48 protein-coding genes, 1 other RNA gene, 1 pseudogene and 1 riboswitch (1 of these 51 running past the window's edge) are annotated in these 57,671 nt (G+C 63.0%); of the genes and pseudogenes, 35 read left to right on the top strand and 15 right to left on the bottom strand.

Annotated elements, in window-relative coordinates; translation table 11 throughout:
• Positions 1-28, bottom strand: the start of a protein-coding gene (locus CHC01_RS26560; protein WP_089267369.1) for an FAD-dependent oxidoreductase. It extends 1,010 nt beyond the left edge of the window; the window shows 28 of its 1,038 coding nt (coding positions 1-28); it begins with the start codon at positions 26-28; its stop codon lies beyond the left edge, outside the window.
• Positions 16-160: riboswitch (TPP riboswitch) on the bottom strand. Its footprint overlaps the gene before it by 13 nt.
• Before the next feature lie 88 nt (positions 161-248).
• Positions 249-755, bottom strand: coding sequence for a lytic transglycosylase domain-containing protein (locus CHC01_RS26555; RefSeq protein WP_089267368.1), 507 nt, complete (start codon positions 753-755; stop codon positions 249-251).
• Between the two features lie 218 nt (positions 756-973).
• On the opposite strand from CHC01_RS26555, the gene CHC01_RS26550 reads away from it, so the two are divergent.
• A complete protein-coding gene (locus CHC01_RS26550; protein WP_089267576.1) occupies positions 974-2,461 on the top strand; it encodes a hypothetical protein in 1,488 nt (495 codons plus the stop codon).
• Between the two features lie 3 nt (positions 2,462-2,464).
• On the opposite strand, the gene CHC01_RS26545 is transcribed toward CHC01_RS26550, so the two are convergent.
• Both CHC01_RS26545 and CHC01_RS26540 read right to left on the bottom strand, forming a co-directional pair.
• Positions 2,465-3,787 carry an ATP-binding protein gene (locus CHC01_RS26545; RefSeq protein ID WP_089267367.1) on the bottom strand — a complete coding sequence of 441 codons (1,323 nt, stop codon included), beginning with the start codon at positions 3,785-3,787 and terminating at the stop codon, positions 2,465-2,467.
• A 10-nt stretch (positions 3,788-3,797) separates the two neighbouring features.
• Entirely contained in the window at positions 3,798-4,535 is a 738-nt protein-coding gene (locus tag CHC01_RS26540; protein WP_089267366.1) for a response regulator, read from the bottom strand.
• Positions 4,536-4,705: 170 nt separating this feature from the next.
• Between CHC01_RS26540 and CHC01_RS26535 the strand changes: the two genes are divergently transcribed.
• The 3 genes from CHC01_RS26535 (at position 4,706) to CHC01_RS26525 (ending at position 6,457) form a co-directional block, all read left to right on the top strand.
• Positions 4,706-5,299, top strand: a complete 594-nt coding sequence (locus CHC01_RS26535) for a hypothetical protein (RefSeq protein ID WP_089267575.1) — start codon at positions 4,706-4,708, stop codon at positions 5,297-5,299.
• 158 nt (positions 5,300-5,457) lie between these two features.
• The gene (locus tag CHC01_RS26530) at positions 5,458-5,835 is read left to right on the top strand and encodes a PRC-barrel domain-containing protein (protein ID WP_089267574.1); all 378 of its coding nucleotides are present in this window, start codon (positions 5,458-5,460) and stop codon (positions 5,833-5,835) included.
• Between the two features lie 79 nt (positions 5,836-5,914).
• Complete coding sequence (locus CHC01_RS26525) at positions 5,915-6,457, top strand: PRC-barrel domain-containing protein (protein WP_089267365.1); 543 nt, start codon at positions 5,915-5,917, stop codon at positions 6,455-6,457.
• A gap of 107 nt (positions 6,458-6,564) precedes the next feature.
• Here CHC01_RS26525 and CHC01_RS26520 read toward each other — a convergent pair whose 3' ends face one another.
• The 5 genes from CHC01_RS26520 to CHC01_RS26500 form a co-directional block, all read right to left on the bottom strand.
• Complete coding sequence (locus CHC01_RS26520) at positions 6,565-8,115, bottom strand: DUF4403 family protein (RefSeq protein WP_089267364.1); 1,551 nt, start codon at positions 8,113-8,115, stop codon at positions 6,565-6,567.
• Positions 8,116-8,189: 74 nt separating this feature from the next.
• On the bottom strand, positions 8,190-8,885 hold the full coding sequence (locus CHC01_RS26515) for a L,D-transpeptidase (protein ID WP_089267363.1): 696 nt from the start codon (positions 8,883-8,885) through the stop codon (positions 8,190-8,192).
• Positions 8,886-9,103: 218 nt separating this feature from the next.
• Complete coding sequence (locus tag CHC01_RS26510) at positions 9,104-9,958, bottom strand: ABC transporter permease (protein ID WP_089267362.1); 855 nt, start codon at positions 9,956-9,958, stop codon at positions 9,104-9,106.
• A 1-nt stretch (position 9,959) separates the two neighbouring features.
• Entirely contained in the window at positions 9,960-10,760 is an 801-nt protein-coding gene (locus CHC01_RS26505; RefSeq protein ID WP_089267361.1) for an ABC transporter ATP-binding protein, read from the bottom strand.
• 172 nt (positions 10,761-10,932) lie between these two features.
• A complete protein-coding gene (locus CHC01_RS26500; RefSeq protein WP_089267360.1) occupies positions 10,933-11,943 on the bottom strand; it encodes an ABC transporter substrate-binding protein in 1,011 nt (336 codons plus the stop codon).
• Between the two features lie 467 nt (positions 11,944-12,410).
• Here CHC01_RS26500 and CHC01_RS26495 point away from each other — a divergent pair, with 467 nt between their 5' ends.
• Entirely contained in the window at positions 12,411-13,649 is a 1,239-nt protein-coding gene (locus CHC01_RS26495) for an extensin-like domain-containing protein (protein WP_089267359.1), read from the top strand.
• Positions 13,650-13,658: 9 nt separating this feature from the next.
• On the opposite strand, the gene CHC01_RS26490 is transcribed toward CHC01_RS26495, so the two are convergent.
• Positions 13,659-14,291, bottom strand: coding sequence for a TetR/AcrR family transcriptional regulator (locus CHC01_RS26490; protein ID WP_089267358.1), 633 nt, complete (start codon positions 14,289-14,291; stop codon positions 13,659-13,661).
• A 185-nt stretch (positions 14,292-14,476) separates the two neighbouring features.
• Here CHC01_RS26490 and CHC01_RS26485 point away from each other — a divergent pair, with 185 nt between their 5' ends.
• The 5 genes from CHC01_RS26485 (at position 14,477) to CHC01_RS26465 (ending at position 21,504) form a co-directional block, all read left to right on the top strand.
• Positions 14,477-15,709 carry an HlyD family secretion protein gene (locus CHC01_RS26485; protein ID WP_089267573.1) on the top strand — a complete coding sequence of 411 codons (1,233 nt, stop codon included), beginning with the start codon at positions 14,477-14,479 and terminating at the stop codon, positions 15,707-15,709.
• 14 nt (positions 15,710-15,723) lie between these two features.
• Complete coding sequence (locus CHC01_RS26480) at positions 15,724-17,307, top strand: DHA2 family efflux MFS transporter permease subunit (RefSeq protein WP_089267357.1); 1,584 nt, start codon at positions 15,724-15,726, stop codon at positions 17,305-17,307.
• Between the two features lie 401 nt (positions 17,308-17,708).
• On the top strand, positions 17,709-19,511 hold the full coding sequence (locus tag CHC01_RS26475) for an ABC transporter ATP-binding protein (protein WP_089267572.1): 1,803 nt from the start codon (positions 17,709-17,711) through the stop codon (positions 19,509-19,511).
• Between the two features lie 209 nt (positions 19,512-19,720).
• Positions 19,721-20,680 carry an AraC-like ligand-binding domain-containing protein gene (locus CHC01_RS26470; RefSeq protein ID WP_089267356.1) on the top strand — a complete coding sequence of 320 codons (960 nt, stop codon included), beginning with the start codon at positions 19,721-19,723 and terminating at the stop codon, positions 20,678-20,680.
• A 95-nt stretch (positions 20,681-20,775) separates the two neighbouring features.
• A complete protein-coding gene (locus tag CHC01_RS26465; RefSeq protein ID WP_089267355.1) occupies positions 20,776-21,504 on the top strand; it encodes an alpha/beta hydrolase in 729 nt (242 codons plus the stop codon).
• Positions 21,505-21,584: 80 nt separating this feature from the next.
• Here the strand turns inward: CHC01_RS26465 and rnpB are convergent.
• Positions 21,585-22,067, bottom strand: an RNA gene (rnpB, locus tag CHC01_RS26460) — RNase P RNA component class A.
• Positions 22,068-22,266: 199 nt separating this feature from the next.
• Between rnpB and CHC01_RS26455 the strand changes: the two genes are divergently transcribed.
• Entirely contained in the window at positions 22,267-22,617 is a 351-nt protein-coding gene (locus tag CHC01_RS26455) for a YciI family protein (protein WP_068732310.1), read from the top strand.
• Positions 22,618-22,621: 4 nt separating this feature from the next.
• A complete protein-coding gene (locus CHC01_RS26450; RefSeq protein ID WP_089267354.1) occupies positions 22,622-23,881 on the top strand; it encodes an RNA polymerase sigma factor in 1,260 nt (419 codons plus the stop codon).
• Here the strand turns inward: CHC01_RS26450 and CHC01_RS26445 are convergent.
• Complete coding sequence (locus CHC01_RS26445) at positions 23,878-24,729, bottom strand: N-acetylmuramoyl-L-alanine amidase (RefSeq protein WP_089267353.1); 852 nt, start codon at positions 24,727-24,729, stop codon at positions 23,878-23,880. The two genes, CHC01_RS26450 and CHC01_RS26445, sit on opposite strands and share 4 nt — an antisense overlap.
• Positions 24,730-25,241: 512 nt before the next feature.
• On the opposite strand from CHC01_RS26445, the gene rsmH reads away from it, so the two are divergent.
• The 11 genes from rsmH to CHC01_RS26390 all read left to right on the top strand — a co-directional run bounded on the left by rsmH (position 25,242) and on the right by CHC01_RS26390 (position 38,258).
• Positions 25,242-26,237, top strand: a complete 996-nt coding sequence (gene rsmH / locus CHC01_RS26440; protein WP_089267352.1) for a 16S rRNA (cytosine(1402)-N(4))-methyltransferase RsmH — start codon at positions 25,242-25,244, stop codon at positions 26,235-26,237.
• A gap of 2 nt (positions 26,238-26,239) precedes the next feature.
• Positions 26,240-26,620 (top strand): cell division protein FtsL, encoded by a 381-nt coding sequence (gene ftsL / locus CHC01_RS26435; protein ID WP_089267351.1) that lies wholly within the window; start codon positions 26,240-26,242, stop codon positions 26,618-26,620.
• Entirely contained in the window at positions 26,617-28,380 is a 1,764-nt protein-coding gene (locus CHC01_RS26430; RefSeq protein WP_244558531.1) for a peptidoglycan D,D-transpeptidase FtsI family protein, read from the top strand. Before ftsL ends, CHC01_RS26430 begins: the two co-directional genes overlap by 4 nt.
• A gap of 93 nt (positions 28,381-28,473) precedes the next feature.
• On the top strand, positions 28,474-29,931 hold the full coding sequence (locus CHC01_RS26425; RefSeq protein ID WP_089267350.1) for a UDP-N-acetylmuramoyl-L-alanyl-D-glutamate--2,6-diaminopimelate ligase: 1,458 nt from the start codon (positions 28,474-28,476) through the stop codon (positions 29,929-29,931).
• Complete coding sequence (locus CHC01_RS26420; RefSeq protein ID WP_089267349.1) at positions 29,928-31,364, top strand: UDP-N-acetylmuramoylalanyl-D-glutamyl-2,6-diaminopimelate--D-alanyl-D-alanine ligase; 1,437 nt, start codon at positions 29,928-29,930, stop codon at positions 31,362-31,364. The genes CHC01_RS26425 and CHC01_RS26420 overlap by 4 nt, the downstream gene beginning before the upstream one ends.
• Before the next feature lie 10 nt (positions 31,365-31,374).
• A complete protein-coding gene (gene mraY, locus CHC01_RS26415; RefSeq protein WP_068732324.1) occupies positions 31,375-32,457 on the top strand; it encodes a phospho-N-acetylmuramoyl-pentapeptide-transferase in 1,083 nt (360 codons plus the stop codon).
• Between the two features lie 172 nt (positions 32,458-32,629).
• Entirely contained in the window at positions 32,630-34,027 is a 1,398-nt protein-coding gene (murD, locus tag CHC01_RS26410; RefSeq protein WP_089267348.1) for a UDP-N-acetylmuramoyl-L-alanine--D-glutamate ligase, read from the top strand.
• A 118-nt stretch (positions 34,028-34,145) separates the two neighbouring features.
• A complete protein-coding gene (locus CHC01_RS26405) occupies positions 34,146-34,838 on the top strand; it encodes a nucleoside/nucleotide kinase family protein (RefSeq protein ID WP_210421716.1) in 693 nt (230 codons plus the stop codon).
• A gap of 86 nt (positions 34,839-34,924) precedes the next feature.
• Entirely contained in the window at positions 34,925-36,073 is a 1,149-nt protein-coding gene (gene ftsW / locus CHC01_RS26400) for a putative lipid II flippase FtsW (RefSeq protein WP_089267347.1), read from the top strand.
• Positions 36,070-37,173: an undecaprenyldiphospho-muramoylpentapeptide beta-N-acetylglucosaminyltransferase gene (murG, locus tag CHC01_RS26395; RefSeq protein ID WP_089267346.1), complete on the top strand. Its 1,104-nt coding sequence runs from the start codon at positions 36,070-36,072 to the stop codon at positions 37,171-37,173. Before ftsW ends, murG begins: the two co-directional genes overlap by 4 nt.
• Positions 37,174-37,223: 50 nt before the next feature.
• Positions 37,224-38,258, top strand: a complete 1,035-nt coding sequence (locus CHC01_RS26390) for a phosphotransferase (protein WP_089267345.1) — start codon at positions 37,224-37,226, stop codon at positions 38,256-38,258.
• A gap of 18 nt (positions 38,259-38,276) precedes the next feature.
• On the opposite strand, the gene CHC01_RS26385 is transcribed toward CHC01_RS26390, so the two are convergent.
• A complete protein-coding gene (locus CHC01_RS26385) occupies positions 38,277-39,179 on the bottom strand; it encodes a LysR family transcriptional regulator (protein WP_089267344.1) in 903 nt (300 codons plus the stop codon).
• A 130-nt stretch (positions 39,180-39,309) separates the two neighbouring features.
• Between CHC01_RS26385 and CHC01_RS26380 the strand changes: the two genes are divergently transcribed.
• The 3 genes from CHC01_RS26380 to murB all read left to right on the top strand — a co-directional run bounded on the left by CHC01_RS26380 (position 39,310) and on the right by murB (position 43,189).
• Positions 39,310-40,482 carry an MFS transporter gene (locus tag CHC01_RS26380; RefSeq protein ID WP_089267343.1) on the top strand — a complete coding sequence of 391 codons (1,173 nt, stop codon included), beginning with the start codon at positions 39,310-39,312 and terminating at the stop codon, positions 40,480-40,482.
• Positions 40,483-40,676: 194 nt separating this feature from the next.
• Positions 40,677-42,080, top strand: coding sequence for a UDP-N-acetylmuramate--L-alanine ligase (gene murC, locus CHC01_RS26375; RefSeq protein ID WP_068734093.1), 1,404 nt, complete (start codon positions 40,677-40,679; stop codon positions 42,078-42,080).
• Between the two features lie 188 nt (positions 42,081-42,268).
• Positions 42,269-43,189, top strand: coding sequence for a UDP-N-acetylmuramate dehydrogenase (gene murB / locus CHC01_RS26370; protein WP_089267342.1), 921 nt, complete (start codon positions 42,269-42,271; stop codon positions 43,187-43,189).
• Positions 43,190-43,255: 66 nt separating this feature from the next.
• Here the strand turns inward: murB and CHC01_RS26365 are convergent, their stop codons facing one another.
• Positions 43,256-44,065: a bestrophin-like domain gene (locus CHC01_RS26365; protein WP_089267341.1), complete on the bottom strand. Its 810-nt coding sequence runs from the start codon at positions 44,063-44,065 to the stop codon at positions 43,256-43,258.
• Between the two features lie 133 nt (positions 44,066-44,198).
• Between CHC01_RS26365 and CHC01_RS26360 the strand changes: the two genes are divergently transcribed.
• The 5 genes from CHC01_RS26360 to lpxC all read left to right on the top strand — a co-directional run bounded on the left by CHC01_RS26360 (position 44,199) and on the right by lpxC (position 51,238).
• Entirely contained in the window at positions 44,199-45,212 is a 1,014-nt protein-coding gene (locus CHC01_RS26360) for a D-alanine--D-alanine ligase family protein (protein WP_089267569.1), read from the top strand.
• 519 nt (positions 45,213-45,731) lie between these two features.
• Positions 45,732-46,736, top strand: coding sequence for a cell division protein FtsQ/DivIB (locus tag CHC01_RS26355; protein WP_089267340.1), 1,005 nt, complete (start codon positions 45,732-45,734; stop codon positions 46,734-46,736).
• Positions 46,733-48,058, top strand: a complete 1,326-nt coding sequence (gene ftsA, locus CHC01_RS26350) for a cell division protein FtsA (RefSeq protein WP_068734085.1) — start codon at positions 46,733-46,735, stop codon at positions 48,056-48,058. Before CHC01_RS26355 ends, ftsA begins: the two co-directional genes overlap by 4 nt.
• Before the next feature lie 98 nt (positions 48,059-48,156).
• Positions 48,157-49,926, top strand: a complete 1,770-nt coding sequence (gene ftsZ / locus CHC01_RS26345) for a cell division protein FtsZ (RefSeq protein WP_089267339.1) — start codon at positions 48,157-48,159, stop codon at positions 49,924-49,926.
• Between the two features lie 346 nt (positions 49,927-50,272).
• On the top strand, positions 50,273-51,238 hold the full coding sequence (gene lpxC, locus CHC01_RS26340) for a UDP-3-O-acyl-N-acetylglucosamine deacetylase (RefSeq protein WP_089267338.1): 966 nt from the start codon (positions 50,273-50,275) through the stop codon (positions 51,236-51,238).
• Between the two features lie 80 nt (positions 51,239-51,318).
• Here the strand turns inward: lpxC and CHC01_RS32775 are convergent, their stop codons facing one another.
• A complete protein-coding gene (locus CHC01_RS32775; protein ID WP_176454716.1) occupies positions 51,319-51,492 on the bottom strand; it encodes a hypothetical protein in 174 nt (57 codons plus the stop codon).
• A gap of 541 nt (positions 51,493-52,033) precedes the next feature.
• Between CHC01_RS32775 and CHC01_RS26330 the strand changes: the two genes are divergently transcribed.
• From CHC01_RS26330 to ligA, 4 genes and pseudogenes are all read left to right on the top strand, one after another.
• Positions 52,034-52,930 (top strand): outer membrane protein assembly factor BamD, encoded by an 897-nt coding sequence (locus CHC01_RS26330; RefSeq protein ID WP_089267568.1) that lies wholly within the window; start codon positions 52,034-52,036, stop codon positions 52,928-52,930.
• A 13-nt stretch (positions 52,931-52,943) separates the two neighbouring features.
• A complete protein-coding gene (recN, locus tag CHC01_RS26325) occupies positions 52,944-54,617 on the top strand; it encodes a DNA repair protein RecN (protein ID WP_089267336.1) in 1,674 nt (557 codons plus the stop codon).
• 116 nt (positions 54,618-54,733) lie between these two features.
• Positions 54,734-55,019: pseudogene (locus tag CHC01_RS26320) on the top strand (GIY-YIG nuclease family protein).
• 109 nt (positions 55,020-55,128) lie between these two features.
• On the top strand, positions 55,129-57,282 hold the full coding sequence (ligA, locus tag CHC01_RS26315; RefSeq protein ID WP_089267335.1) for an NAD-dependent DNA ligase LigA: 2,154 nt from the start codon (positions 55,129-55,131) through the stop codon (positions 57,280-57,282).
• Positions 57,283-57,671 lie beyond the last annotated feature (389 nt).

Here is a 57,671-nt window from a genome sequence, read left to right as displayed (position 1 = left end):
CGCGCGGAGATTGCGTAGTCTGAAACATCCCTGTCCCTTCGCCGGCATGACCCGGATCAGGTTCAAAGGGTCACCGCGGTCTCGCGCGTCTCTTCCGGAACAGGAAAAGTGCAAGCTTGCGGTATCTCAGCTCCTCGTCGGAGCCCCCCTCGGAACGACTCTAATGTAAACCTATGGATGGGCGTGTCAACGCGCCCTAGGAATCCCTTGACGTGTAATCCCTTGGGATTCCACCCGATCACGCACAATTACGGCTTCGGAGCCTGGGCGTTGGCATTGGCCGTGTTCTGCAGGTGCAGGCGCTCGGCATCCTTGGCGAAGAGTGGCTGATGCGGCGGCGCGGAAACGTCACGGCGCTGGCGCTTGGCGGCGTAGTAGTAGCCGCCGGCATAGTAGGACACCGCGCGGTTGTGATTGCCGTTCGCGGCGCGATAGGCGCCAGCGAGATATTTCACCGCGTAAGTGAGATTGGTGTTGGGATCGCGGAGGCCTTCGGCGGTGCCGGTGTAGCCAACGCCGCGCGCGGTCGCGAGCTTGATCTGCATCAGGCCGATAGTGCCGCCGCGGCCGATCAGATTGGGGTGATACTTGCTTTCGCGCACGATCACACGATGCACCAGCGCCTCGGGCACGCCATTGGCCTGGGCATGGGTGGCAACCATGGCGTCGTAGTCGGCACGCTGCTGCGCGGATGCCAGTTGCGGAAGAGCGGCAACAGCCAGAATCATCGCCAGGGACAGAGAAATACGTTTCATGAATGGTCTCGAAAACTTCGTTCTCCGCCTGTAGCGGAGGCAGCCTTTCAGACGGCCTAAACCATCCGATTCAATTATCCGAGATGAGGGCTCGAATTGAGTCTTTCTGTAGGCCAGATTCGCGAGTTCCGCCCGATATTTACCCCAAATTATGCCCTCTCGTGATTTGCTGCGGTATTCCGGCGCTTTTCTTGCGACTTTCCAGGGGCATGCCGCGCATGACGATGTCCGCCACCCATCCCGTCGTAACGCGCAAAACGATGCACGGGCTGCTCCCGCTCTGGGTGGGGATTGCGGTCTATACGCTGTGGCTCGCGGCGGGCAACGCCCTCCTGAGAGATCCGGATGCGTATTGGCAGATCGCAGTCGGGCAGTGGATTCTCGATCACCATGCGGTGCCGACGACCGACATCTACTCGTTCACGATGTACGGCCAGCCATGGATCTCGACCCAGTGGCTGTCTCAGGTCCTCTACGCGGTCGCCTATGCCGGCGCGGGCTGGACCGGCGTGGTGGTGCTTGCTGTCGCTGCGCTGGCCGTGACAATGGCGCTGTTGGCGCGCTTTCTCGATAAGCGCCTGCCGGCCACGGTGACGATCATTTTCGTCGCGACGGCGCTGGCGCTGATGGCAGGGCATGTTGTTGCGCGGCCGCATCTGCTGGCGATGCCGGTGATGGTGGCCTGGGTCGCAAGTCTCGTGAATGCGATGGATCGCAGGAGCGTGCCATCCTTCTGGCTGCTGCCACTGATGGTGCTATGGGCCAATCTGCACGGCGGCTTCATTCTCGGATTGGCGCTGATCGGTCCGATCGGCATCGATGCGATCTGGCATGCACCGAAGACGATGCAGCGCGCGCTGCTGCTGCGCTGGGCGCTGTTCGGCATTGCCGCGTTGGCAGCAAGTTGCGTGACGCCTTATGGCTGGGACTCGCTGCTGGCGTCGCGTCGCATTCTCAATCTCGGTGAAGCGCTGGCGCTGATCGGCGAATGGCGGCCTGCGAATTTCAATCATGTCGGGCCTCTGGAACTGACCGTGCTGGCAGCGTTCGCGCTGGCGCTGTGGCGCGGCATCACGCTGCCGCCGATGCGCATCGTGCTCGTGATCGGCTTCGTGTTCATGGCGCTCAGTCACGTGCGCAACGCCGAAGTGCTGGCGCTGCTGGCGCCGATGGTCTTGGCGACGCCGCTTGGTCGACAAATCGGTGGACCTCAGATGCCGGCGGCCAATCATGTATCGCCGTCGCGGCATCTGCTGTTCGCGGGGATCGCGATCTGTCTGATCGCCGGGACATTCGTATTGGCGTCCGTGCAGCGCTACATGCCGCTCGAGGCGGCTGCGCCCGCAAAGGCGGTGACTGAACTCCAGAAGCTCAAGCTCAGCCGCGTCTTCAACGATTACGACTTCGGCGGCTATCTGATCGCGCGTGGCGTGCCGACCTTCATCGATGGCCGTACCGAATTGTTCGGGACGAAGCTGATGGTCGACCACAACAATGCCAGCGGTCTGATCGAGCCTGACAATCTGTTCCGGCTGCTGAAGGACTACGACATCGAGGCGACCTTGCTGCGAACCCAAAGCGCGGCGACCAAGCTGCTCGATCGCGTCGATGGTTGGGAGAAGGTCTATAGCGATGACATCGCTACGATCCATCTGCGGAAGCCGGGTGCGGTCCACAGCGTTGCACCTGCGGTGAAGGCGAACTGAGTGCTACGCTGCGGCTCTGTCCGTATCGCGTGCCGGCAGCGTGATGCGGACGATCAGGCCACGCGGCTGGCGATCCAGCAGTGTCAATTCGCCGCCATGGGCCAACGTTACGGCGCGGGCGATCGACAGGCCGAGGCCGAAGCCGGCAGCTTCATGATCCATGTTGCGGGCGTAGTCGCCGCGTACGAAGGGCTGCAGCATCGCGCTCTTTTGTGCGTCCGAAATGCCAGGACCGTCATCGGTGACGTCGATGATGGCGCCGCCCTCGGACATCGTCAGAGAGATATTCGCTTCCGAGCCGAACTTCACGGCGTTCTCGACCAGGTTGGTCACTGCGCGATGGAGATCGTCGGGCCGGGCCATCGCCATGGCGTGGGACGGGCCCTGATAGGTCACCATATGCCCGATGTCGGCAAACTGGTCGGCGATCAGCTGCAGGGTTGTGGCGATATCCGTCAGCGTCATCTCTTCCAGCCGACGGTCGTTGCGCAGGAATGACAGCACGGCTTCGAGCATCGATCGCATCTGATCGAGGTCACGCAGCATGTGGCGGCGATGGCCGTCGTCCTCGATGAATTCCGAACGGAGACGCAGCCGCGTAATCGGCGTACGCAAATCATGGCTGATGGCGGCGAGCATCTTGGTGCGGTCGTCAATTAGCGTGCCGATGCGCTCGCGCATCCGGTTCAGCGCGCGTGCCACCGAGCGAATTTCTTCGGGGCCGCGCTCGGGCAGGGGCTCAGCCGAGCCGTTCAGGCTGAACTCTTCTGCTGCCTTGGCAAAGGCCGAAAGCGGCGCGGACAGCATGCGGGCCGCCCACAGGCCCAGCAGCGTCAGGCTGATCACCACGAACAGAAACGTCAGAACCCAAGGACCGCCCAGAAAGAAGCCTGGTCGTCGCTCCGGTAGACTACTGAAGGAGAACATGTCGCCGTCCGGGAGGGTGACCCCGATCCGGTCCGGCGCGCCACCGATCGTCAGCAGTCGCGCGTCGGAACCAAGCAGCCGGCGTAAGCTGTGACGCGGATAGTCGGGGCCATCGTCGGTTGTGATCGTTGCATCCCGAGGGACTGGCCGGATGTCGAATTTGGGAAAGGCGTTTTTCAGATTGACCAGAAGTTCCCGGCGATCGGCAATCGGTGTCGCCTTCAGCAAGCGAACGATCGCGATCAACTCGCCGTGGCCACGATCCCGCTCCTGATCATTCGGGTCCGGCCGCATCAGCGTGAACAGCAGCGAGAGAACGATGTGGATAGCCACGATCGACATCACCACCAGGGCGGTGATCTGGCCGCTGATCCGACGCAGATTGAGGACGCTGAACATCTCGATGAAACTAGTTGGTCGTCGCCGTCGCGACCGCTTCCACCGTCGGCGTGAACATGTAGCCGCCCGAACGCACCGTCTTGATCATTTGCGCGTCCTGCGGGTCGATCTCGATCTTGCGGCGGATACGGCTGACCAGCACGTCGATGCTGCGTTCGAACGATCCGGCGCTGCGGCCTTGCGTGAGATCGAGCAGGCTGTCGCGCGACAGCACGCGGCCGGAGCGCTCGACAAAGGCACGCAGCAGATCGAATTCGGCCGAGGTCATGGCGACGCGCGCGCCTTCGGGATTGCGCAATTCGCGCAGGCGCAGGTCGATCTGCCAGCCGGCGAATGACAGCGCCGTGGCGTTCGGCGTGGCGCTGGCATTGAGCGCCGTGGCCTGTCGGCGCAGCACTGCATTGATGCGTGCCAGCAATTCGCGCGGATTGAAGGGCTTTGGCAGGTAGTCGTCGGCGCCCATTTCGAGGCCGAGGATGCGGTCCACGTCTTCGCCGCGCGCCGTCAGCATGATGATCGGCAGTTGCGACTCGGCACGGACCTTGCGGCACAGGCTGAGGCCGTCTTCGCCGGGTAGCATCACGTCGAGGATCAGCAGGTCGACACGGGTGTCGGCCATCACCTTTTCCATCTCGCGCCCGTCGGCAGCGGTGGTGACGTTGCAGGAATTGGTACGCAGATACTTCGCGATCAGCGTACGGGTTTCGCGGTCGTCTTCTACGACCAGGATGTTCGGTACGTTTGCCATGCGAACTCTTTTGGCCGGGATCGGCGCGGGCTGCAGAAGTTTTTTGTTTCGGACTATTGCTGGTGGCTGAGGCGCAACAAACCGCAACATGTCAGCAAGGCAATAACAAGACCTCGTTAAGAAGGTTAACCGCAAGTTGCGAGCACTAAGCAAGCACCTTGGAGCAGATCATGACCTCTATCTCGGCCGCGTCCAGCAGTTCCTACCAATCCCCCCTTCAGAAACTGCAGCAGGAGCTGCAGGCCGAGCTTTCCTCCGGAAAGATCAGCAGCGGCGATCAGGATGCGCTGTCCTCTGCTTTAACCGATATCGACTCGTCGCTGCAGGCCGACCGTTCGAGCCAGAGCAGCGGCAGCCGGCCGTCGCCGGACGAGATGAAATCGAAGATCGACGATCTCATCAGTGCCCAGGTGTCCAGCGGCAAGCTGACCTCGGACCAGGCCACCGAATTGCAGGGCGTGTTCCAGTCGGCCTTCGCCGATGGCGGTCCGGGTGGAGCAGGCGGCGCTCGCGGTGCCGGTGGTCCACCTCCTGGCGGTGGACCCGGCGGCCCACCGCCGTCGGATAGCGCCGATAGTACCGACAGTACCGATGATACGGACAGTGCGACCAGTATCTCCGATATCATGAAGCAGTTCCTGGACTCGCTGAAGCAATCGCTGGAGGCCTCGTCTTCAAGCTCCTACAGCGCGAGCGGCACCAGCGCTACAGCATCCAGCAGCAAGGCGTCATTCACCGCCCTGCTGATCGACTACCAGACCTGATACGAAGACCGCGACGCTTACGACCAGGCTGACGCCACCATCTTTCCCGCAAGGGAAAGGTGGTGGTTTCTTTTGTGCAGGTCACTTTCGCGCTATTGCCGGAACAAGGAACACGTCCGGGCATTGTTACCCCTTCAATTGATTTTATGGAGGCGACAATGACTCCCGACGTCATGACGAAGCCGCATAGCCTGATTGCGAGCGACCGGATCGAGGGAACGGCGGTACGACGTCCGAATGGCGAACGCATCGGTCATATCGAACGTCTGATGATCGACAAGATCAGCGGCAAAGTGTCCTACGCGATTCTGAGCTTCGGCGGCTTTCTCGGTCTCGGCTCGAATCTGCTGCCGCTGCCTTGGGCGCGGCTGACCTTCAATCGCACGCTCGACGCGTATCAACTTGATATCAGCGAAGAGGAATTGCGCAGCGCGCCGTCATTCACCGAGAAACGCGAGTTCGACTGGGTCGACAGGTCGCAGGAAGAAGCGCTGCATCGCCACTACGGCGTCGCACCCTATTGGGGTGAATTCTAACGACCAATTTCGGTGGAACCGGAACAGTCATTGTACCTCCGCGTTGCTTTTGGACGACCCACAACGACAGGAGGAACATATGTTCAAGAAATACATGACGGCTGGTATTGTTGGTTCGGCGTTGCTGGCAACCGCAGCTTTCGCGCAGAGCCCGAGCGCAACTACGACAACCACAGCCCCGGCAGCTGCGCCGGTCACCGCATCTGATACGACGTTCAATGGCAACTGGCGTACATCGAAGGTGGTCGGTCTGAGCGTATATAACGAAGCCAATGAGAGCCTCGGCTCGATCAACGATCTCCTGACCGACAAGCAGGGGAACATCAAGGCGGTGGTGATTGGCGTCGGTGGTTTCCTCGGTGTCGGCGAACGCCTAATCGCCGTGCCTTATGACAAGATCAAATTCGTGAACGAGCCGGTCGCAACAATGGCGTCTGCAACTGGCGGTTCATCGGGCATGAAGTCGACCTCGCCGCCAAGCGGCATGACCACGGGTGCAGCCACCTCGGGTGCAGCTCCCGCAGCCGCCAAGGCGAATCCCTGGTACCCCGACCATGCCGTGCTCAGCGGTGCCAGCAAGGATCAATTGAAGGCGATGCCTGAGTTCAAGTATGCGATGTAAGGCCTTTTTGCGTCACGTTGTGACAACGCGAGCCAAGAACCAGTAGGCTGACGATAAGAGCGTGCCCGTTTTGCGGGTGCGCTCTTCACCACGTCATCGCGTTGAATCTACAGCCCCGGCAACGCCGTCACATTCACATTGATGGCGCCATCGGCCTCCGCGATCACCCGGAGTGTTTTGGAATCGAAGGCGATCCCGCCGAGGCGGAGGCTGCTGATCTCGGCGCCGACCCGGATGCCGTTTTCGTTCTTCTGGAAATCGGCGATGACGGCGGCGATCTTCTTTTGCGCGTTCGAGGCAAAGGGCTTCAGATCGATGGTTGCACGTTCGGCCAGCGTCTTCTGTAGCAATGGCATGGCTGCACGTGCTGCCGCACCGAGCAGGCCGAAGGCCGCTTCTGATTCAACGGCAAGTTCCAGATCGGTAAAGCGTAGCGTCTGTGCCGCCTGATCGAGCGCAGGCTTGCCCCAGACATGGACGGTTGCTTCGCCGCCAAGACCGAACCAGCTCTGCTTCTCCTTGGCATTCACCAGCAACGAGATGAGCAGGCGGTCGCCGGATGCAGAGACAGTTGCCTTCTTCACCGTCACTGCGACCGCGCCGGAATTGTCTTCCGGGAATGTCTTGCCGACGAGCTGCGCCTCGATGATCTTGTTCAGTTCAGTGAAAGGCATGTCCACGGGCACACCGATGCTGAGTTTGCCGGGGCCGGGCGGCACGATGGCGAGTGTGGCAGGAAACGGACAATTTGGCTGTGTCTGTGTTGAGGTCACGCGTGTTTCGGCCTCGACGCCGAGTGTCAGCGTCAAATTGCTGGCATCGATGCGCGGCTGGGCGGCGACGGCACGCGTCGGCTTCAGTTCGATGAACAGGTTTTGCAATGCGCTCGCACCTTGCAGCGGGATTGACCGGCAGAGTTTGGCCCATTCACGCCGGGCATTCTGTTCGAAAGCGGGATCGTTGCGCAGGCGCTGCTGCAAGGCGATGATCTGCTCGTTGACCGCATTGTCGATCATCGGCTTGACCTGCGCGGGCACATTGATGCGGGCACCGGCGACCGCGACATTGGTATCGCCGAGTGTCACCTGCGCGGTCAGGTTCGGGTCGATCCGCCAGTTCGGGGTCAGCCGGGGCTGCGCCGAGACCACCACATTGCCGCGGATTTCCGCATTGGCATTGACGTTCTTGATGTTGATGTTGCCAAGTTGCTTGGCCACATTGCCGCCAAGCAGGTTGCCGAGCGCGCCGCCCAGCGCATCGCGCACATTCGTCGAGATGGCGCCGGTGACATTGAGCGCGCCGGTCAGCGGCGCGGACATGGTCAGCGTGTCCTGCGCGCCGGTCGCCGCGATAGGACCGCGTGCGGCGGTCCACTTGATATCGGCATCCTGCAGCAATTGCTGTACGGGATTGTCAGCCGTGCCGTTGAAGCTGCGCGGTGCGCCGCGGTCTGCGGCATCGCGGATCGCGGTGAGTGCAATGGCGACCGGCGCGATGATGCTTGAACTGCGTGCGGGTGAGGGTGGCAGTGGCGGCAATGCGACCAGCACCGGCGCCGAGCCAGCGCCGCGCGGAGCCACATAGTCCATCACCTTGAGTGCGACCACGAAAAAGACGGCGACCAGCACCGCGCCGATGAGAATTGGTTTCAGACGCATGATGTCCCCGCTCGAAAACGCGGGGACATTACAATGCTGTGGTGACGCGCGCCAGTTAGGAGCCGCGCCTCAGATTAGCCACGCTTGCCGCTTGCGCTGTCTGCACGGCGATCCATCGGGAGCACGACGACCTTGGTGCCGACGGTGACGCGGGAATACAGATCAGACACGTCCTGATTGGTGAGGCGGATGCAGCCGGACGACACCTGCGTGCCGATGGTCTCCGGCATATTGGTGCCGTGGATGCGATAGATGGTGCCGCCGAGATACATGGCGCGGGCGCCGAGCGGGTTGCCGGGACCGCCGGCCATGTGGCGCGGCAGATAGGGCTGGCGTGCGATCATTTCAGCGGGCGGGGTCCATGCCGGCCATTCGGCCTTGCGAGTCACGGTTTGTACACCGGACCATGTGAAACCATCGCGGCCAACGCCGATGCCGTAGCGGAGCGCCTGACCGTTGCCGAGCACGTAATACAGATAGGTGTTCGGCGTATCGACGATGATCGTGCCGGCGGCCTCGCGGGTCGGATAGTTGACGATCTGCCGCCTGAAGCGCGCGGGCTGTTCGATGGCAGAGCGCTCGTCATCCATCTGCGGCGACTGCACATAGGGCGCAGGCTCGCTCTGGACCGGCGGCGCCATGAAGAACGGAAACAGCGGCAGCGGCGTTGCGGCTGCCGGATGGGCAAAGGAGAATGCGCCGGCAAGGAGCGCGCCGATTGCGACAGCAGCACGGCGAATTTTTCGTTCGAAAGAAGCGAGGGTGATCATGGGAATCTCCGTTTGAGCGCCTGTAAATGAGCGCCCGTTCGGCGCCTCGTTGGCAGGAGATGTACCCAGCGGCCGTTTCAGGAGATTTGCGTCAATTCTGCAAAACGGTTTCGTCGCGGCGGGGAAATGTGTCGTCGCGGGGGGAGGCGGACAACATTGTTGCACCGGGAATGACCGCCGGCGCGCTGATTTGAATCAAGCGCGCCGGGCTTCAGTGGTCACTCGTTAACGGTGGTATCCGGGCGCCAGGTCAGCAGCCGGTTTTCGATCATGGTCAGGATCCATTCGGCCAGCAGCGCCACGATCGCGATAACGATCATCGCGGCGAACACGCCGTTGGAATCGAACGAGCCCTGTGCGGTCGCGATCAGCAGGCCCATGCCTTCGCGGGCGCCCAAAAACTCTCCGACGATGGCACCGACCAGCGCGAAGCCGAACGAGACATGCAGGCTGGCGAGAATCCAGGACAGCGCCGAAGGCAGCACCACCGCGCGGGTCATTTGCCAGTTGCTGGCGCCGAGGATGCGTGCATTCGCGATCAAATTCTTGTCGGCCTCGCGCACGCCCTGGAAGGCGTTGGCGAACACCACGAAGAACACCATCACGACGGCCAGTGCGATCTTCGATGCCGCACCAAGGCCGAGGGCCACGATGAAGATCGAGCCGAGCACGACGCGCGGGATCGAATTCGCGACCTTGATGTAGATCGAGAACACGTCTGACAGGAGCTGGTTACGCCCGAGCGCGATGCCGCACAGGATGCCCATGGCGGAGCCGATCAGGAAGCCGGCGCCGGCCTCGTAGATCGTCACCCAGATCTGCTTCCACAGCGGGCCGATGGAGGTGCCGTTCTCGGTCCAGTCGATCAGCTTGGTGACGATGCCGGAGGGCTGGCCGAAGAAGAACGGATCGATCACGCCGAGGCGGACGCCGAATTCCCAGCCGCCGATCAGGAATACGAGAACGGCAAGCCGCAGCGCCAGCACCAGGCGCTGATGGCGGCGCAGGCGCTGCACGGCGGTCTCGATGCGGCCGTCGGCGGCGAGGGGGGCGGTCACTGTTGTCTCGGTCATGTCAATGTCCCGCCCGTGCGCGCAATACTTCCTCGCGCAGGTCGTCAGAGATCTTGCGGGCAATGGCGATGAAGCGTTCGTCGTAGCGCAGCGTCGCGACATCGCGTGGACGCGGCAGGTCGATGGTGTGGACGGACTTCACGCGCGCCGGTCGTGTAGTCAGCACCGCGACGCGGTCGGCGAGCAGGATGGCTTCGTCGAGATCGTGAGTGACGAACAGCACCGCCGATTTCGCCTGCGCCCAGAGCTGCAGCAATTCCTCCTGCATCAGCTCGCGGGTCTGCACGTCGAGCGCGGAGAACGGCTCGTCCATCAAGAGGACCTGCGGATTGTTGATGAAGGTCTGCGCCAGCGCCACGCGCTTGCGCATACCGCCGGAGAGCTGATGCGGATGGTGATGTTCGAAGCCCTTCAGGCCGACACGAATGATCCAGTCACGCGCGGTGGCTTCCGCCTTGTCTTTCGGGATGCCGCGAAACAGCGGCCCAGCCATGACATTGCCGAGCACGTCGCGCCACGGAAACACTGCATCCTGCTGGAACACGAAGCCGACGCGGCGATCGACACCGGTCACCGGCGCATCGAACAATGTGACCTCGCCGCCTTGCGGGCGGGCGAGGCCGGCGATCAGCCCGAGCGTCGTCGACTTGCCGCAGCCGGTCGGGCCCACCACGGCCATGAATTCGCCGGGCGCAATGCTGAGGTCGAAATCCTCCAGCGCGGAGAGAACGTCACCCGAAGGCGTGACGAAGCGGCGCGCGACGTTCTTCAGCGCGACGGCGGAGGGTGCGGGGGCATTCATGATTGCATTCGCTTTATCATCAGAGTCGTTGTTGAAGTCGGCGGGTAAAGCGCGTTCGTTCTGCTCCCTCCCCCCTTGCGGGGGAGGGTCGGGGAGGGGGGTCCACAAGTGACGTCCCTTGTGGCTACCCCCACCCCCGGCCCTCCCCCGCAAGGGGGAGGGGAGAAGGGCCTCAGTTCGTCGCGTTGGCTTTGACCACGAAATCCGTGGTGTAGGTCTTGGCCAGGTCGATGGTCTTGCCCTTGAGGTTGGGCGAGAAGCTGTTCAGCACGCTCAGCACCGATTCCGGCGCACCAGCAGGCATCATGCCGTCGACCGAATACTGCGGCTTGCCTTCGCGCAGACCCTGCACATAGAGGTCGAGCTCGCCGGCATAATAGTCCTTCGGCATTTGAGCTGCGATCTCTTCGGGCGAGTGGGTATTCATCCACTTCAGCGTCTTCACGAAGGCATTGACGACCTTCTGTGCCGTCTCCTTGTTCGCTTCCATCCAGGCGCGGTCCATATAGAGACACGCGGCCGGATAATCGCCGCCGAGCGCAGCGCGGGTGCTTTCCGGCGTCCGCAGATCGATGCCGACTTTGGCCGTGCCGTTCTTCACCGCACGCGCCACCGTCGGCTCCGTCGTCATGCCGGAGACGATCTTGCCCTGCTGCATGGAAGCCAGGAACGTATCGCCAGCGCCGACTGGCACCAGCGTGTAGTCCTGCATCTTCAGCCCCGCTTTGGCGGCGAGCGCGCGGGTCAGGAAGTCGGTGGCAGAGCCGAGGCCGGTGACGCCGAGCGCCTGACCCTTCCAGTTGGCGGGATCCTTCAGCTTGTCCGCATCGGCGGCCTTCACCAGCACGACTTCGCCCGGCGCGATCGCGAATTGCACCACTGAGGTGATGAATTTGCCCTTGGATTGCAGGTCGATGGTGTGATCGTAGAAGCCGACCACGCCTTGCACTTCGCGGGCGAGCAGGGCGGTCGCTGCCTGCGAGCCGGAGGTGGAGTTGAAGAGCTCGACGTCGAGCCCCTGTTCCTTGAAGAATCCGAGCTGCGCCGCGAGTTTCGCCGGCAGATAGATCTGCTTGTCGATACCGCCAACCATGATCTTGATCGGGGTTTGCGCTGCAGCGGGGGCTGCAAGTGCAGCGGCGAGTGATACAGCCGCAATGGTTGCGGCAAAGAATTTGCGCATAAGCGTTTCCTGACTTCTGAATTCGGCGCTGGTCTACTGCGCGGGCGGTCATCCCGGTCCACGCGCAAGCGCTCGCAACGGGGGCATCAGGCCCCGGCCTGCGTCAAACTGTCAATCGGCTATTGGCAGGTCACAACAGCAAAAAGCGCCCGCTCGGGAGAGCGGACGCCATAGGTGAGAAAGCTTTATGGGATTAGGGCTCTACAGCACGCCAAATACGATAGCGCCGACGAAGGCGATTGCCGCATAGGCGGCCACAACGCTCAGTTGGCCGAACATAGTCATGGGAACCCTCCCTTTGACGTTGTCGCGCGGAGTAACGCGAAAGCTGGCGGTCCGTTCCCGCAGAAAAGAGAAGGAAGTCGACCAACTGCGGCCGTAGCGGTACGAGCGTCGGCAACATGGTAAATCAAACGTGAATTCAATGCGTTGAAGAGTCTTTAAAACATTTCGACCACCTTGCGCGAATGACGCGCAGAGTTCGTTTGTATCTCGTCGGCTCCGTCGTCCTTGTATCGCTTGCGGGTTGCGGACGCGGTCTGTTTCAGACCCAGGAACGCGAACCATGGCGTGCCGAGGCAGAAGTCGCATGTCTCAAATCCGGCACGGTGAAAGAGGGGGCTGATCTCGTTCGGATCAACCCGATTTCCGGGCCCGGCGTCTGCGGCGCAGAATTTCCCTTGAAGGTCGCAGCTCTTGGCGAGGCCAGCAGCAGCTATGGTTTTGCCGATGAAACCTTGCGGCCGCCTGGCGGCATCAGCGGTGCAAGCCAGCCACGTTGGCCGGTGCAGCAGCAGCCACAGACCATGGCGCGTCCCGCCAGCAGCTATCCGAATTCCTATCCGCAAGCTGCCGCGCCGCAGCAGCCGTCCTATGGCGGCGCTGCCAGCAACAGCGGCCCGATCTCGCTGAACGCGCCGGGCGTGCCGCCGGACAATGAAGACGAAATCGAACTGCCGCCGGAAGGTTCGCCGCAGACAATGCGCGCGCCGCAGCAAGAGCAGCCGCGCGCGCCTTACGGCCGTTACAGTTCTGGTGTGCAGCAGAGCCAGCCGCCGCAGGATTATGCTCCGCAGCGTCTTGGACCGGGACAGGGCAATGTCACGGGCTCGGTTGGCCCCGTCGTCGTGAAACCGACGGCGACGCTGGCCTGTCCGATCGTCTCGGCACTCGACAAGTGGCTCGCGGAGTCCGTGCAGCCGGCGGCGATGCGCTGGTTCGGCGTCCGCGTCGCCGAGATCAAGCAGATCTCTGCCTATTCGTGCCGTGGCATGAACGGCAATTCGCGCGCGCATATTTCCGAACATGCGTTCGGCAACGCGCTCGATATCTCCGCTTTTGTGCTCGCCGATGGTCGCAGTGTCTCGGTGAAGGCAGGCTGGAAGGGCATGCCGGAAGAGCAGGGGTTCCTGCGCGATATCCAGGGCGGCGCGTGCCAGGTCTTCAACACCGTGCTGGCGCCGGGCTCCAACGTCTATCACTACGATCACATTCACGTGGATCTGATGCGTCGGCCCAAGCGCCCGGTGATCTGCCAGCCGGCGGCCGTGTCGGGCGAGGAGGTTGCCGCTCGCGCGCAAAGTCGCAATCCCTATGCCGGGCGCAACAACAATGACTACGGCGGCGTGACCGGCTCGATCGGGCGCACGGCCAAGAAGTCGACGCGCAAATCGCCTGATGACGAGGACTTCTACGAGAACGAATAGGCCGGCTTGTCAGATGCGGTAGGCCGCAAGGAACATCCGCACAGCGCTGTCGACGACCTTGTCGATCTCCGCGGCCGTGGGTGTCGGCTTGGCCTGGAAGATGAAGGGCTGAAACAGCGTCGCCTGGCAGGACATCATGAATTGCGCGGCGGATAGCTCGGTATCAGTGATCGCCAATTCCTTCGCAGCGACGCGGGCATCGAGATAGGTCGCGACCTGCCGGATCGCGTGTGCCAACACCGCTTCATAAAAGCGTTTGCCGACATCGGGCATGCGCTCCGCGATCGCCATCACGGTACGGATCGCCGAGCCGCCGCCGGGCCGACACAGCAACTGGATATAGGCGCGGCCGAACTCGCCGAGCGTGGTCACCGCATCGCGTTCCGGATCGAGATTGAAGACAGCTTTGCCCTGCTCGAGCTTCTCCTGCTCGACGATCGACTCAAACAGCGCGCTCTTGTCGGTGAAATAGACGTAGAGCGTGCCCTTGGAGACGCCGGCGGCACGCGCGATCTCGCCCATGCTGGCGCCGTCGAAGCCCAGATCCAGGAAGACTTTTCGCGCACCGTCGAGAATTTGGCGGCGCTTGGCGCTGTCTTCCTCGCCTACGGGCGAGAGGGGGGCAGGGTGGGAGGCAACCATTCGTTCAGCCTGTTCGATAAATCAGCGGGATATCGCCCGCGATGAAACCGGAATAACGCGAAATCGTGATGAACTGACCAAACTCTATCTTGACCGAACCGTTCGGTCAATTTACATATTGCCGCAGCAAGCGGGGACCCGGCATGTCCGATGGTGTCCGCATTCTCACGTTTGAGGAGGCCGGAATGGCCGGACCACGCGACCAGGCTGCCCGTATCATTCGCCCCGAAGGCGAGGCTGACAGCGCGCCGGTGCGCGTTGTGTCGCCCGCAGCGGATGAACCCGCAGCCCGCGGTCCTGCGGATGCACCCGCACCTGAACAACCCGCCACAGCAGCACCGGCCGCGACCGCGCAGACCGCTGCTCCAAAATCCGGCAAGAAGAAAAAAGTGCTGCTCGGTGTCGGTGCGCTGCTCGCCGTCGCAGGCGTCTATTATGGCGTGAACTATTATCTGGTCGGCCGCTTCATCGTTTCGACCGACGACGCCTATGTCCGCGCCAGCAACACCACGCTGGGTGCGCGCGTATCGGGCCACATCGCGCAGATCCTGCCGGGCGACAACGTGGCGGTGAAGGCCGGCGAGGTGATCTTCAGGATCGACGACGGCGACTATCGCATCGCTGTCGATGCCGCCAAGCGCAAGATCGACACCCAGAAGGCCACTATCGAACGGATCGGCCGTCAGGTCGGCGCGCAGGAAAGCGCTGTCGAGCAGGCGCAGGCCCAGCTTGCGTCGGCCGATGCGGCTGCCAATCGCGCCTCGCTTGAATTCGACCGTCAGGAAACGCTGAGCAAGCAGGGTTTTGCCTCGCGCTCGGTCTACGAGACCTCGCAGTCGAACCGTGATCAGACCTCGGCTGCCGTCAAGGCTGCGAAGGCCTCCGTCGATGCAGCCAAGAGCAGCGTCGAAGTGACGAAGGCGCAGCAGAACGAAGCCCGCGCGCAGCTCGCCGAATTGCAGAGCGCGCTGGACAAGGCCGAACGCGACCTCGACTTCACCACCGTGAAGTCGCCGGTGGATGGCATCTTCTCCAACCGTCTCGTTTCGACCGGCGATTTCATCAGCGCCGGCCAGCGTCTCGGCAATGTCGTGCCGCTCAACGACGTCTATATCGATGCCAATTTCAAGGAGACGCAGCTGCGCCGCCTGAAGCCGGGCCAGCCGGTCTCGATCGAGCTCGACGCCGATAGCAGCCGCGCCATCGAAGGCACGGTGGAGAGCCTCGCGCCAGCCGCAGGCTCGGTGTTCACGCTGCTGCCGCCGGATAACGCCACCGGCAACTTCACCAAGATCGTGCAGCGCGTGCCTGTGCGCCTCAGGGTGCCGGCTGACGTCGCCAAGGAAAACCTGCTGCGCGCCGGCATGTCGGTCTATGTCCGCGTCAACACCAAGCCGGGTGCAGAACCCGCGCGCTAAGTCAGGACAAGCAGATGTCCACGACAACCACCGTGTCAGGCGCACCGCCGGCCGCTCCGGCTGCGGACTATGTCGCGCCGAAACGCCTGATCGCGTTTCTGATCATGGTGTTCGGCATGTTCATGTCGATCCTGGACATCCAGATCGTCTCGGCATCGCTGTCTGAAATCCAGGCCGGATTGTCCGCGTCGTCCAGCGAAGTCTCCTGGGTGCAGACGGCCTATCTGATCGCGGAAGTGATCGCGATCCCGCTGTCCGGTTTCCTCTCGCGCGCGCTCGGCACACGCTTGTTGTTCGCCATCTCCGCCGCCGGATTCACCTTCGCCAGCCTGATGTGCGGCTTCACCTCGTCGATCGAGCAGATGATCCTGTGGCGCGCGATCCAGGGCTTCCTTGGCGCCGGCATGATCCCGACGGTGTTCGCCTCGGCCTATACGGTGTTTCCGCGCTCCAAATTCCACATCGTCGGCCCGATCATCGGCCTCGTCGCGACGCTGGCGCCGACCATCGGCCCGACGGTGGGCGGCTACATCACCGATGCGCTGTCCTGGCACTGGCTGTTCTTCATCAATGTGGTGCCGGGCATCGGCATCACCATCGGCGTGCTCGCGCTGGTGGATTTCGACGAGCCGCATTTCGAACTGCTCGATCATTTCGACTGGTGGGGCCTCGGCTTCATGGCGGGTTTCCTCGGTTCGCTGGAATATGTGCTGGAAGAGGGGCCGCGTAACGACTGGTTCCAGGACACGTCGATTGCGATCTTCGCGGTCATCTGCCTGCTGTCGGCCATCGCATTTTTCTGGCGCGTGTTGACGGCGAAAGAACCGATCGTCGACATCCGTGCCTTCACGGATCGCAATTTCGCGCTGGGCTGTCTGTTCTCGTTCTGCGTCGGCATTGGGCTCTACGGCCTGACCTATCTCTATCCGCGGTATCTCGCCGAGATCCGCGGCTACAGCGCGCTGATGATCGGCGAGACCATGTTCGTCTCGGGCGTTGCGATGTTCCTGACGGCGCCGCTGGTGGCGCGTCTGATGCAGAAAATCGACATGCGCTATCTCATCATGGCGGGATTGGTGCTGTTCGCTGCCGGCACCTGGCAGATGACCTGGGTGACGCGCGATTTCGATTTCTACGAATTGCTGCTGCCGCAAATCCTGCGCGGCATCGGCATGATGATGGCCATGGTGCCGATCAACAACATTGCGCTCGGCACGCTGGCGCCGCAGATGCTGAAGAACGCTTCCGGCCTGTTCAACCTGACGCGCAATCTTGGCGGCGCACTCGGCCTCGCGCTGATCAATACCGTGCTCGATCACCGCACCGACTTCCACATCACCCGGCTGCACGACAAGGTGACTTGGGGCAATGCGCAGGCGGTCGAGATGCTCAACATGTTCACCCAGAAGTTCCAGGGTATGGGTGACGCCTCGCGGATGGCCATGAAACAGCTGTCGCAGATCGTGCATCGTCAGGCCGTCGTGATGAGCTTTGGCGATGCGTTCTTCGCGCTGTCGGTGTTCTATGTCGGTCTCAGCCTCATGGTGATGCTGCTGAACAAGCCCAGCAATCCCGCGGCTGCAGGCGGCGGACACTAGAGCGTTTTCGAGCGAAGTGGATGCCGGTTCGCGTCAAGAAAACGCGTCAAAACAAAAAGCTAGAGCGGCTCGAGCAGTTCTATCGCCAATCAGCGATTGAAGCCGGCCATCATGTTGCCAAAAGTCGGCGGCACATCTATAAAATCATTATCCATTGCTCGAACCCGAGGGAGAGTCTGCATGAAGTCGATTGATCTGCTCTCCGGAATTCTCGGTTCGGTGCACGCATGCGGGTTTATGCGGGCTCGTTGAGCCCCGGTTCCGCCTCTGCCGGTCGGGCCTGATGTCCCGACCATCCTGATCTTTCCCGTTTCTGTACTTTTAGGACGCTCGCGTTCGGCCCCGCCGTTGCGCGTCAAACCATGGAGCCGGTCTGCGCAGGGGCGCTGCCGGATGAAGTCATGACTCTGAAATCGAAGGACCGCGCCGCCGCCATCCGCGTGGTGATCCCTTTCGTGATCCGGCATTGGTTCCGGCAGCCCGGACGGGCGGCGACGGTTGCTGTCGGTCTGCTGGGCGCAACGGTGGCCGATCTGTTTATGCCGCTGTTCTCCGGGCAACTGGTCGATGCCGTCACCAAAGGCGGCGCCGATCCGGCGGCCCGGCAGGCGGCATTCACAGCCTTTGGCGCCATCGTGGCGGTTGGCGCGACGTCGATGCTGCTGCGGCTACTCGGCATCCACGCCATCGTTCCGTTCACGCTGCGCATCATGTCGGATCTGTCGCGCGAGGCATTCGCGCGCGTGCAGCGTTTCTCGACCGACTGGCACGCCAACAGCTTTGCGGGCTCCACGGTGCGCAAGGTCACGCGCGGAATGTGGGCGGTCGATCTGCTCAACGACACGCTGTTGATGGCGCTGCTGCCGTCGCTGGTGGTGTTGCTTGGCTCGATGCTGCTGCTCGGCTGGCACTGGCCGGCGCTGGGCGGTGTGATCGCTGTCGGTACGGTGGCCTATATCGCGATGACCGTGTGGTTCTCCACGCGTTACATCGCGCCGGCCGCGCGCGTGTCGAATGCATGGGACACCAAGGTTGGCGGTACGCTGGCGGATGCCCTGACCTGTAACGCCGTTGTGAAATCGTTCGGCGCGGAAAGCCGTGAGGACGGTCGGCTGGGGCAGGTGATCGGCCGCTGGCGCGTGCGCGTGGCGCGCACATGGTATCGCTACAACACCACGAGCACGGTGCAGCTCGCAGTGCTGCTCTGCGTGCGCACGGCGGTGATCGGCGGTGCGTTGTGGCTGTGGCTGCAAGGTCAGGCCACGGCAGGCGATGTCACCTATGTGCTGACGAGCTATGTCGTGATCCACGGCTATCTGCGTGATGTCGGCATGCACATCAACAACCTGCAGCGTTCGGTGAACGACATGGAGGAGCTTGTCGCGATTCATGATGTCGCGCTCGGCATCGCCGATGCGCCGGATGCGCAGCCGATTGCGATCACCGGCGGGCGCATCCTGTTCGACGACGTGACGTTCCACTATGGCGGTCATGCCACGCCGCTCTATGACGGGCTGTCGGTCGACATCCGCGCCGGCGAACGCGTCGGTCTGGTTGGGCGTTCAGGCTCCGGCAAGACGACCTTCGTGAAGCTGATCCAGCGGCTTTACGATGTGTCGGGTGGCCAGATCATGATCGACGGCCAGAACATCGCCGATGTCACGCAGGAATCGCTGCGCAGCCGGATTGCGATTGTGCAGCAGGATCCGATCCTGTTTCACCGTTCGCTGGCGGACAACATCGCCTATGGCCGGCCCGGCGCCAGCATGGCAGCGATTGAACAGGCGGCGCGACTGGCGAATGCGCATGACTTCATCACCCGGCTGCCGAAAGGCTACGGCACGCTGGTCGGTGAGCGCGGTGTGAAACTGTCGGGCGGCGAGCGGCAGCGTGTCGCGCTGGCGCGTGCATTCCTGGCGGACGCACCGGTGCTGATTCTGGACGAGGCGACATCGAGCCTCGATTCAGAGTCGGAGGCGTTGATCCAGGAGGCGATGGAGCGGTTGATGAAAGGCCGCACCTCGATCGTGATCGCGCATCGCCTGTCGACCGTGCGCAGCCTCGATCGCATTCTGGTGTTCGATCACGGGCACATCGCGGAAGAGGGCACCCATGCCACGCTCACAGCGCGACCGGGTGGCATCTATCGCGGTCTGTTCGAGCGTCAGGTGCTGGATCTCGATCGCACCGCCGCGGCGGAATGATATCAGGAAGGAACGGGGGCCGCCGTTGGCCCTCGTTCGCATTTCGGCGCATGTCGTCAATGCCTTCGTCCCCCCGTGGGGCGAACCGATTGTGGCGACGCTCGCGCGGTGGCGCCCGTCGTCGCAAAATCGGATCTCGTTGACAGTTCCTGCTTTGCGCAACACTCTGTCGATCCTGCGACCAGTATAGACCGTATTGGGGCTCGACGATGGATAGCTCGCCGGACATTCAGACATGGTCGACTGCTCTCGTCGAGCCGGAACGACGGCTGGATTACTGGATTTCCGCGGTCTGCGAAGGTTTTCTGGAGATGGATATCGCGAGCCTCGCGTCCGCGAGCTTTGCGTCCGAACTACAGCGCGGGCAGCTCGATGTGATTGGGGTCAATCAAGTTCGAGGCGATCCCCAGCATGTCTATCGCACCAGACGCGCCATCGCGCGCGGCCAGTCCAATTTTTACTATCTGCTTTGCAAGACCGACCGGAACTGGTCGGCCACGCAATGCGAGAGAACGGCGATGTTGCGCCCCCATGATCTTCTCCTGGTGGATTCGCGGCGCCCCTATGAATTTCATTTTCCGGTGACGTCGGACACGATTTCGCTGGAGCTGCCGATGGGATGGGTCGAGCGCTGGCTTACCGCGCCCGAGCAGCATCTTGGCCGGGTGATTGATGGACAGTCTGGCTGGGGACTGGCACTGAGCGGCTTCGTCCGGCAATGGTCACCGGAGCTGGCCGTTCGCAGTCCGCTGCCGGCGCCTCTCCTCGTCGATCAATTGGGAGCCCTGCTGGCTCTGACACTGGAAGGCGATGTGACGCAGTCGCCGGCGGAGACGTCCGGCACGGCCGCGCTAATTGATCGGATTCGTCGCGCTCTGCGCGAACGCTATGCCGAGCCCGGCCTCACTGCAGCGTCGATTGCCGCGCAACTGCAAATCTCGGAGCGCACGCTGCATCGCGGTCTCGCCAGCGCGTCCGTGACCTTTAGCGGGCTGCTTGCCGACTGCCGTATGTCAATGGCCCGCAAGATGCTGGCCGAGCCGCGCTTCGACCGTGTGAGTATCGGTGGCATCGGCCAGAAGGTCGGCCTGACGGATCCATCACATTTTATCCGCCAGTGCCGCAAATATCTGGGTGTGACACCTGGCGAGTTCAGGCGCCGACGATAGCCTGTGACGCAAATCGTCGATTGGGCTGGCACAATCCGGCCATCTGCCCGGCATGTCGGTGTTTATGAATGTCCGGGAAACATCGGGAGGATTGCATGGCAGATCTATACGTCCTGGTTCACGGCGCCTGGCACACGGGGAAGGAGATGGACGCGGTCGCCGGTCATCTGCGTGCGAGCGGGCATGTGGTTCATTGCCCGACGGTCGCTGGCAACAACGCAAATGACGACCGCAGCAGTGTTGGACTGACGCAAGCCATCGCTTCGATCGCGGATTACATCGAGAAGGAAGATCTGCGGAACATACGCCTTGTCGGACACAGCTATGGCGGCATGGTGATTTCAGGCGTCGCGGACCGTATGGCAGAACGCATCAAGCGGCTGGTCTATGTCAACGCCTTCGTTCCGCTGGACGGACAGTCGCTCAACGACATGGTGCCCCCGCATTACCTTGGTCTGTTCGATTCCATCGCTGCCGCCAACAACAACGCGGTGATGCTGCCGTTCGAAATCTGGCGTGACGCTTTTATCAACGATGCCGATTTCGGACTGGCGAAGTCGGCCTATGAGCAACTCAATCCGCATCCCTACAAGACATTCACCGACAAGATTTCGCTGAGCAAGCCTCTCGCCGAACTTGCGGTCGGGAAATCCTACGTGAATTGTCAGCAGGACATTGCGCTGCCACACAGCCTGCCATGGCATCCGCGACTATCCGAACGTCTTGGTCTGTTTCGACTGGTCGAATGTCCGGGCAGCCATGAAATGTTCTTCAGCAATCCTGCACGCCTCGCAGAGGCGATCATTCAGGCAGGACGGGACTGAAGCAGATTTATGTGCGGTCACCGGCGCCAGAACTGGCGAAGGGCCCGGCGTTTTGCGCCGGGCCCTTCGTTGTTCAGAAAGTTATCAGCCGGCCTGTAAGCCGGGTTCTGTAGGGCATCGCCGATTTGCACCGGCGATACGTGACGGCCATTCCTCTGGGACCATAGTTGCCTATGGCCTCAAGCAACCTACCCGGACAGCGAGCAAGACATTGCCCCGCAGTGTTATCGCTCAAGGTGAGCGAACTGACTGCTTTGCCGTCCCTATTCGGTTTTGCTCCCGGTGTGGTTTGCCATGCCGTTTCCGTTGCCGGATACGCGGTGCGCTCTTACCGCACCTTTTCACCCTTACCCGCCTTCACCCTTGCGGGTTGCGGCGTGGCGAGCCCGAGGGCCTGTCGCGCCGAAGCAGCGAAGCTGCGTAGGAGGGCGGTTCGTTCTCTGTGGCACTTTCCCTGGGGTCACCCCCGCCGGACGTTATCCGGCACCGTATGTCGATGGAGCCCGGACTTTCCTCTCCCGCAGCCTTTCGACCGTAGCGGGAGCGGCCGTCCAGCCGACTGACGGCACAGGCATGGAGGCTCAGGGCCGTGGCGTCAAGCCAGGAACGCGCGCAGTCTTTGCCAAAATAAATTATCCTGAAGATGTCGTTCTGCTGCCGGTTCGTTCGACTGACCGCATGATCCCGGAAAGTGGCAACCAGTTTTCGGACCCGATCATGCCCATGTCACGGCGAATGCGCCGCTCAAGAGGAGAGAACGCAATGCAGTATCTGCTGATGATCTACCAGAACGAAGCCGAATACGCGAAAATGGACGCCGCCACAGGCAAGAAGATGCTTGAGGAATATGGCGCGTTCACCCAGTCCATCGTCCAGAGCGGCAATTTCAAGGCCGGTGACCGGCTGCAACCGACGACCACAGCGACCACGGTGCAGGTGCGTGACGGCAAGATGCTCACCACCGATGGTCCGTTCGCCGAGACGCGCGAACAGCTCGCTGGTTACTATCTGGTCGACGCCAAGGATCTCGATGCCGCACTGGCGATTGCGGCGCGGATTCCCAGTGCGCGGGTCGGTTCAATCGAGGTGCGGCCGATCTGGGTCTATAACTGACACCATGACGCTGGCCGAAATCGACAGGATCTTTCGCAACGAGGCGGGTCGCGCGCTGGCGACGCTGATCCGCCTCGTCGGCGATTTCGATTTGGCTGAAGATGCGTTGCAGGATGCCTTCGCGGTTGCGCTTGAAAGATGGCCAACCGCCGAGCCGCCGGCAAATCCGCGTGCGTGGCTTGTCAATGTCGGCCGCAACAAGGCGATTGACCGTGTCAGGCGTCTGGTCTCGTTTCGCGGCAAGCAGCAACAGGTGACGCACGAGCTGTTGCTGAATGCGTGCGCAAATGACGATCGCTGTGATGACGCGGTTCTCGACGACGACATGTTGCGGCTGATTTTCATCTGCTGCCATCCGGCTTTCGCCGTGGAGGTGCAGGTGATGCTGACGCTGCGAACCGTCTGTGGATTGAGCACCGCTCAGGTGGCACGGGCGTTTCTGATCGGCGAAGACGCCATGGCGCAGCGTCTGGTCCGAGCCAAACAGAAGATCCGCATCGCCGGAATTCCCTATGAAGTGCCTGTGCGAGATGCGCTCGAACAGCGCCTGCGCGGCGTGTTGGCCGTGATCTATCTGGTTTTCACCGAAGGCTACGTTGCCACATCAGGTGACGATCTGATGCGGCCGGACCTGGCGCGGGAAGCAATCCGGCTGGCTCGTTTGCTTGATGCGCTGATGCCGCAGCGCCGCGAGATCAAAGGCCTGCTGGCGCTGATGCTGCTGCACGACGCGCGCCGCTCCGGTCGTGCGACGGGAGATGGCGATATCGTGCTGCTGGAAGCGCAGGATCGGTCGCTGTGGGATCACCAACAGATTGTCGAGGGATTGCGGCTGGTCGAGGACGCGTTGCACGCTCCGGGCCGACCCGATGACTACGTAGTGCAAGCCGCGATCGCCGCGCTGCATGCGCAGGCGCCAAGCTATCAAGCCACCGACTGGCCGCAGATCGCTGGGCTCTACGAAGTCCTGCTGCGGATCAGGCCATCGCCGGTGATCGAGCTCAACCATGCCGCCGCGGTAGCGATGGTCGATGGTCCGCTGCGTGCCTTGAATCTGGTCGACGCATTGCAGGCGAGGGGCGGACTCGACGGCTACGATCTGCTGCCGGCGGTGCGCGCCGACCTGTTGCGCCGTCTTGGCCGGCGCGATGCCGCCCGCGATGCGTATCATCGGGCCAGTGCGGCCACACAACTTGAGCCACTGCGCCGGCTTTACGCGCGGCGATTGGCTGAGCTGGACGAGATGACCGATCCGGAGATCTAGGCTGTCGCTTCGCTGGGCAGGCTGGCGAGCAGGGCCTGCAGCGTGGTCAGCGTCGAATGATCGACGAGACCGTCGACGCGCTCGGGACGGAAATGGCGCTGGAAGGCGGTGACCACTTCCATGGTCGGGGCATTGTACTGGCCATCGGTTTCGATGCCGTAGCCATAGCGCGCCAGGGCATGCTGCAGCGCCAATACGTCGTCGCCTGCAGTGCCGAGTTTCATAGTTTCGCCGCGCACGATCGGCGCCGGCATCACCCAGTGTCCGACGCCCGAATTGGCCAGCGAGTGCCACGGGAATTTTTCGCCGGGATCCTTCTTGCGCGAGGGCGAGACGTCGGAATGGCCGAGCACGCGATGCGGCTGCAGGTCATGACGCAGCATGATGCCGCGGCACAGCGCGGTGACGGCGGCGATCTGCCGGCTCGGAAAATCCGGATAGCCCCAGTCATGGCCGCGATTGATGATCTCGATGCCGATCGAGCAGGAATTGATGTCCTCTTCGCCGGCCCAGAAGCCGACGCCGGCGTGCCAGGCTCGCTTGGCTTCCGGCACCGTCTGCACGATGCGGCCATCCTCGAGCACAATGTAATGCGCAGAGACATCGGTGCCCGCGCTGCACAGGCGCGCGATCGCGCCTTCCGGATCGGGCATGCCGGTATAGTGCAGCACGATCATATCGGGCACGAGGCCCTTGTTACGGTCACCGAAATTCGGCGACGGGATCACGTCGGAAACGACGGATGAATCCGGGGTAAAGGTCGGCATGTCCGCGGCGCCCTTGGGAATCGGGAGGGCGCGTTGACGCTTGGAGTCGGATCCAGCGGGTGCGGACGTAGGTGAAGCCATCAGAAAACTCAAATCAGTCACGAGAACAGCGACAGATATCGGTTGCGCCGCAGGCGCGTACTATCCTCGACCGACACCTTGCTATGCAACGACTGCATGACAGTTTTGCCCCATTTTTATCCACTGTGGGCTTAAAGCATCAGCACTACGATGAAACCGGCATTTGCAATTGATCGATTGCTCTCCAACCCATCAACGCTTTCTTAACGCTAAGTGCCGTTACTGAGTGGTGAAGAGCCAACCTGAAAAGGGCGGCCAAAGTTCCATTTTGACGTTCAAATCCCATGGCAATCCCGACAAATCCATGCGGACGTCCGGCCTTTCCCGCGCCAAACGCGGGTGGCGCGTCGAATGGAACCCGCAATCGCGCGGCGACCGGGCTTTTCAGGAGGAAAAGCCAGGCGGCGCGCCGACAGTTGAGGCGACATGGGCCTGTTGGTGTCCAGCTTGATTTTGCGCCTCGATGCGAAGGAACGGAACGCGCTGTCTGCACGCCTCCGGCCGGCGCGCCCATGAGCACGCCCGATACAAGACATATCTCCGTTCTCGGCGTTGAAGCTGTCGACATGCTGAGCCCGCGGGCCGGGGGCATCTATGTCGATGCCACGTTCGGCGCCGGCGGTTACTCCCGCACGATCCTCGCGACGGAAGGAACCCGGGTCATCGCCATCGATCGCGACCGGACCGCCATCGCCGGTGGTTTCGATCTGGTCGACGCATCTGACGGCCATCTCACGCTGGTCGAGGATCGCTTCTCCAATCTCGCTGATGTGTGTGCTGCGCAGGGCGAGCCGCTCGTCGATGGCGTCGTGATGGATGTCGGCGTGTCGTCGATGCAGATCGATCAGGCCGAACGCGGCTTCTCGTTTCGTTTCGACGGCCCGCTCGACATGCGCATGAGCCAGCACGGGCCGACCGCGGCCGATGTGGTGGCGAAGGCCTCCGAGGCCGATCTCGCCAATATCATCTATATCTTCGGCGAGGAACGGCACTCCCGCTCCGTTGCGCGCGCGATCGTCGCGGCGCGCAAGGAAGCGCCGATCGAAACGACGAAACAGCTCGTCGATATCGTGCAGAAGGTCGTGTGGGCCAAGCCCGGCGAAATCCATCCGGCGACGCGGACATTCCAGGCGCTACGCATCTTCGTTAATGCAGAGCTCGATGAATTGCACACCGCGCTCGCCGCCGCCGAGCGCGTGCTGAAGCCGGGCGGCCGGCTGTCGGTGGTCTCGTTCCATTCGCTGGAAGACCGCATCGTCAAGAATTTCATGACCGAGCGCAGCAAGACCGGCGGCGGATCGCGGCATCTGCCCGAGGTCGCGCAATCGAAGCCGCGCTTCTCGCTGGTCAACAAGCGCCCGATCACTGCTGGCGACGAAGAACTCAAGGCCAATCCGCGCGCGCGGTCCGCGAAGCTGCGCGGCGCCGAGCGGACCGATGCGCCGGCACAGGATGCCGGCCCGTTGCCGGGCTGGCCGACGCTCGCTTCCGTGATGAGGGGAGGCTGACGATGCGGATCATCCACCTTCTCGTGATCGCCGTTCTCGTCTTCGCCGCCGCCTATGTCTATCGCATCAAGATGGAATCCACCGTGCGCACCGAGAAGGTGCTGCGCCTGCACGCCGATATTCGCGAGCAGCGCGATGCCATCGCGTCGCTGCGCGCCGAATGGGCCAAGCTGGATGCGCCGATGCGGCTGCAGGGTCTGGCTGAACGTCATCTCAAGCTCCAGCCGGTGACGGCGCAGCAATTCGACACGATGAAGAATCTGCCAGATCGGCCGCCGAACTTTGCCAAGCCCGGTGAGCCCGATCCGATCGGCGCGATGATCCACACCATCGATCCGGATATCGTGACCGGCTCGTTGCCGGCGCCGGAGGATCCGCAGTGACAGGTCCGCAACTCGACCCGAACAAACCGATCACCCGGCCGCCGGAGCCCTGGCGCCAGCGTCTGATCCGCAGTCTGCTCTACGGACGCAACGTCGATCGTGCAGCGAAAGCTCGCGCGCGCGTCGGTCTTGCGATGATCGCGTTCGGCGGCGTGTACGGCATCATTGCCGTGCGTCTGATCATGTTCGCCGTCAATGGCGACACCCATGCGGAGCGCCGCTCCACGCGTGACGCTATCGCCACCGCACGTCCCGATATCGTCGACCGCAACGGCGCGATCCTGGCGACCGACGTGAAGTCACCATCGCTGTTCTCGGAGCCACGTCGCATCATCGACAAGGACGAAGCGGTCGAATTGCTCACTGGCGCATTGCCCGATCTCGACGGCGCCGAAGTGCGCGAGCGGATCATGAGCAAGAAGGGCTTTGCCTGGCTGAAGCGCGAGATCACGCCGCAGCAGCAGCGCGACATTCATCGCCTCGGCATTCCCGGCATCGGCTTCCTGCGCGAGAACAAGCGCGTCTATCCGAGCGGCGCGGCGGTGTCGCATCTGATCGGCCTGACCAATATCGACAATCAGGGCATTGCCGGCATCGAGAAATGGCTCGACAGCAATGGCCTCGCGGATTTGCATCGCGCGGGCTTTGCTTCGGATCGTCTGCAGAAGCCGGTCGAACTCGCCGTCGACCTGCGCGTCGAGCACGCGCTGCGCGATGAACTGCTCAAGGCGAAGGCGAAGTACAGCGCCAAGGCGGCATCGGGTCTGGTGTCGAACGTGAAGACCGGCGAGATCGTCGCCATGGTCTCGCTGCCTGACTTCGATCCGAACAATCCGAAGGAAGCGCACGATCCCGACCGCATCAACCGCCTGACCACCGGCGTCTATGAAATGGGCTCGACCTTCAAGACCCTAACGCTGGCAATGGCGCTCGATAGCGGCAAGGCCAATCTCAATACGATGTATGACGCGCGCTATCCGCTGAGCTACGGCAAGTTCAAGATCCACGATACCCATCCGGTGCCGCGTCCGATCTCGCTCGCCGAAGTCTTCACTTTCTCGTCGAACGTCGGTGCTGCGAAGATCGCGCTCGGGCAGGGCGTCGAAGCGCACAAGGCGTTCCTGAAGAAAGTCGGCCAGCTCGATCGCCTGCGCACCGAACTGCCGGAAAGCGCGATGCCGATCGTGCCGAAGCGCTGGGGCGAGCTCAACACCATCACCATCGCATTCGGTCACGGCATGGCCGTGGCGCCGCTGCAGGCGGTGATGGGCGTCAATGCGATGATCAATGGCGGGCTGCTGATCCCGCCGACCTTCCTGAAGCGCACCGAGGAGGAAGCACGGGAGATCGGCAAGCGTGTTATCAAGAAAGAGACGAGCGACAAGGTGCGTTACATGATGCGCCTGAATGCCGAGGTCGGCTCGGCGCGGCAGGCGGAAGCGAGGGCCAAGGGTTACTATCTCGGCGGCAAGACCGGCACGGCCGAGAAGGTCGTCAACGGCCGCTATTCGAAGAAGCAGGTGCTGAATTCCTTTACCGCCGTGCTGCCGATGGACAATCCGCAATTCCAGGTTCTGGTGATGCTGGACGAGCCAAAGGCGCTGCCGGAAACCCATGGTTTCATCACCTCGGGCTGGAATGCGGTGCCGACGGGGGGCAATGTGATCGCCCGTATCGCGCCGCTTTTGGGGCTTGAGCCGCGCTTCGATCTGGCGCCGTCCGACCGCCTTATTCTTGCGACATCCAAGGTGACTCAGTAACGCCGCATCTGCGCTTTACAGCCGGTGCAAAATGCGGTTTGCGTGGCGTTGCGGAACCCGATGTGTCCCTCGATCTGGCCTGCCCGGAGCAGCATGAAACTACGCGATTTGTTCAACCCTGATGCCGTGATGGAGCAGTCCGCAAGGGACGTCACCGTCACCGGACTTGCTGTGGACAGCCGCGCAGTGAAACCGGGCGATCTGTTCTTTGCACTCGCCGGTGCGAAGACCGACGGTTCGCGTTTCATCGCGCAGGCACTGGCGTCAGGTGCCGTCGCCGTCGCCGGTGACCACAAGCCCGACGATCTGTCCGTCCCCTTTGTGCGCACGCCCAATCCGCGCCTTGCGCTGGCTCTCGCGGCGTCGAAATTCTATCCGCGTCAGCCTGCGGTCATTGCCGCCGTCACGGGGACGTCAGGCAAGACCTCTGTCGCATCCTTTGCGCGCGAGATCTGGGGCCGCCTCGGATATGCCTCTGCAAGCATCGGCACCATCGGTCTCGTCTCGCCGAAGCGCACCGTCTATGGCTCGCTCACCACGCCGGATCCGATCTCGCTGCACCAGCAGATCGACGAGATCACCGGCGAGGGCGTGACTCATCTCGCGCTCGAAGCTTCGTCGCATGGCCTCGATCAGTTCAGGCTTGACGGCGTGCGTGTCTCTGCGGCCGGCTTCACCAACCTGTCGCGCGATCACATGGACTACCATCCGGACGTCGCGCACTATCTCAGTGCCAAGCTGCGGCTGTTCCTCAATCTGGTCGTGGACGGCGGTGTCGCCGTGATCGCGGCCGATCACGAACATTCGCCGCAGGTGATCCATGCGGCACAGTCGCGCCACTTGCGCCTGATGAAAGTCGGTCGCAAGGGCGACGGCACAGGCGAGGGTATTCGCCTTGTGGACGCCACGGTCGAAGGCTTCGCGCAGAAACTCACGCTTGAGCATCGCGGCAAGAGCCATCAGATCAAGCTGCCGCTGGTCGGTGAATTTCAGATCGAGAACGCGTTGGTCGCGGCCGGCCTGGTAATCGGCACGGGCGGCGATGTTGATCAGACCTTCGCCGCGCTCGAACATCTCCAAGGCGCCAAAGGCCGTCTCGAGCAGGTCGGTGCGCACAACGGCGCGCCGGTGTTCGTCGATTACGCCCATAAGCCCGATGCGCTGGCAAAAGCACTGCAGGCGCTGCGCCCTTATGCGAAGCGCAAGCTCGTCGTGGTATTCGGCGCTGGTGGTGACCGCGATCCCGGCAAGCGGCCGCTGATGGGCGAGATCGCCAGTGAAAATGCCGACAGCGTGATCGTCACCGATGACAATCCGCGCAGCGAGAATCCCGCAAGCATCCGTGCGGCGATCATGGCCGCAGCAAAAGGCGCCACCGAAATCGGCGACCGCGCCGAGGCCATCCGCGTCGCTGTCGAAGGTCTGCAGCCCGGCGATGTCCTGCTGATCGCCGGCAAGGGCCACGAGACCGGACAGATCGTCGGTGATCGCACATTGCCTTTCAGCGATCACGAGGCCGCCGCAGCGGCGCTTGCCAAGAGGACTGCATGAGCGAGTTTCTTTGGACATCGGCCGCGATGGTCGACGCGATGCACGCCACGACCCAGGGCGCGCTGCCGGCGGGTATCACGGGCATCTCCATCGATACCCGCACCATCAAGCCGGGCGAGGCGTATTTCGCGATCAAGGGCGACGTGCATGACGGCCACGCCTTCGTCGAAGCCGCGCTGAAAGCTGGCGCGGGATTGGCCGTCGTCGAAGCCGCGCAGCGCGACAAGTTTCCCGCCGATGCGCGCCTGCTGGTGGTCGACGACGTGCTCGCAGCGCTCGTCGAACTCGGCATCGCGTCGCGTGCACGTCTGAAGGCGCCGATCATTGCGATCACCGGTTCGGTCGGCAAGACCTCGACCAAGGAAGCGCTGCGCCGCGTGCTGGAAGCGCAGGGCAAGACCCATGCCTCGGTCGCGTCGTTCAACAATCACTGGGGCGTGCCGCTGACGCTGGCGCGCTGCCCGGCCGATGTACGTTTCGCGATCTTCGAGATCGGTATGAATCACGCCGGCGAAATCGAGACGCTGGTGAAGATGGTCCGGCCGCATTACGCCGTCATCACCACCGTCGAGCCGGTGCATCTGGAATTCTTCGCCGGTGTCGAAGCGATCGCGGATGCGAAAGCCGAAATCTTTTTGGGGCTTGAGCCCGATGGCGTCGCGATCCTCAATCGCGACAATGCGCAATTCGCGCGGTTGCAGAAGAGCGCCAAGAAGGCAGGCGTCTCGCGCATCGTCTCGTTCGGTGCCGACCAGAAGGCTGAGGCGCGGTTGCTCGACGTCTCATTGCACCCAACCTGCTCGGCGGTGCACGCCAATATCCTCGGCCATGACGTCACCTACAAGCTCGGTATGCCCGGCCGCCACATGGCAATGAATTCGCTGGCGGTGCTGGCTGCAGCCGAACTGATGGGCGCCGATCTCGTCCATGCCGCCCTGACGCTGTCGCAGGTCGTGCCCGCTGCGGGCCGCGGCGCTCGCCATGTGCTCGAAGTGCCAGGCGGCGAGGCGACGCTGATCGATGAGAGCTACAATGCCAATCCGGCTTCGATGGCGGCCGCCATCAACGTGCTGGGCGCTGCGGCTGTCGGGCCAAAGGGCCGTCGCATTGCGGTGCTCGGCGACATGCTCGAACTCGGCGCCGATGGTGCGAAACTTCATGCCGGGTTGCTGGATGCGGTGCAGTCCAATGGCATCGATCTGGTATTTTGCTGTGGTCCCCTGATGCGCAACCTTTGGGACGCCCTTTCCACGGGCAAGCGGGGCGGCTATGCCGGGGATGCGGCGGCGCTCGAATCGCAGGTGCTGGCCGCGATCCGCGCCGGTGACGCCATCATGGTCAAGGGCTCGCTCGGCTCGAAGATGAAACCGATTGTCTCCGCGCTCGAAAAGCGCTTTCCCGGCAACGCCGCGCTCGACGACGCCGCGGTATAGGGCGGACTGAATGTTCTACTGGCTGATCGACTTCGCGGGCACCGTGCCGGTGTTCAACGTGTTCCGCTACATCACCTTCCGCACCGGCGGCGCAGTGGTCACCGGCGCACTGTTCGTGTTCCTGTTCGGACCCTGGATCATCGACAATCTGCGCCTGCGCCAGGGCAAAGGTCAGCCGATCCGCACCGACGGCCCGCAGTCGCATCTGGTCAAGGTGGGCACGCCGACCATGGGCGGGCTGATGATCCTGTCCGGCCTCGTAGTCTCCACGCTGCTCTGGGCCAATCCGCGCAATCCCTATGTTTGGATCGTGCTGGCGGTTACCCTCGGCTTCGGCTTCGTCGGTTTCTACGACGACTATCTCAAAGTGACCAAGCAGAGCCACAAGGGCTTTGCCGGTCGCACGCGGTTGCTGATCGAATTCATCATCGCGGGTGCCGCCTGTTTCGCCTTCGTCAAGCTCGGCCGCGATCCGCTGTCCTCCTCGCTGGTGATCCCGTTCCTCAAGGACGTGATCGTGAATTTCGGCTGGTTCTTCGTGCTGTTCGGTGCCTTCATCGTCGTCGGCGCCGGCAATGCCGTGAACCTCACTGACGGCCTCGATGGCCTCGCTATCGTACCTGTCATGATCGCGTCTGCCTCGTTCGGCATGATCGCCTATCTCGCCGGCAATGCGGTGTTCTCTGATTACCTGCAGATCAACTATGTTGCGGGGACCGGCGAACTCGCTGTGCTCTGCGGCGCGGTGCTCGGCGCAGGGCTTGGCTTCCTCTGGTTCAATGCGCCGCCGGCCTCGATCTTCATGGGCGATACCGGCTCGCTGGCATTGGGCGGCATGCTCGGCTCCATCGCGGTGGCCGTGAAGCACGAGATCGTGCTCGCGGTAATCGGCGGCCTGTTCGTGCTGGAGGCCGTGTCGGTGATCGTGCAGGTCACGTCGTTCAAGCTCACCGGCAAGCGCGTGTTCCGGATGGCGCCGATCCATCACCACTTCGAGCAGAAGGGCTGGACCGAGCCGCAGATCGTCATTCGCTTCTGGATCATCTCGGTGATGCTGGCGCTGGTCGGCCTCTCCACGCTGAAGCTGCGGTGATTGAAATGAGATGGAGCGCCGCGCGTAGTGCTCCCTCCCCCCTTGCGGGGGAGGGCCGGGGAGAGGGGTGCCACGCACGCCGGACGTCGCTTGTTGCCACCCCTCTCCCGGCGCTACGCGCCACCCTCTCCCGCAAGGGGAGAGGGGACAAGAAAGCAAACGGAGCGTTGCTTTGATCCCCGTCACCTCATTCGCCGGCAGGACCGTCGCCGTGTTCGGGCTCGGCGGCTCCGGCCTCGCGTCCTGCCACGCGCTGCAGGCGGGCGGCGCCGAAGTCATCGCCTGTGACGACAGCATCGACAGAATGGTCCAGGCCACGCAGGCCGGTTTCATTACCGCCGATTTGCGCACGGTGGCGTGGGGTGCCTTTGCCGCATTGATCCTGACGCCCGGCGTGCCGTTGACGCATCCGGCGCCGCATTGGACAGTCGTCGCTGCGAAGGCAGCCGGCGTCGAGGTTATCGGCGACATCGAATTATTCTGCCGCGAGCGCAAGTTGCATGCGCCCGATGCGCCCTTCGTTGCCATCACCGGCACCAACGGCAAATCGACGACGACGGCGCTCGTCGCGCATCTGATGCGCGAGGCGGGTTTCGATACGCAGATGGGCGGCAATATCGGTACCGCGATCCTGTCGCTCGAGCCACCGCGCGCTGGCCGCGTCCATGTGATCGAGATGTCGTCCTATCAGATCGATCTCACGCCCTCGCTCGATCCGTCGGTCGGCATCCTGCTGAATGTCACGCCCGATCATATCGATCGTCACGGCACGCTGGCGCATTACGCTGCGGTGAAAGAGCGTCTCGTCGCCGGCGTGCAGGCGGGCGGCACGGCGATCATCGGCGTCGATGACGACTGGTGCAGCAAGGCGGCCGATCGGATCGAGCAGTCCGGCAAGCGTGTGGTGCGCGTCTCCGTCGAGCATCCACTGGCCGATGGCCTCACCATCCGTGGCAGCACCATCGTGCGCAATGCCGGCGGCGCGCAGAGCGATGTCGTCGATATCGCGGGTATCGGCTCGCTGCGCGGCCTGCACAACGCGCAGAATGCAGCATGTGCCTCGGCGGCAGCGCTGGCACTGGGCGTCAGTCCGCCCGTTCTGCAGAAAGGTCTGCGCAGCTTTCCCGGTCTTGCGCATCGCATGGAGCAGGTCGGCCGTCAGGGTAGCACGCTGTTCGTCAATGACTCCAAGGGCACCAATGCTGACGCTGCGGCGAAAGCGCTGTCGTCCTTCAACGACATTTTCTGGATCGCCGGTGGCAAGCAGAAGGAAGGCGGCATCACGTCGCTGGCCGAATTCTTCCCGCGTATCCGTGGCGCCTATCTGATCGGCGAAGCGGCCAATGATTTTGCGCAGACGCTGGACGGCAAGGTGCCGTACGAGATCAGCGTCAGTCTCGACGTCGCCGTAGCCAATGCCGCCCGCGATGCCGCGGAAGCCGGCCTCGCGGAACCCGTCGTGCTGCTGTCGCCGGCTTGTGCGTCATTCGACCAATTCCGGAACTTTGAAATCCGTGGCGACCGGTTTCGGGAACTGGTGCTGGCGCTGGATGGGGTGAGGGCGGTTTAAGGCGCGATCTTCACGATCCGGTATCAGCCGACGTGTTCTGGCTCAGTCGAGGGAATATCACGCGGCTGTTGGGAGCCAACAGTCGAGGTCATGTGATCGCACCGTACAGGGGGCGTTGATGATTGAGCCGTCGGATGATCGCAAGGACACGTCGCCACTGATCGCAGAGATCGCCGAATTTATTCGGCATCATGCGACGGGCTCGATCCTCCGTGTCGGCATCGATGGCGTGGACGGTGTAGGCAAGACTGTGTTCGCTAACATGCTCGCACGTGTAATCGGCACGCTCGGACGGCCCATTATCCGCGCCTCTGTGGACAGCTTTCACAACACGCGCGAGATCCGATACCGGCAGGGGAAAACGTCTCCACATGGCTTTTACGCGGACTCCTACAATTATGTTGAGTTGCGGAAAGTACTGCTCGATCCACTCGGACCCGGCGGCTCGCGCGTCTATTGCCCTGCCATCTTCGATCACACCGTGAACGCCCCGGTCACCGCTTGCTGGTCGATTGCCGATCCCGATGCTGTCCTCGTCTTCGATGGCATTTTTCTGCACCGCCCGGAACTCAGGGACGTCTGGGACCTGTCGATTTTTCTGGATGCGCCATTCGCCATCACCATCCCGCGCGGCGCCGGTCGCGGCCCCGGATACGGATCGGCTGATGTGGATGCCGTGTCCAACCGGCGCTATATCGAAGGCCAGCGCCTGTATCTGCAAGAGAACGACCCGCAAAACCGCGCGAATCTCGTCATCGACTATTCCGATTTCACGCACCCTGCAGTCGCAGCCCGCCGCTGGCCGCCCTGAATGGGGCCAAATTTTCACAATCCATTAACCGTCTGGCAACCACGATGGCCCATCGATAGGAGTTCATCGACCCGCAGGACGCGCTTATGATCTCTCGCGAACAACGCACGCCGCTCAGCGAATGGTGGTGGACCGTGGACCGCCTGCTGCTGGCGGCGATCATCGCGCTGATGCTGGCCGGGGTTATCCTCTCGCTCGCGGCGTCGCCGCCGGTGGCGACCCGCATCGGGCTCGATCCGTTCCACTTCTTCAACCGGCATATCCTGTTTCTGGTGCCGTCGATTATCGTACTGATCGGCGTGTCCTTCATGACGCCGCGGCAGATCCGGCGCTCGGCGCTTGTGGTGTTCGCGATCTCTATCGTGCTGATCCTTGCGACCTTGCTGATCGGGCCGGAAGTGAAGGGCGCCAAGCGCTGGATCACCATTCTTGGCATCAACATCCAGGCGTCGGAATCCGCCAAGCCGGCTTTCGTCGTCATCGCCGCCTGGCTATTCTCGGAATCCGCGCGCAAGCCGGAGATGCCGGCGACCTCGATGGCGATCGTCCTGCTGATGATGCTGGTGTCGCTGCTGGTGATGCAGCCTGACTTCGGCCAGACCATGCTGATCCTGATGGCCTGGGGTTCGCTGTTCTTCATCGCCGGCATGCGCATGGTCTGGGTGTTCGGCCTCGGCGCTACCGCTGCGGGCGGACTCTTGATGGCTTACTTCCTGGTGCCGCACGTGGCCGGCCGTATCAAACGCTTCATGGATCCCGCCTCGGGCGACACGTTCCAGGTCGATACCGCGATGGAAGCGTTTTCGAATGGCGGCTGGTTCGGCCTCGGACCGGGCGAGGGCATCGCCAAGCGCAGCCTGCCGGACAGCCACACCGACTTCGTCTTCGCCGTCGGCGCTGAGGAGTTCGGCATCCTGCTGTGCCTCGCCGTGCTCAGCCTGTTCGCCTTCATCGTGATTCGCGCGATGTCGCGCGCTTACGCCACCGAAGATCTGTTCTCGCGCTTCGCTGCCTCGGGTCTCGCGATCCTGTTCGGCGTGCAGGCGGCGATCAACATGGCGGTGAATCTGCATCTGATCCCCGCCAAGGGCATGACGCTGCCCTTCATCTCCTATGGTGGTTCGTCGATGATCTCGCTGGCCTACAGTGTCGGCATGCTGCTCGCTTTGACGCGGATGCGCCCGCGCACCGAAGTCGAGGCGATCGACGCCCACGTCGCGCGCACTTACGCGTGATGAGCACCGCGCCCCTCATATTGCTTGCGGCGGGCGGCACCGGCGGACATCTGTTTCCGGCGGAAGCCCTCGGCGTTGCGCTGATGAAGCGCGGGCTGCGCGTCCGGCTCGTGACGGATGCGCGTGCGCTGAAATATAGCGGTCTGTTCTCACGCGAAATGATCGATGTGGTGCCGAGCGAGACGGTACGCTCCCGCAATCCCCTCTCGCTGGCCCGCACCGCGATCATGCTCGCTGCTGGCACCGCGATGGCGCTGAATCTGATGCGCAGCCTGAAGCCAGCGGCGGTGATCGGCTTCGGTGGCTATCCGACTGTGCCGCCACTGTTTGCCGCGCGTCTGTTCGGCATTCCCACCCTCATTCACGATTCCAACGCCGTGATGGGCCGCGCCAACCGCATGCTGTCCGGCAAGGTCAGCGCCATCGCGACGTCGTTGCCCGGCGTGCTCGACCGCGATCCCGAATTGTCGAAGAAGACCACCACGACAGGCACTCCGATGCGCCCGGCGATCCTCGCGGCCGCCGCCGTCCCCTATGCCGCGCCGGATCTCACCGGGCCATTCCGCTTGCTCGTCGTCGGCGGCAGCCAGGGCGCGCGCATCATGGCCGATATCGTGCCGCCGGCGATCGAGCGTCTCGAACCGGCGCTGTGGAATCGCCTCGTGCTGACGCAACAGGTGCGCGACGAAGACATGAGCCGCGTGCGCGCGGTCTATGACAAGCTCAAGATCAAGGCCGAACTCGCGCCGTTCTTCAGCGATCTCCCCGCGCGTCTCGCATCGAGCCAACTCGTGATCTCGCGCTCTGGTGCGGGCACCGTCGCCGAACTCGGCGCCATCGGGCGGCCGTCGATTCTGGTGCCGCTGCCCGGTGCGCTGGATCAGGATCAGTTCGCCAATGCCGGTGTGCTTGCCGATGCCGGCGGCGCACTCCGCATCGCGCAGGCCGATTTCACGCCGGATCGCCTGGCTGCTGAAATCTCGGCGCTGGCCGGCGAGCCGGCGCGGTTGACCGCGATGGCCTCAGGCGCCCGCAAGGTCGGCAAGCTCGACGCGGCAGAGCGGCTGGCGGATCTCGTCGCCAAGGTCGCGAAGATTTAGGTCATCGGTTCTGCTACACGTCGTCCCCACGCGGTTCGCCCGGGGGGACAATGAGCGGAGAGCATCTTTCCAATATTCCGATGACGCACCGCGAGATCGCGCAGGCTGCGCTCCGGGCGACCGTCGGTTCTGCAACCATCGATTCCATCCGGCCGATTCCGGGTGGCGTCTCGGGTGCATTGGTCTACCGGGTCACCGCCGGCGGCCGCCGTTACGTCTTGCGTATGGAGGGCCTTGCCAGTCCGCTGCGCAATCCGCACCAATATACGTCGATGCGCATCGCTGCACAGGCAGGGATCGCGCCACGGCTGCACCATGTGGACGAGGTCGCCCGCGTGGCGGTGATGGACTTTATCGTCGAGCAACCGTTGAACACCTATCCCGGCGGCCCCCACGCTTTGGCGCAAGCTCTGGGAGACATGCTGCGGCGCCTGCAGGCGACGCCAAGGTTCGGACGCTTCGTCGAATATCCCGAGATCGTCGCCCGGCTGTGGGCTCATGTCTGCCGCACAAACCTGTTTGCGCCTGGCGTGCTCGATGCCCACACGCAGCGTCTGGCAGACCTCCGTGGCGCCTATACGTGGAATAGCGACGAGGCGGTTTCCAGCCACAACGATATCCTGCCGCGCAACCTTCTGTTTGATGGCGAGCGTCTGTGGCTGGTCGATTGGGAGTCGGCCTATTGCAACGATCCCGTCGTCGACATGGCGACCATGCTCGATAATTTTGCGCCGTCACCTGAACTCGAAGAGGTGCTTTTGCAGGCATGGCTTGGTCACCCGCCTGATCGCAGCCTGCGCGATCGACTCGAACTGATGCGCGCGCTCACCCGTCTGTTTTATGCGGGCGTCCAGTTCAGCGCGGTCGCGACCGCGGCGCGCTTGGTGCCGGATACGGACCTCTCGGCTCCTACACTTGCGGAATTCCAGCAAGCCTTGCGCGACGGGCGGCTGGCGCCCGACGCGTTGGAGACCAGGCATCTGCTTGGAAAGATGTATCTCGCTGCATTTTTCACGGGCGAGAAACCGCCGGGGCTGCCTCCGCCGATCAGTGCCTTTCAAGTGATGGGCACAGCGGAGGCATGACGACGAGGTGCTGAAACGCTACAGCCTCACGGTCTCCACCAGATAATCCAGGAAGGCCCGCACCCGCGCCGGCAATTGTCCGCCATGACCGACGAACACGGCGTGGATCGGTTCGATGTCGCCGGGATTGAACGCTTCGAGCACCGGCACAAGACGTCCGGCTTTGATATCGGCCTCGACATGAAAATGCGCCAGTCGCGCGAGGCCCATGCCGGCCACGGCGAGGTGCTGCATCGCTTCGCCGTCGCTGACCAGGGCATTGCCTGACGGCATCACGGCGATTGTCTCGCCGCCGATCTTGAAAGGCCAGCCGTTCTCCCACTTGGCGAAGCCGAAGCGCAGCAGATTATGATCGGCAAGATCATCCGGCGTCTTGGGCGTGCCGCGCTCGGCGAGATAGCTGGGCGCGGCAACCACCACCATCCGGCTCTCGCCGAGTTTGCGCGCGAGCAAACGTGACTCGCGCATCAAGCCAACGCGAATGGCGACATCGGCGCGCTCTTCCAGGAGATCCACCACGAGATCCGTCAGAACGACCTCGACCTTGATGTCCGGATAGCGCTTCGCAAAATCGGGGAGCAGCGGCAGCAGGAGACGCAGGCCGAAGGGCACGCTGGTATTGACGCGCAGCAGGCCGCTCGGTGTGGCGCCGATGGCGGCTTCGCGTTCGGCCGCGCTGATCTCGTCGAGAATGCGCAAGGCGCGCTCGTAGAATGCACTGCCTTCCGGCGTGAGTTGCAGCTTGCGCGTCGAGCGGTTGATCAGCCGCACGCCGAGCCGCGCTTCCAGCCGCGCCACCAGCTTGCTGACAGCCGAGGGCGTCATCCGGAAGGCCCGCGCCGCGGTCGAAAAACCGCCGAGCTCGACCACGCGGGTGAACACTTCCATCTCGCCGGAGCGGTTGACGTCCAGTCGTGACATCTGGCTTCAATCTATTGAGTGAATTCAATTCACAAATATTGTGCCTATGCCACGTCTATCTCATCAATATCAGGAGGTCCACATCTCCCGTCATCGGGCAATTGGCCCGCTTCACCCACGGGATAGGATCATGCCTCTCGCACTCTACGCGCTTACCGCCGGCGCCTTCGGAATTGGCGTCACCGAATTCGTCATCATGGGTCTGCTGATCGAGGTCGGCGGCGACCTCGGCGTGTCGATCCCGGCCGCGGGTCTGCTGATCTCAGGCTATGCGCTGGGTGTCGTGCTCGGCGCGCCGATCATGACCATCGCCACCAGTCGCTGGCCGCGCAAAACCGTGCTGCTGGTGCTGATGGGCATCTTCACGCTGGGCAATCTCGCTTGCGCCCTGGCGCCGGACTACTGGAGCCTGATGGCGGCGCGGGTGCTCACGGCCTTTGCGCATGGCACCTTCTTCGGCGTTGGTTCCGTGGTGGCGACCACGCTGGTGGCGCCGGACAAAAAGGCCTCGGCCATCGCCATCATGTTCACCGGTCTGACCGTGGCGAATATTCTCGGCGTGCCATTCGGTACCTGGCTGGGGCAGGGGTTTGGCTGGCGCGCGACCTTCTTCGCCGTGACCGCCGTTGGCGTCGCCGCCTTCGCAATCATCGCGCTGTTCGTGCCGCAAGATAAGGAAAAGCCCGCGCCGTCGAATCTGAAACAGGATCTCGCGGTGCTTGCGCGTCCGCAGGTGCTGCTTGGCCTGCTCACTACGGTGCTGAGCTGGATTGGTGTGTTCGCGCTGTTCACCTACATCGCGCCGATCCTGACCCGGCTGGCCGGCTTTTCGGAGACCGCGGTGTCGCCGATCCTGCTGGTGTTCGGTGGCGGGCTGGTGGTCGGCAATCTGGTCGGCGGACGGCTCGCCGACCGCTGGCTGCTGTCGACGGTGCTGGGCAGCCTCGCTGCGCTGGCGGTAGTGTTGTTCCTGATGACCTTCGCTGTTCACAGTCAGATCGCCGTGGTGGCATTCGTGGCGCTGCTCGGCGCCGTGGGCTTCGCCACCGTGCCGCCGTTGCAGATGTGGGTGCTGGAAAAGGCCCATGGCGCTGGCCAGAGCCTCGCCTCGAGCTTCAACATCGCGGCGTTCAATCTCGGCAACGCCATCGGCGCCTGGCTCGGCGGTGCGGTGATCGATCACGGGGGTCTCGCTTCGGTGCCGTGGGTCGCTGCATTGGCGCCGCTGGCAGCGCTGGCTGTGGCACTTTGCGCAATCCGCTTCGACCGGGGGCGGGCTGCGGTTCCCGCGGCGGCAGAGTAGGGCACAGCAGCAGCGAAGGTGGCGGATTCGTCTGATCCGCAAGCCAAATTTCCGTCTTTTTCGTCATGGCCGGGCTTGTCCCGGCCATCCACGTCTGTTTGAAGGAGTCATCTGTTAGACAAGCCTTGGATGCCCGGACGTCCAGCGAAGCTCGCTTCGCGCTGCCCGGACATGATGGAACATAGAGACGCCCCATGAGACTGCCGCGCGAAATCGGACCTATTCACTTTGTCGGTATCGGCGGCATCGGCATGAGCGGCATCGCCGAGGTGCTGTGCAATCTCGGTTACACCGTGCAGGGCTCGGACGCCTCCGAAAGCGCCAACGTCAATCGTCTGCGCGAGAAGGGCATCACCATCCATGTCGGTCACAAGGCCGATAACGTGTCGGGCGCCGACGTGCTCGTGGTCTCGACCGCGATCAAGCGCGACAATCCGGAACTGATGGCCGCGCGCGCCCAGCGGATTCCCGTCGTCCGCCGCGCCGAGATGCTCGCCGAATTGATGCGCCTCAAGTCCTGTGTCGCGATCGCCGGCACCCATGGCAAGACCACCACGACCTCGATGGTAGCCGCATTGCTTGATGCCGGCGAACTCGATCCCACCGTCATCAATGGTGGCATCATCAATGCCTATGGCACCAATGCGCGCCTTGGCGCGGGCGAGTGGATGGTCGTCGAAGCCGACGAGAGCGACGGCACCTTCCTGAAACTGCCGGCCGATGTCGCCATCGTCACCAATGTCGATCCCGAACATCTCGATCACTTCAAGACCTTCGATGCCGTGCAGGATGCGTTCCGCCACTTTGTCGAGAACGTGCCGTTCTACGGCTTCGCCGTGATGTGCATCGATCACCCCGTGGTGCAGAGCATCGTCGGCAAGATCGAGGATCGCCGCATCATCACTTACGGACAGAATCCGCAGGCCGATGCGCGGCTGGTCGATCTGAAGCCCGCCAATGGCGGCTCAAGCTTCAAGGTCGCGTTCCGCGATCGCAAGGCCGGCACTGCGCATGAGATCGATAATCTTCTGCTGCCGATGCCGGGTCGTCACAACGCACTCAATGCCACGGCTGCGATTGCCGTCGCGCATGAACTCGGCATGTCCGATGAGGCAATCCGCAAGGCCATCGCCGGCTTCGGCGGTGTCAAGCGCCGCTTCACCAAGACCGGCGAGTGGAACGGCGTCACCATTATCGACGATTACGGCCATCATCCCGTGGAGATTTCCGCCGTGCTGCGCGCCGCGCGTGAGAGCACCGCAGGCAAGGTAATCGCCGTGGTGCAGCCGCATCGCTACACGCGCCTGCAGTCGCTGTTCGAGGAATTCTGCACCTGCTTCAACGACGCCGACACCGTGATCGTCGCCGACGTCTATCCCGCCGGCGAAGCACCGATCGAGGGCATCGACCGCGACAATTTCGTGCTCGGCCTGCGCGCCCACGGCCATCGCGAGGTGATCCCGCTGCAGGAGTCTGCGGCGCTTGCGGGTCTTGTCGCGGGTGTTGCTAAGAGCGGCGATACGGTGGTGTGCTTGGGTGCAGGCAACATCACGCAGTGGGCTTATGCATTGCCCGGCGAATTGAAGGCGCTGGGGTAGGGATTGTTGATGTTTGATATCAGCATCGCAACACACGCCGCTGCGCTCCCTCCCCCCTTGCGGGGGAGGGTCGGGGAGGGGGGTAACCCCGAGCGACGGCGCCTGCGGCTTACCCCCCTCCCGGCGCTACGCGCCACCCTCCCCCGCAAGGGGGGAGGGTGCACATTTCGCACCGTGCAAAACACGCTATGACCTTCCCCGACATCACCCCCGATCTCACATCTGCGATGCCCGATCTGCGCGGGCGTCTGCTCGCCAACGAATCCCTCGCGCCGCTGACATGGTTTCGCGTCGGCGGTCCCGCGCAGGTGTTGTTCACGCCAGCCGATGAAGACGACCTCGCTTACTTCCTCTCGAAGCTGCCTAGCGAGATCCCGGTCACTGTCGTCGGCGTCGGCTCCAATCTCATCGTGCGCGATGGCGGGCTCAACGGCGTCGTCATTCGCCTGAGCCCGCGCGGCTTCGGCGCAACGTCAGCCGATGGCGACATTGTCAGCGCCGGCACGGCTGCGCTCGACAAGCGCGTGGCAGAGACGGCGGCAGCGGCGAATATCGGCGGACTGGAATTCTACTTCGGCATTCCCGGCTCCATCGGCGGCGCGCTGCGGATGAATGCCGGCGCCAATGGCGACGAGACCAAGGATGTGCTGTCTGAGGCCACAGGCATCGGCCGCGATGGCACGAAGCACGTCTTCGACAATGCCGGCATGCAATTCGTCTATCGCAATTCCGGTGTCTCACCGTCGATCATTTTCACGTCAGCGAAATTCCGCGGAGCTGTGACGGAGCCCTCAGCCATTCGCGCGCGGATGGACGAGGTGCAGGCGCATCGCGAGACGGCGCAGCCAATCCGTGAGAAGACCGGTGGCTCCACCTTCAAGAATCCGCCGGGGCACTCGGCCTGGAAGCTGGTCGATGCCGCGGGATGTCGCGGGCTGCGCGTCGGCGGCGCGCAGGTGTCGGAGATGCACTGTAATTTCCTGATCAACACCGGCGATGCCACAGCGAGCGATATCGAAACGCTCGGCGAGACCGTGCGTGCGCGCGTGCTGGCGCAGTCGGGCATCGACCTGCACTGGGAAATTAAGCGCATCGGCGTCGCGCCGTAATACTATTTGTCTGATACGTTTCCTTGACGCGAACCGGCACCACTTCGCTCGGAAACGCTTTGGCTGCTATTTCGGCGGTGGCGGTAGTGCCGACGCCGGTCCGGCCTCGCTGATGCTCAGCAGATTTTCCAGTGGCGCAGGGGCGACGCGGAAGGCGCCGTCGAACGGATGCTCCTGCAGCGCGATAATGCCGAGCGCGACGATGGCGCCGCTGGCGAACACCGTGAGCGCCGCGAGCATGGCCCGCGGACGTTCCAGATGCACCAGCGCCAGCGCCAGTTGCGTGATCAGCCCGAGCAACAGGACCGACGTCCATTTCAGATCATTGGTGTGGTCGGTCGACAGGCTGAGCCGGTCATTGCGCGCGGTCCCGGCGCGGATCGAGGCGCCCATCAGCGCCCCATGCACTGTGTTGCTGGCGTCGCGCGTGATCGCGGGATCGCTGATTTCGCGCAGCAGGCTGTCATAGGCCACATCGGTGCGCGGCGACTTCAGGCCGAGGAGCATTGCCGGCCATTCCTCCGTTACTTCCGATGTCACATAGGCCTTCAGCGCGGCGCGTATGTTGGACATGTCGGTGACCGATGCCACGCTCAGCGTATGGATGTTGCGCAACTCGCCGGCCTCGATCTGAACGGCGCGGACGGCCTGGCGGTTGCGGTCGCCGACGTCGCTGGCAAGGAAGCCCGTGAGCAGGCCGAACAGGATGGCCACCGAGGAAAAGAAGGGCGCGACGATGCCGTGGATGGACTTCAGCCGCATCGACAGCAGCCGGCTGGATGTCAGCCCCACGAGGATCAGTGCGACTCCGTAATAGATGGTGCCCAGCGTCGCGAAGATGCCGAAGGTAGAGAGTTCGAGCCAGGCTCTGATCATCAGGTCGCTTCCATGTCACCGCGGGGCGGGCTCGCAAAACCGCCCCCGACAAGGCATTATATGACTCGGCTAGCGTGATGCTATTGCCTTGTCGGCGGCGGCGCGATTCGCGGATGGGTTCGGAGACGACACGATGACGGAGCAGGCGAGACCTCAGCGGATCACCATCATGTTTGGTGGCCTGAACAAGGAGCGTCTGGTGTCGGTGGCCTCCGCACAGGCCCTGCACAGCGCGTTGCCCGATGCGGATCTCTGGTTCTGGGATGCCGATGACCGCGTCTACGAGACGTCGGGCACGGCGCTGCTCTCCCATGATCGTCCGTTCGAGGATCCGTTCAAGCCCGGTGGCAGCAGCATCGGCGTGCTGACGCAGGCGCTCGACAAGGCCCAAGCCGAGAACCGTGTGCTGGTGCTCGGCATGCATGGCGGCGCTGCGGAGAATGGCGAGTTGCAGGTGATGTGCGAAATGCGCGGCATCCCGTTCACCGGTTCCGGTTCGGCGTCATCCAATCTGTCTTTCGACAAGGTCGGCGCCAAGCGTTTCGCGGCCATCGCAGGCGTGCCCATCGCGGCGGGTGTCGCATTGAACGACATGGAAGCGGCACTCGCCGAATACGGCAAGCTGATCGCCAAGCCTGCGCGCGATGGATCGAGCTACGGCCTGATGTTCGTCAATGCGAAGCAGGATCTCGTTGCTGTGCGCAATGCGGCCAAGACCGAGGACTATGTGATTGAGCCGTTCGTCGCCGGCGTCGAGGCGACCTGCGCCGTGCTCGAACAGGCCGATGGCTCGCTGATCGCATTGCCGCCGATCGAAATCATCCCGGCTGATGGCGGTTTCGACTATGAGGCGAAGTATCTCGCCAAATCGACGCAGGAGATCTGCCCCGGGCGTTTCACGCCGGAGGTTTCCGCGGCGATCATGGATTTCGCGGTGAAGGCGCACCGCGCCATGTCGTGCCGCGGCTATTCGCGGTCGGACTTCATCGTGTCGGCCAAAGGCCCAGTCTATCTGGAGACCAACACGCTTCCGGGCCTGACCAAGGCCTCGCTCTATCCCAAGGCGCTGAACGCGCAGGGGATCAGTTTCGTCGATTTCCTGAACGGCCAGATCGAGCTCGCGGTGAAACGGGCAGGCGGCTTTTAACCTCTCCCCGCTCTGTGCGGGGAGAGGTCGCCGCGTCTTCGCGGCGGGTGAGGGGCAGCGCACCGTGCTATCCTCATCGCTGGCGTTTGCAGATCGAAGCGCCCCTCACCCCAGCCCTCTCCCCGCAAGAGCGGGGCGAGGGAGCGCACCAGCGATTCACCGCCGCACCACCCGATCCCCGCGTTAATTCCGGCAACCCGGCGATGCCAGCCATGAAGCCGCCGCAGTTCCCTCGGGCACGTCAGCCACACCTCGGCTAAAGTCTTCCACAGCCGCATCAAATCGCGCTCTGCGCCCATCCCCTTTACACTTTGTTTACCAGGAAGGCCGAAGGTTAACGCTGGCGGCGCGTGTGCGCTTGGCTGCCGAGGCGTGAGCTTTGCGGGGACTCCGTGACGACGCGTATCGATGGAAAACCGGCCTTTTTCAAAGGCTTGAATCCATCCCGGCAGGACCGAGACGTCACTCGCGCCTCAAGTCCCGCGCCAATGCGGACGTAACCTGTGACGAGCTCGTGGTATGGATGGTGGAGGACGCCTCTCTCGGTCGGTGCGACCCTTGAGGCCCCAAGCTGATCTTAAAATGGCTGCCCTTGGGGCAGGCATTCTGCTGCGTGAGCAGCTGAGCCCGCTCGCCCGCTTCTGGGCCCGTTTTCGCGCCGCCAAGCCTGCCGTCCGCGAACAGAGTTCCAATCGCTTCATCGCGACGCTTGAGCGTTACGCGCCGCGCCGCGTCGGAATTGCGGCCACAGTGTTGATGCTGACGGGCAGCCTCGCGCTTGGCGTGGTCAAGGGCAATCACGTCGACGAAATGGTCGAAGCTTTTAGCGATGCGCGCAACGCTGCGGCCAATGCCGCCGGCTTCCGCATTGCCTCCGTCATTCTCAACGGCCGCAAGCAGCTGACCCAGGACGAGATCCTGGCCATCGGCGGCGTCAATGGTCGCTCCTCGCTGTTCTTCCTCGATGCCGCGGCTGTCCGCGACAAGCTCAAGGCCAATCCGTGGATCGCCGACGCCAATGTGCTGAAGCTGTATCCGAACCGTCTGCAGATCGATGTCACCGAGCGCACGGCCTTTGCGCTGTGGCAGGAGGACGGTCGTCTCTCGGTGATCGCCGATGACGGTGCCGTTCTCGAAAACTACGTGTCGCGCCGCTTCATGTCGCTGCCGCTGGTGGTGGGCAAGGGCGCCGACAGCAACGCCAGGGATTTCCTCGCGCTGCTGGATCGCTATCCGCAAGTGCGCTCGGTCACCAAGGCCGCGATCTTCGTCGGCGAGCGCCGCTGGAATCTCCGCCTGAAGGATGGCCTCGACATTCGCCTCCCGGAAATCGACGTCGGCAACGCGCTGGCCATGCTCAGCAAGCTCGACAAGGAAGATCGCCTGTTCTCGCGCGACATCGTCGCCATCGATATGCGGCTGTCGGATCGGCTGACCGTGCGGCTGTCGGAAGACGCCGCGAAGGCGCGCGAAGATCTGTTCAAGGCACAAGACAAGTCCAAGAAGAAGGCTGGCGCGGCATGACCGGTCTCGATCGCAACCAGGCGCCGAAAACGCGTCAGATGGCGGCCAACCGCACCGCGCTGGTGGCGTCGCTGGACGTCGGCACCAGCAAGATCGCGTGCATGATCGCGCGTCTGCGGCCATCCGCGCCGAACGAAGCCCTGCGTGGCCGCAGCCATGCGGTTGAGCTGATCGGCTACAGCCAGATCCAGTCGCGCGGCGTCAAGTCCGGTGCGATCGTCGATATGGGCGAGGCCGAGCAGGCCGTCCGTCAGGCGGTGGCGCTGGCCGAACGTATGGCCAAGGTTCGCGTCGAATCCGTTTTGCTGTCGGTGTCGGCCGGTCGCCTGCAGGGCCAACTGATTGAAGCGTCAGCCGATATCAAGGGCGGCGCCGTCACGGCGTCCGATATCGCACGTGTCACCTCGACCGGCATGCGCCACGCGACGCCGCCGGGCCGCACGGTGCTCCATGCATTGCCGGTCGGCTATTCACTCGATGGCGTGAAGGGCATTCGCGATCCCAAGGGCATGGTCGCCTCGCAATTCGGCGTCGATATGAATGTCGTCACTGCGGACGCGACGGTCGCGCGTAACCTGATGCTGGTCGTCGAGCGCTGCCATCTCAATGTCGAAGCCATGGCTGCGGCGCCCTATGTCGCAGGTCTCTCTGTTCTCACCGATGACGAGACCGATCTCGGCGCTGCGGTCGTCGAGATGGGCGCAGGTACGACAACGATCGCGACCTATTCCGGCGGACGCTTCGTGCACGCGTCGGGATTTGCGGTCGGCGGGCAACACATCACCATGGATCTCGCGCGCGGACTCGGTGCTTGCATCGCGGATGCCGAGCGAATCAAGACGTTATATGGCACGGTGCTGACGGGTGGCTCCGATGCGCGCGAACTCATGAACGTGCCGACGGCTGGTGATAACGATCGCGATTTTCCGCAGGTCGTATCCCGCGCCACGATCGCGAACATCGTGCGTCAGCGTGCCGAGGAGATTTTTGAAATGGTCAGGGACCGGTTGGCGGATTCGCCCTTCGCTGCAGAACCGCGCGCACGCGTGGTGCTGTCAGGCGGCGCGTCGCAGCTCACGGGCCTTGCCGAACTCGGCAGCCAGATTCTCGGACGGTCCGTTCGCATTGCACGACCACTCGGCTTCGGCCGACTGCCCAATGAAGCCAAGAGCGCTTCGTTCGCGGTGCCGTCGGGCCTGCTGGTCTATCCGCAATTCGCTCATCTTGAACATGTCGAACCGCGGCATACGCGGCAGCTCAAGACAGGGACCAGTGACGGTTATTTCGGAAAGGTCGGACGATGGCTTCGAGAGGGCTTCTGATGAAATTTTTCCGGCCAGTGTTTTTTCCATCTCCGACGCCATCGGCCACCGGCCAATGGCATGACCACACAACGCGCGCGTAATCGAGAGGCAACCTCATGACCATCAATCTCAACGTTCCTGATATCAGCGAGCTGAAGCCCCGCATTACCGTGTTCGGTGTCGGTGGCGCTGGCGGCAACGCCGTCAACAACATGATCACCGCCGGTCTGCAGGGCGTCGATTTCGTCGTCGCCAATACGGATGCGCAGGCGCTGACTATGTCGAAGGCCCAGCGCATCGTGCAGATGGGCACGCAGGTCACCCAGGGCCTCGGCGCCGGTTCACAGCCTGACGTTGGCGCTGCCGCCGCGCAGGAAGTCATCGACGAAATCCGTGATCACCTGACCGGCGCCAACATGGTGTTCGTCACCGCCGGCATGGGCGGCGGCACCGGCACCGGTGCAGCGCCCGTCATCGCCAAGACCGCGCGCGACATGGGCATCCTCACCGTCGGCGTGATCACCAAGCCGTTCCACTTCGAAGGCCAGCGCCGCATGCGCACGGCCGAAGCCGGCATTGCCGAGCTCCACAAGGTGGTCGACACGCTGCTGATCATCCCGAACCAGAACCTGTTCCGGGTCGCCAACGAGAAGACCACCTTCGCCGACGCCTTCGCGATGGCCGACCAGGTGCTCTACTCGGGCGTTGCCTGCATCACCGACCTGATGGTCAAGGAAGGCCTCATCAACCTCGACTTTGCCGACGTGCGCGCAGTCATGAAGGAGATGGGCAAGGCGATGATGGGCACCGGCGAAGCCACCGGTGAGAAGCGCGCGCTGACTGCCGCTGAAGCTGCGATCGCCAACCCGCTGATCGACGATAGCTCGATGAAGGGTGCCCGCGGCCTGCTGATCTCGATCACCGGCGGCAAGGACCTGACCCTGTTCGAAGTCGACGAAGCCGCGACCCGTATTCGCGAAGAAGTCGATGCCGACGCCAACATCATTGTCGGCGCCACCTTCGACGAGAGCCTCGACGGCGTGATCCGCGTGTCGGTTGTCGCCACCGGCATCGAGCAGGCCATGCTGGCCCGCAATTCCTCGGCTCCGGTCACCCCCGTGACCTCGGCCGTTGCTGCTCCTGCTGGCAACGGCGCTCCGGATGCCCGTCTGGCCGATCTGACCGCGCGTCTCCGCGCGGACAACCAGCGTCTCGCTGCCGCAGCGGCTGCCAAGTCTGCCGGCGCTCCGGCGCCCGCTGCCGCGCCCCGCGCCCCGGCGACCAGCCATGAGCGTGCCGCGCTCGCCGCGATCGCCGCTGCCGTGGCTCCGGAAGCCGCTGCGCCGCAGCAGTATGGCGACGTGATGGTACGTCCGATCGCGCAGAAGCCCTCGCTGTTCCCGGAAGCGCCGCGCCAGGAAGCCCCTGTCGAAGCGCCGATCCCCGAACAGTTCATTCCGCCATCGGCCGAACGTGCTCCGCTGCGCGCTCCGCGGATGCCGAAATTCGAAGAACTGCCGATGCCGGCCCAGAATGAGATCCGTCAGGCACGTGGCGAATCGGAAGAGGAACCGCAGAAGGCTCGCCTGTCGCTGCTGCAGCGTCTGGCCAATGTCGGTCTCGGTCGCCGCGACGAGGAAACGGAAGCGCCGGTCTCCGGTCGTCCGTCGGCCCCGCCGATGGCTCCGATGCCGCCGCTGCCCGAGCGTAAGCCACAGCGCAGCGTCGCCCAGCAGATGGGCAACGAGCCGCCGGTGTCCGAATACGCCCGTCGTCCGGCACCCCAGGGTCTCGATTCGCATGGTCGCCCTGCGCCTGTTGCGCCGGCGCCACAGGGCGACGATCATCTGGATATCCCGGCCTTCCTGCGCCGCCAGACAAGCTGACATTTGTTACAATCGTGACGACGACAGAAGCCCCGGCTGGATCAGCCGGGGCTTTCGTTTGCGACGGGTGCCCAAAAGCGGCAGGATTTCTTAACCTATTGATAGTAAGTCATTAATCTTTACCGTCACGCTCTGCCAAGGCTCGAAACGGACGTGGAACCGGCAGAAATTTTGGTTAACCCCTGGCCTGATTGCGGCAAAGGTGGGGTAACAATCGGTAAAAAAGCGTGAGTTGGCGCACTTTGTGGCAGGGGTTAATGTGACTGCGACTCGGGGACTCAGGAGGCCGCAAGGTTCGACTGAGAGAGTCCCTCTCATGACGAGAGGCTACTTGGGTGGGTACCTTATGACTTTCAGCCGACAGACAACGCTTGGATCGCAAGCCACCGTTACCGGTGTCGGCGTCCATTCCGGAAAGCCTGTCAGTCTCACGCTTGGACCTGCGCCCGTCGATGCAGGTTATATTTTTGTGCGCACCGGTCTTGAAGGTGCTGATCGCGAAATCCAGGCCGACGCCAAATCCGTTATCGCCACCGAGTTTGCCACCGTGCTCGGCGATCGTGAAGGCCCAATCGTTTCCACCGCCGAACATGTTCTTGCTGCGCTGCGCGGCATGGGCATCGACAACGCCACCATCGAAGTCGATGGACCGGAAGTGCCGATCATGGACGGCTCCGCAGCCGCCTTCGTCGCCGCCATCGATCAGGCCGGCGTTGTGGAGCAGGGCGCCCGTCGCCGCTTCATTCAGGTTCTCAAACCCGTGCAGGTTGCCATCGGTGACTCGTTCGGCGAAATCCGCCCTCACGCTGCGGGCTTCCGCGCTGAAGTCGAAATCAGCTTCGCCAATCCGGTGATTGGCCGCCAGAGCTACGTGCTCGACCTCAATCCCGAATCCTTCCGCCGCGATATCGCCCGTGCACGCACCTTCGGTTGCATGAACGACGTGGCCCGCCTCTGGAGCGCCGGTTTCGCGCTCGGCGCGTCCTTCGAGAATTCCGTCGTGTTCGACGATGACAAGCTGCTCAACACCGAAGGCCTGCGCTATAGCGATGAATGCGCCCGCCACAAGGTGCTGGACGCCGTCGGCGACCTCGCGCTGGCCGGTCTGCCGATCCTCGGCGCCTACCGCTCGGTGCGCGGCGGCCACAAGCTCAACAATGCCGTTCTCTGCGCCCTGATGGCCGATCGTTCGGCCTGGAAGATCGTCGAAGCCGATGCCGTCCCTGTCCGCCGCGGCCGCGCCAGCGCCGATGTCACCTCGGGCATGCTTGGCGGCATGATCGCCCCGGCCTTCGGCCCGGACGTTTCCTGAGATCGACTGCTGAAGATTGTCAGCTCCTGACGCTGAGCGTTGGAGCGTACCTCATCCCGATATTCTGAGCATCCGTCGTCTTAAGCCGGTCGCTTCGAATCGTTGAGCTTCGGTGGTTTGTAGTTGCGCGGCTGTTCTGCCGTGATGGTCGGATATTTGTGGGTGATCCGTCGATAGCTCAGCCAAGCCGTTATAGAAACGGCGGCCGCGAATAACACGGGAGCCGCGTAGGGTAGAATTTCAAGGCTGTTCATCAAGCCCTCCCAAGACTAGCTGTCCGAGCAAATGTAAGCCGACGCAAAGCGCTCCGCAAAGGAGAATGAGGCCCCACAATCCATCAGCGTTTTGCGCCTGGGGTCCGAAGTGAAAATATCGCGACAGGATAGGAACCACGACACCCGTGCCGCCCAGCGTTACCGATGCGGCATTGCACCAATTCGCGATCAGCTTGATGGTTTCGTTTTTGACCACACTCATGGGAACAGGTGCCTGTGGATGTTCTCCCAGAGGTAAAATAGATCATGAACTGCCCGTTTGGCGAGAGTTCAGGTGTTTGCCGTTATTGCTGGAGCGAATGTCATTTGTTGCCGGGACATCCCCGGTAACCATAACCGCCTGTATCTCCACATCCTTCGCCTTAATCCGGGCGAAATGGCTCCGTATCCGGTTGGTTAACGGATGTCATTCGGGTAGATAGAGCACGCGGTCAAGCGAAGCTGCGGGCGCGTATCCGGTTGGTCCGTGATTGTGCGCGTACCGCGCAGACACCGCATGAAGGCGTCAGGTCTCAGATATATGTCGGCACAGCGCATTACGCTCGAATCCAGCGGTTCACTGTTCACCCGTTTCGGCCGCCAGGCGCGGTTCGCCGCAGGCCTCATCGTGCTGGCCGTGCCGCTGAGCGGCTGCGGCACCGGCGCGATCTGGGACAAGTTCGGCACCAAGGACGACACCTTCGTCGAGGAGCCAGCCGACAAGCTCTACAATGAGGGCTTGTACCTCATGAACCAGAACAAGGATCCGAAGGCCGCCGCGAAGAAATTCGAGGAAGTCGATCGTCAGCATCCGTATTCGGAATGGGCGCGCAAGTCGCTGCTGATGTCGGCCTATGCGGCTTACGAATCCGCCGACTACGACACCTGCATCGGCTCGGCCACGCGCTATGTCACCCTGCATCCCGGCAGCCCCGACGCGGCCTATGCGCAGTATCTGATCGCCGCCTCGCATTACGACCAGATCCCGGACATCTCGCGCGATCAGGGCCGCACCGAAAAGGCGATGGCTGCGCTCGAGGAAGTGGTCCGCAAATATCCGACCTCGGAATATGCGACCTCGGCCAAGAAGAAGCTGGAAGGCGCACGTGACCAGATCGCCGGCAAGGAAATGGAAATCGGCCGCTACAATCTCGACAAGCGCAACTACACCGGCGCCATCAACCGCTTCAAGACCGTCGTGACACAGTATCAGACCACGCGTCACGTCGAGGAGGCGCTGATGCGCCTGACCGAGGCGTATATGGCGATCGGCGTGGTCGGCGAGGCGCAGACCGCTGCCGCCGTGCTTGGCCACAACTTTCCTGACAGCAAGTGGTACAAAGACGCCTACAATCTTGTAAAGTCCGGCGGTCTCGAGCCGAGCGAGAACAAGGGGTCTTACCTGAGCAAGGCCTTCAAGAGATTTGGCCTCGGTTAGGAACTGACCTCCCATGCTGGCCCGTCTGTCGATCCGTGACATCGTCCTGATCGAACGGCTCGATATCGAGTTTTCCCGCGGTCTTGCTGTGCTGACCGGTGAAACCGGCGCCGGCAAATCCATTCTTCTCGATGCTTTCGCGCTGGCGCTCGGCGGCCGCGGCGATGCCGGCCTCGTGCGCCACGGCGTCGAGCAGGGCCAGGTGACGGCCGTGTTCGACCTGGCCAAGGGCCACCCGGCGCTGACGATTCTCAAGGACAACGGTTTCGACGACGATTCCGGCGAGATGATTCTGCGCCGCGTGCAGCTCGCCGATGGTCGCACCCGTGCCTTCATCAACGATCAGGCGATCTCTGTGCAGACCATGAAGGCGGTCGGCGCCGCTTTGGTCGAGATCCACGGCCAGCACGACGAGCGCGCCCTGGTGGACGCCGCCACCCATCGCCGGCTGCTCGACGCCTTCGCCGGGCTGGAGAAGGACGTCACTGCGCTGGAGACACTCTGGGACGCCCGCAAGACCGCTTATGCGGCGCTGGAGACCCATCGCGCCAATATGGAGCGCGCTGCCCGCGATGCCGATTATCTGCGCCACGCTGCGGACGAGCTGAAGAAGCTCAATCCGAAGGACGGCGAGGAGAGCAAGCTTGCGGAGCGCCGCACCGGCATGATGCAGGGCGAGAAGATCGCGGCGGATCTGCGCGAGGCTCAGGAGGCTGTGTCCGGCCATCATTCGCCGATCTCGTCGCTGGCCGCCGCCGTGCGCCGGCTGGAGCGCCGCGCCGGTTCATCGCCGTCGCTGGTCGAGCCCGCGGTGAAAGCGATCGACGTCGCCATCAATGCGCTGGAAGAAGCCGACCAGCATCTCAGCGCCGCGCTCATCGCCGCCGATTTCGATCCCGCGGAACTCGAGCGCATCGAGGAACGGCTGTTCGCGCTGCGCGGCGCCGCGCGAAAATATTCGACACCGGTCGACGGGCTCGCCGCGCTGGCCGCGAAATACTTTGCCGATGTCGCCACCATCGATGCCGGCGCCGGCCAGCTCAAGGGTCTGGAGACCGCGGCCTCCGAGGCCGACAAGAAGTACAGCGCTGCGGCGACCAAGCTTTCGGCCGCGCGCATCAAGTCCGCCGAGAAGCTCAACAAAGCCGTCATCGCCGAGCTCGGCCCGCTCAAGCTCGAACGTGCGAAGTTCATCACCCAGGTCGACAGCGATGCCGCGACGCCGGGTCCGCACGGCATCGACCGCGTCGAATTCTGGGTTCAGACCAATCCCGGCACCCGTCCTGGCCCGATGATGAAGGTCGCCTCCGGCGGCGAACTCTCGCGCTTCCTGCTGGCGCTGAAAGTTGTGCTCTCCGACAAGGGCTCCGCGCCGACCTTGGTGTTCGACGAAATCGACACTGGAGTCGGCGGCGCGGTGGCCGACGCCATCGGCGCCCGCCTGGCGCGGCTCGCCGGCAAGGTCCAGGTGATGGCCGTCACCCACGCCCCGCAGGTGGCGGCTCGGGCCGACCAGCATCTGCTGATCTCCAAGGATGCCCTCGACAAGGGCAAGCGCGTGGCGACGCGCGTCAACACGCTGGCCGAGGATCATCGCCGCGAGGAAATCGCGCGGATGCTCGCCGGCGCGGAGATCACCGCCGAAGCGCGGGCCGCGGCGGAGCGGCTGCTCAAGGGCGCGGCGTAAGCCGTAAGCGCGCGTTGTCGTGCCTCAAGCTGTCATTCCGGGGCGCTCGCCTGTTGGCGAGCGAACCCGGAATCCCGTCATGTTCTGCACCACTTCGCCAAACGACGGCGCCGGTCATGCCCTATTACGTCTACATGCTCGCTTCGAAGAAGAACGGCGTGCTGTATATCGGCATCACCAACGATCTCGTCCGGCGCGTCTACGAACACAAAACGAGCCCGGTGAAAAGCTTCATCTCGCGCTACAATGTTTCCCTTGCTCGTCTGGTTCGAAGTGTACGACGATCCTCTGACTGCGATCAGCCGAGAAAAGGAACTCAAGAAATGGCGACGCGCCTGGAAGGTCGCACTGATCGAGGTGAGCAATCCCGAATGGCATGATCTGTACGATTCGATCGTGTAAGAGCAGAACATGACGGGATTCCGGGTTCGCCCGCCAAGTGGCGAGCGCCCCGGAATGACGGCATGGGGCAGGCCGTTGTTGGAGCCTGTGCAACACGTTATTCTGGGCCATGGCGAAGACATCAAAAATCACTTCCCCCGACATCTCCACGCTCACGAAGCCCAAAGCGAAGATCGAGCTGATGCGGCTGTCGCTGGAGATGGAAGCGCACAACAAGCGCTACTATCAGGACGACGCACCGACGGTGTCGGATGCGGAATACGACGCGCTGCGTCGCCGGGTCGAGGCGATCGAAGCCAAATTCCCCGATCTCGTCACCGGCGCGTCGCCGACACAGACGGTCGGCGCAGCGCCCGCGCGCGGCTTTGCCAAGGTGCAGCATGTGGTGCCGATGCTGTCGCTGGGCAATGCGTTCAGCGATGAGGAAGTGACGGAATTCGTCGAGCGCATCCAGCGCTTCCTCAAGCTCGATGAAATCCCCGCCATCGTCGCCGAGCCGAAGATCGACGGTTTGTCGCTGTCGCTGCGCTACGAGAATGGCGAACTGATCCGCGCCGCCACGCGGGGCGACGGCTTCACCGGCGAGGATGTCACTGCGAATGTCCGCACCATCAAGGACATTCCCGAGAAGCTGAAAGGCAAGCACATCCCTGCCGCCTGCGAGCTGCGCGGCGAGGTCTATATGCTGAAGAGCGACTTCCTTGCGCTCAACAAGAAGCAGGAAGAGGCTGGCGATACCGTCTTTGCCAATCCCAGAAATTCCGCTGCCGGCTCGCTGCGCCAGAAGGACGTGGCGATCACTGCGTCACGTCCGCTGAAGTTCTTCGCCTATGCCTGGGGCGAGATGTCGGACTATCCGATGCCGGAGCCGACCCAGCACGCGATGATCGCGTGGCTGGACAAGGCCGGCTTCACGGTCAATCCCGAGATCACGCTCTGCAAGAGTGTCGACGATGCGCTCGCCTTCTACCGCCGCATCGGCGAGATCAGGGCGAAGCTCGGCTATGATATCGACGGCGTCGTCTACAAGGTCGACCGCATCGACTGGCAGGCGCGATTGGGTTTTGCCGGCCGCGCGCCGCGCTGGGCGATCGCGCACAAATTTGCGGCCGAGCAGGCGACCACGGTGCTGGAGAAGATCGACATCCAGGTCGGCCGCACCGGTGCGCTGACGCCGGTGGCGCGGCTGACGCCGATCACTGTGGGCGGTGTCGTGGTGTCGAATGCAACGCTGCACAATGCGGACTATATCGCCGGCATTGGCAATGACGGCCAGCCGCTACGCGACGGCGTCGATATCCGCGAAGGCGACACGGTCATCGTGCAGCGCGCCGGCGATGTCATCCCGCAGGTCGTCAATGTTGTCCTCGACAAGCGCCCGAAGAGCGCAAAGCCGTATGAATTTCCCACCAAGTGTCCGGTCTGCGGCAGCCATGCGATCCGCGAGAATGACGAAGTCGTCACGCGTTGCACCGGCGCGCTGGTCTGCCCGGCGCAGGCAGTCGAGAAGCTCAAGCATTTCGTCTCGCGGCTGGCCTTCGACATCGATGGGCTCGGCGACAAGCAGATCCAGGAGTTCTACGACGAAGGCATCATCATGCATCCCGTCGATATCTTTACGCTCGCCAAGCGTGATGAGCGCTCCAACAAGAAGTTGCGCGACCGAGAAGGTTACGGCGAGACCTCGGTGCGCAACCTGTTTGCCGCCATCGATGACCGCCGCAAGATCGAACTCAATCGCCTGATCTTCGCGCTCGGCATCCGCCATATCGGCGAAGGCAATGCCAAGCTGCTGGCGCGACACTACGGTTCGTTTGCTGCGTTTCGCGAGGCGATGCTTGCGGCTGCTGCGGGGCAGGGCGCTGAGGAGAATACGTCTGAAGCCTATGCCGATCTCAACGCCATCGACGGCGTCGGTGAAATCGTCGCCGATGCGGTGGTCGAGTTCTTCGCCGAGAAACGTAACGTGAAGGCGCTCGACGAGTTGCTGAGCGAGATCGAGGTGCTCGATGTTGCACAGGCCAAGACCGATACGCCGGTGGCCGGCAAGACCGTGGTGTTCACGGGCTCACTGACCAAGTTCACGCGTGATGAGGCGAAGGCGGGTGCCGAGCGTCTCGGTGCCAAGGTGGCAGGCTCGGTGTCGAAGAAGACGGACTATGTGGTGGCCGGCGAGGATGCAGGCTCGAAGCTCACCAAGGCGCGCGATCTCGGCGTCGCGGTGCTCACGGAAGATGAGTGGCTGGCGCTGATCGGGGGGTAGGGGCGGTCGGGCTCTGGCATTTCCCGGCGCGCCTTGCTCCACACTCGCCATTTCAGGCGTTGTCTTGGCTCGTCATTCCGGGGCGCACGGAAGCGGCGGAGCCGCTGAAGTGCGAACCCGGAATCCCGGAGTGCTTGGCTCGACGGAGACTCCAACGTTGAGATTCCGGGTTCGGTCCCGTCGCCTCCGGCGTCGGTCCCGCCCCGGAATGACGAGCTTGGGGCGGCAAGACAGCACCCAACATTTTTTCCTATTCCCGTTGACAATATCCCTGCCTTGATTATATTCCCCTCCGTCCTGCCCCACCGAGAGGGGCGATCGCGATCGTCACGTTCGCGGGGCAGGATGCGGTGGACGCCGGAGATGCGGCGTCACGCGGTTCATGGGGG

The organism is Tardiphaga sp. OK246 (genome assembly GCF_900188215.1).
In the GTDB taxonomy this organism is placed as follows: domain Bacteria; phylum Pseudomonadota; class Alphaproteobacteria; order Rhizobiales; family Xanthobacteraceae; genus Tardiphaga; species Tardiphaga robiniae.
This window is presented reverse-complemented; position numbering and strand designations above follow the sequence as displayed.

Coding starts and splice junctions, on each gene's coding strand:
- CHC01_RS26555 (WP_089267368.1), bottom strand. CDS start 755: ATGAAACGTATTTCTCTGTCCCTGGCGATGATTCTGGCTGTTGCCGCT.
- CHC01_RS26550 (WP_089267576.1), top strand. CDS start 974: ATGACGATGTCCGCCACCCATCCCGTCGTAACGCGCAAAACGATGCAC.
- CHC01_RS26545 (WP_089267367.1), bottom strand. CDS start 3,787: ATGTTCAGCGTCCTCAATCTGCGTCGGATCAGCGGCCAGATCACCGCC.
- CHC01_RS26540 (WP_089267366.1), bottom strand. CDS start 4,535: ATGGCAAACGTACCGAACATCCTGGTCGTAGAAGACGACCGCGAAACC.
- CHC01_RS26535 (WP_089267575.1), top strand. CDS start 4,706: ATGACCTCTATCTCGGCCGCGTCCAGCAGTTCCTACCAATCCCCCCTT.
- CHC01_RS26530 (WP_089267574.1), top strand. CDS start 5,458: ATGACTCCCGACGTCATGACGAAGCCGCATAGCCTGATTGCGAGCGAC.
- CHC01_RS26525 (WP_089267365.1), top strand. CDS start 5,915: ATGTTCAAGAAATACATGACGGCTGGTATTGTTGGTTCGGCGTTGCTG.
- CHC01_RS26520 (WP_089267364.1), bottom strand. CDS start 8,115: ATGCGTCTGAAACCAATTCTCATCGGCGCGGTGCTGGTCGCCGTCTTT.
- CHC01_RS26515 (WP_089267363.1), bottom strand. CDS start 8,885: ATGATCACCCTCGCTTCTTTCGAACGAAAAATTCGCCGTGCTGCTGTC.
- CHC01_RS26510 (WP_089267362.1), bottom strand. CDS start 9,958: ATGACCGAGACAACAGTGACCGCCCCCCTCGCCGCCGACGGCCGCATC.
- CHC01_RS26505 (WP_089267361.1), bottom strand. CDS start 10,760: ATGAATGCCCCCGCACCCTCCGCCGTCGCGCTGAAGAACGTCGCGCGC.
- CHC01_RS26500 (WP_089267360.1), bottom strand. CDS start 11,943: ATGCGCAAATTCTTTGCCGCAACCATTGCGGCTGTATCACTCGCCGCT.
- CHC01_RS26495 (WP_089267359.1), top strand. CDS start 12,411: ATGACGCGCAGAGTTCGTTTGTATCTCGTCGGCTCCGTCGTCCTTGTA.
- CHC01_RS26490 (WP_089267358.1), bottom strand. CDS start 14,291: ATGGTTGCCTCCCACCCTGCCCCCCTCTCGCCCGTAGGCGAGGAAGAC.
- CHC01_RS26485 (WP_089267573.1), top strand. CDS start 14,477: ATGGCCGGACCACGCGACCAGGCTGCCCGTATCATTCGCCCCGAAGGC.
- CHC01_RS26480 (WP_089267357.1), top strand. CDS start 15,724: ATGTCCACGACAACCACCGTGTCAGGCGCACCGCCGGCCGCTCCGGCT.
- CHC01_RS26475 (WP_089267572.1), top strand. CDS start 17,709: ATGACTCTGAAATCGAAGGACCGCGCCGCCGCCATCCGCGTGGTGATC.
- CHC01_RS26470 (WP_089267356.1), top strand. CDS start 19,721: ATGGATAGCTCGCCGGACATTCAGACATGGTCGACTGCTCTCGTCGAG.
- CHC01_RS26465 (WP_089267355.1), top strand. CDS start 20,776: ATGGCAGATCTATACGTCCTGGTTCACGGCGCCTGGCACACGGGGAAG.
- CHC01_RS26455 (WP_068732310.1), top strand. CDS start 22,267: ATGCAGTATCTGCTGATGATCTACCAGAACGAAGCCGAATACGCGAAA.
- CHC01_RS26450 (WP_089267354.1), top strand. CDS start 22,622: ATGACGCTGGCCGAAATCGACAGGATCTTTCGCAACGAGGCGGGTCGC.
- CHC01_RS26445 (WP_089267353.1), bottom strand. CDS start 24,729: ATGGCTTCACCTACGTCCGCACCCGCTGGATCCGACTCCAAGCGTCAA.
- rsmH (WP_089267352.1), top strand. CDS start 25,242: ATGAGCACGCCCGATACAAGACATATCTCCGTTCTCGGCGTTGAAGCT.
- ftsL (WP_089267351.1), top strand. CDS start 26,240: ATGCGGATCATCCACCTTCTCGTGATCGCCGTTCTCGTCTTCGCCGCC.
- CHC01_RS26425 (WP_089267350.1), top strand. CDS start 28,474: ATGAAACTACGCGATTTGTTCAACCCTGATGCCGTGATGGAGCAGTCC.
- CHC01_RS26420 (WP_089267349.1), top strand. CDS start 29,928: ATGAGCGAGTTTCTTTGGACATCGGCCGCGATGGTCGACGCGATGCAC.
- mraY (WP_068732324.1), top strand. CDS start 31,375: ATGTTCTACTGGCTGATCGACTTCGCGGGCACCGTGCCGGTGTTCAAC.
- CHC01_RS26405 (WP_210421716.1), top strand. CDS start 34,146: ATGATTGAGCCGTCGGATGATCGCAAGGACACGTCGCCACTGATCGCA.
- ftsW (WP_089267347.1), top strand. CDS start 34,925: ATGATCTCTCGCGAACAACGCACGCCGCTCAGCGAATGGTGGTGGACC.
- CHC01_RS26390 (WP_089267345.1), top strand. CDS start 37,224: ATGAGCGGAGAGCATCTTTCCAATATTCCGATGACGCACCGCGAGATC.
- CHC01_RS26385 (WP_089267344.1), bottom strand. CDS start 39,179: ATGTCACGACTGGACGTCAACCGCTCCGGCGAGATGGAAGTGTTCACC.
- CHC01_RS26380 (WP_089267343.1), top strand. CDS start 39,310: ATGCCTCTCGCACTCTACGCGCTTACCGCCGGCGCCTTCGGAATTGGC.
- murC (WP_068734093.1), top strand. CDS start 40,677: ATGAGACTGCCGCGCGAAATCGGACCTATTCACTTTGTCGGTATCGGC.
- murB (WP_089267342.1), top strand. CDS start 42,269: ATGACCTTCCCCGACATCACCCCCGATCTCACATCTGCGATGCCCGAT.
- CHC01_RS26365 (WP_089267341.1), bottom strand. CDS start 44,065: ATGATCAGAGCCTGGCTCGAACTCTCTACCTTCGGCATCTTCGCGACG.
- CHC01_RS26360 (WP_089267569.1), top strand. CDS start 44,199: ATGACGGAGCAGGCGAGACCTCAGCGGATCACCATCATGTTTGGTGGC.
- CHC01_RS26355 (WP_089267340.1), top strand. CDS start 45,732: ATGGATGGTGGAGGACGCCTCTCTCGGTCGGTGCGACCCTTGAGGCCC.
- ftsA (WP_068734085.1), top strand. CDS start 46,733: ATGACCGGTCTCGATCGCAACCAGGCGCCGAAAACGCGTCAGATGGCG.
- ftsZ (WP_089267339.1), top strand. CDS start 48,157: ATGACCATCAATCTCAACGTTCCTGATATCAGCGAGCTGAAGCCCCGC.
- lpxC (WP_089267338.1), top strand. CDS start 50,273: ATGACTTTCAGCCGACAGACAACGCTTGGATCGCAAGCCACCGTTACC.
- CHC01_RS32775 (WP_176454716.1), bottom strand. CDS start 51,492: ATGAACAGCCTTGAAATTCTACCCTACGCGGCTCCCGTGTTATTCGCG.
- CHC01_RS26330 (WP_089267568.1), top strand. CDS start 52,034: ATGTCGGCACAGCGCATTACGCTCGAATCCAGCGGTTCACTGTTCACC.
- recN (WP_089267336.1), top strand. CDS start 52,944: ATGCTGGCCCGTCTGTCGATCCGTGACATCGTCCTGATCGAACGGCTC.
- ligA (WP_089267335.1), top strand. CDS start 55,129: ATGGCGAAGACATCAAAAATCACTTCCCCCGACATCTCCACGCTCACG.